This is a genomic window from Sphingomonas glaciei, assembly GCF_023380025.1.
Classification (GTDB): Bacteria; Pseudomonadota; Alphaproteobacteria; order Sphingomonadales; family Sphingomonadaceae; genus Sphingomicrobium; species Sphingomicrobium glaciei.
The window spans coordinates 227,173-284,843 of record NZ_CP097253.1; the positions used below are offsets into that span (position 1 = coordinate 227,173).

The 57,671-nt window shown below is 64.9% G+C and carries 50 protein-coding genes and 2 tRNA genes (2 of these 52 only partly in view); 32 read left to right on the forward strand and 20 right to left on the reverse strand.

From position 1 onward, the window contains the following. Positions 1-18, forward strand: the final stretch of a protein-coding gene (locus M1K48_RS01040) for a hypothetical protein (protein WP_249504044.1). It extends 207 nt beyond the left edge of the window; 18 of the gene's 225 nt are visible here — the last part of the coding sequence; its start codon lies beyond the left edge, outside the window; the stop codon is at positions 16-18. Positions 19-28: 10 nt separating this feature from the next. Continuing rightward, positions 29-997 (forward strand): thioredoxin-disulfide reductase, encoded by a 969-nt coding sequence (gene trxB, locus M1K48_RS01045; RefSeq protein WP_249504045.1) that lies wholly within the window; start codon positions 29-31, stop codon positions 995-997. Positions 998-1,014: 17 nt separating this feature from the next. On the opposite strand, the gene M1K48_RS01050 is transcribed toward trxB, so the two are convergent. Then, entirely contained in the window at positions 1,015-1,290 is a 276-nt protein-coding gene (locus M1K48_RS01050) for an acyl carrier protein (protein WP_249504046.1), read from the reverse strand. Positions 1,291-1,354: 64 nt separating this feature from the next. On the opposite strand from M1K48_RS01050, the gene M1K48_RS01055 reads away from it, so the two are divergent. Next, entirely contained in the window at positions 1,355-2,815 is a 1,461-nt protein-coding gene (locus M1K48_RS01055; protein WP_249504047.1) for an AMP-binding protein, read from the forward strand. Continuing rightward, positions 2,812-4,038, forward strand: a complete 1,227-nt coding sequence (locus M1K48_RS01060; protein WP_249504048.1) for a pyridoxal-dependent decarboxylase, exosortase A system-associated — start codon at positions 2,812-2,814, stop codon at positions 4,036-4,038. Before M1K48_RS01055 ends, M1K48_RS01060 begins: the two co-directional genes overlap by 4 nt. On the opposite strand, the gene M1K48_RS01065 is transcribed toward M1K48_RS01060, so the two are convergent. After that, positions 4,035-4,916, reverse strand: coding sequence for an alpha/beta fold hydrolase (locus M1K48_RS01065; protein ID WP_249504049.1), 882 nt, complete (start codon positions 4,914-4,916; stop codon positions 4,035-4,037). The two genes, M1K48_RS01060 and M1K48_RS01065, sit on opposite strands and share 4 nt — an antisense overlap. 91 nt (positions 4,917-5,007) lie before the next feature. Here M1K48_RS01065 and radA point away from each other — a divergent pair, with 91 nt between their 5' ends. From radA to M1K48_RS01090, 5 genes are read left to right on the forward strand one after another with little or no spacing between them, the layout of a single operon-like run. Next, the gene (radA, locus tag M1K48_RS01070; protein ID WP_249504050.1) at positions 5,008-6,369 is read left to right on the forward strand and encodes a DNA repair protein RadA; all 1,362 of its coding nucleotides are present in this window, start codon (positions 5,008-5,010) and stop codon (positions 6,367-6,369) included. A gap of 48 nt (positions 6,370-6,417) precedes the next feature. Beyond that, on the forward strand, positions 6,418-6,930 hold the full coding sequence (locus tag M1K48_RS01075) for a CvpA family protein (RefSeq protein WP_249504051.1): 513 nt from the start codon (positions 6,418-6,420) through the stop codon (positions 6,928-6,930). Continuing rightward, the gene (cysS, locus tag M1K48_RS01080; RefSeq protein WP_249504052.1) at positions 6,927-8,249 is read left to right on the forward strand and encodes a cysteine--tRNA ligase; all 1,323 of its coding nucleotides are present in this window, start codon (positions 6,927-6,929) and stop codon (positions 8,247-8,249) included. Before M1K48_RS01075 ends, cysS begins: the two co-directional genes overlap by 4 nt. Continuing rightward, on the forward strand, positions 8,246-8,680 hold the full coding sequence (locus tag M1K48_RS01085; protein WP_249504053.1) for an iron-sulfur cluster assembly scaffold protein: 435 nt from the start codon (positions 8,246-8,248) through the stop codon (positions 8,678-8,680). Before cysS ends, M1K48_RS01085 begins: the two co-directional genes overlap by 4 nt. After that, positions 8,677-10,416, forward strand: coding sequence for a monovalent cation:proton antiporter-2 (CPA2) family protein (locus tag M1K48_RS01090; protein WP_249504054.1), 1,740 nt, complete (start codon positions 8,677-8,679; stop codon positions 10,414-10,416). The genes M1K48_RS01085 and M1K48_RS01090 overlap by 4 nt, the downstream gene beginning before the upstream one ends. A gap of 9 nt (positions 10,417-10,425) precedes the next feature. Here M1K48_RS01090 and aroB read toward each other — a convergent pair whose 3' ends face one another. Together aroB and M1K48_RS01100 are read right to left on the reverse strand one after the other, a co-directional pair. Next, the gene (gene aroB, locus M1K48_RS01095) at positions 10,426-11,496 is read right to left on the reverse strand and encodes a 3-dehydroquinate synthase (protein WP_249504055.1); all 1,071 of its coding nucleotides are present in this window, start codon (positions 11,494-11,496) and stop codon (positions 10,426-10,428) included. Next, positions 11,493-12,053 (reverse strand): shikimate kinase, encoded by a 561-nt coding sequence (locus M1K48_RS01100; RefSeq protein WP_249504056.1) that lies wholly within the window; start codon positions 12,051-12,053, stop codon positions 11,493-11,495. Before M1K48_RS01100 ends, aroB begins: the two co-directional genes overlap by 4 nt. A gap of 49 nt (positions 12,054-12,102) precedes the next feature. Between M1K48_RS01100 and M1K48_RS01105 the strand changes: the two genes are divergently transcribed. The 6 genes from M1K48_RS01105 to M1K48_RS01130 all read left to right on the forward strand — a co-directional run bounded on the left by M1K48_RS01105 (position 12,103) and on the right by M1K48_RS01130 (position 17,173). Further along, on the forward strand, positions 12,103-12,258 hold the full coding sequence (locus M1K48_RS01105; RefSeq protein WP_249504057.1) for a hypothetical protein: 156 nt from the start codon (positions 12,103-12,105) through the stop codon (positions 12,256-12,258). Then, positions 12,242-14,062, forward strand: coding sequence for a hypothetical protein (locus M1K48_RS01110; RefSeq protein WP_249504058.1), 1,821 nt, complete (start codon positions 12,242-12,244; stop codon positions 14,060-14,062). The genes M1K48_RS01105 and M1K48_RS01110 overlap by 17 nt, the downstream gene beginning before the upstream one ends. Beyond that, entirely contained in the window at positions 14,059-14,964 is a 906-nt protein-coding gene (locus M1K48_RS01115; RefSeq protein WP_249504059.1) for a tyrosine recombinase, read from the forward strand. Before M1K48_RS01110 ends, M1K48_RS01115 begins: the two co-directional genes overlap by 4 nt. Positions 14,965-14,976: 12 nt before the next feature. Further along, positions 14,977-15,918, forward strand: a complete 942-nt coding sequence (locus M1K48_RS01120; protein ID WP_249504060.1) for an acetyl-CoA carboxylase carboxyltransferase subunit alpha — start codon at positions 14,977-14,979, stop codon at positions 15,916-15,918. A gap of 49 nt (positions 15,919-15,967) precedes the next feature. After that, a tRNA-Val gene (locus M1K48_RS01125) sits at positions 15,968-16,042 on the forward strand. A 120-nt stretch (positions 16,043-16,162) separates the two neighbouring features. After that, complete coding sequence (locus M1K48_RS01130; protein WP_249504061.1) at positions 16,163-17,173, forward strand: integrase; 1,011 nt, start codon at positions 16,163-16,165, stop codon at positions 17,171-17,173. 10 nt (positions 17,174-17,183) lie between these two features. Here M1K48_RS01130 and M1K48_RS01135 read toward each other — a convergent pair whose 3' ends face one another. Further along, positions 17,184-17,603: a very short patch repair endonuclease gene (locus M1K48_RS01135; RefSeq protein WP_257794157.1), complete on the reverse strand. Its 420-nt coding sequence runs from the start codon at positions 17,601-17,603 to the stop codon at positions 17,184-17,186. A gap of 79 nt (positions 17,604-17,682) precedes the next feature. On the opposite strand from M1K48_RS01135, the gene M1K48_RS01140 reads away from it, so the two are divergent. Continuing rightward, a complete protein-coding gene (locus M1K48_RS01140; RefSeq protein ID WP_249505289.1) occupies positions 17,683-18,492 on the forward strand; it encodes an HNH endonuclease in 810 nt (269 codons plus the stop codon). Here the strand turns inward: M1K48_RS01140 and M1K48_RS01145 are convergent. From M1K48_RS01145 to M1K48_RS01155, 3 genes are all read right to left on the reverse strand, one after another. Further along, on the reverse strand, positions 18,472-19,434 hold the full coding sequence (locus tag M1K48_RS01145) for a DNA cytosine methyltransferase (protein WP_249504062.1): 963 nt from the start codon (positions 19,432-19,434) through the stop codon (positions 18,472-18,474). The two genes, M1K48_RS01140 and M1K48_RS01145, sit on opposite strands and share 21 nt — an antisense overlap. Positions 19,435-19,520: 86 nt before the next feature. Then, positions 19,521-20,774 (reverse strand): PP_RS20740 family protein, encoded by a 1,254-nt coding sequence (locus M1K48_RS01150; protein WP_249504063.1) that lies wholly within the window; start codon positions 20,772-20,774, stop codon positions 19,521-19,523. Further along, positions 20,771-22,762, reverse strand: a complete 1,992-nt coding sequence (locus M1K48_RS01155) for an ATP-binding protein (RefSeq protein WP_249504064.1) — start codon at positions 22,760-22,762, stop codon at positions 20,771-20,773. Before M1K48_RS01155 ends, M1K48_RS01150 begins: the two co-directional genes overlap by 4 nt. Before the next feature lie 286 nt (positions 22,763-23,048). On the opposite strand from M1K48_RS01155, the gene M1K48_RS01160 reads away from it, so the two are divergent. The 8 genes from M1K48_RS01160 (at position 23,049) to M1K48_RS01195 (ending at position 29,083) form a co-directional block, all read left to right on the forward strand. Next, complete coding sequence (locus M1K48_RS01160; protein ID WP_249504065.1) at positions 23,049-23,639, forward strand: recombinase family protein; 591 nt, start codon at positions 23,049-23,051, stop codon at positions 23,637-23,639. A gap of 21 nt (positions 23,640-23,660) precedes the next feature. Beyond that, entirely contained in the window at positions 23,661-24,212 is a 552-nt protein-coding gene (locus M1K48_RS01165; RefSeq protein WP_249504066.1) for a hypothetical protein, read from the forward strand. Between the two features lie 142 nt (positions 24,213-24,354). Beyond that, entirely contained in the window at positions 24,355-24,816 is a 462-nt protein-coding gene (locus tag M1K48_RS01170; RefSeq protein ID WP_249504067.1) for a thermonuclease family protein, read from the forward strand. A gap of 26 nt (positions 24,817-24,842) precedes the next feature. Continuing rightward, positions 24,843-25,691, forward strand: coding sequence for a GIY-YIG nuclease family protein (locus M1K48_RS01175; protein ID WP_249504068.1), 849 nt, complete (start codon positions 24,843-24,845; stop codon positions 25,689-25,691). Positions 25,692-25,904: 213 nt separating this feature from the next. Beyond that, on the forward strand, positions 25,905-27,149 hold the full coding sequence (locus tag M1K48_RS01180; RefSeq protein WP_249504069.1) for a hypothetical protein: 1,245 nt from the start codon (positions 25,905-25,907) through the stop codon (positions 27,147-27,149). Between the two features lie 76 nt (positions 27,150-27,225). Then, positions 27,226-27,849: a hypothetical protein gene (locus M1K48_RS01185; protein WP_249504070.1), complete on the forward strand. Its 624-nt coding sequence runs from the start codon at positions 27,226-27,228 to the stop codon at positions 27,847-27,849. 12 nt (positions 27,850-27,861) lie between these two features. Further along, a complete protein-coding gene (locus tag M1K48_RS01190) occupies positions 27,862-28,869 on the forward strand; it encodes a hypothetical protein (protein ID WP_249504071.1) in 1,008 nt (335 codons plus the stop codon). A gap of 133 nt (positions 28,870-29,002) precedes the next feature. Next, positions 29,003-29,083 (forward strand) — tRNA-Val (locus tag M1K48_RS01195). 179 nt (positions 29,084-29,262) lie between these two features. On the opposite strand, the gene M1K48_RS01200 is transcribed toward M1K48_RS01195, so the two are convergent. From M1K48_RS01200 to M1K48_RS01215, 4 genes are all read right to left on the reverse strand, one after another. Next, on the reverse strand, positions 29,263-31,863 hold the full coding sequence (locus M1K48_RS01200) for an HWE histidine kinase domain-containing protein (protein ID WP_249504072.1): 2,601 nt from the start codon (positions 31,861-31,863) through the stop codon (positions 29,263-29,265). Continuing rightward, positions 31,835-32,401: a biliverdin-producing heme oxygenase gene (locus M1K48_RS01205; protein WP_249504073.1), complete on the reverse strand. Its 567-nt coding sequence runs from the start codon at positions 32,399-32,401 to the stop codon at positions 31,835-31,837. The genes M1K48_RS01200 and M1K48_RS01205 overlap by 29 nt, the downstream gene beginning before the upstream one ends. A gap of 260 nt (positions 32,402-32,661) precedes the next feature. After that, the gene (locus tag M1K48_RS01210; protein WP_249504074.1) at positions 32,662-33,969 is read right to left on the reverse strand and encodes a sigma-54-dependent transcriptional regulator; all 1,308 of its coding nucleotides are present in this window, start codon (positions 33,967-33,969) and stop codon (positions 32,662-32,664) included. A 23-nt stretch (positions 33,970-33,992) separates the two neighbouring features. Continuing rightward, the gene (locus tag M1K48_RS01215; protein ID WP_249504075.1) at positions 33,993-35,678 is read right to left on the reverse strand and encodes a sensor histidine kinase; all 1,686 of its coding nucleotides are present in this window, start codon (positions 35,676-35,678) and stop codon (positions 33,993-33,995) included. A gap of 187 nt (positions 35,679-35,865) precedes the next feature. On the opposite strand from M1K48_RS01215, the gene dctA reads away from it, so the two are divergent. Genes dctA through M1K48_RS01230 form a run of 3 tightly spaced genes read left to right on the forward strand, consistent with a single transcriptional unit; the run spans position 35,866 to position 39,836 of the window. Further along, positions 35,866-37,212: a C4-dicarboxylate transporter DctA gene (gene dctA, locus M1K48_RS01220; RefSeq protein ID WP_249504076.1), complete on the forward strand. Its 1,347-nt coding sequence runs from the start codon at positions 35,866-35,868 to the stop codon at positions 37,210-37,212. A 30-nt stretch (positions 37,213-37,242) separates the two neighbouring features. Continuing rightward, a complete protein-coding gene (locus M1K48_RS01225; RefSeq protein WP_249504077.1) occupies positions 37,243-38,778 on the forward strand; it encodes a TonB-dependent receptor plug domain-containing protein in 1,536 nt (511 codons plus the stop codon). A 44-nt stretch (positions 38,779-38,822) separates the two neighbouring features. After that, a complete protein-coding gene (locus M1K48_RS01230) occupies positions 38,823-39,836 on the forward strand; it encodes a TonB-dependent receptor domain-containing protein (RefSeq protein WP_249505290.1) in 1,014 nt (337 codons plus the stop codon). A 58-nt stretch (positions 39,837-39,894) separates the two neighbouring features. Here the strand turns inward: M1K48_RS01230 and M1K48_RS01235 are convergent, their stop codons facing one another. From M1K48_RS01235 to M1K48_RS01270, 8 genes are read right to left on the reverse strand one after another with little or no spacing between them, the layout of a single operon-like run. Then, on the reverse strand, positions 39,895-40,647 hold the full coding sequence (locus tag M1K48_RS01235) for an IclR family transcriptional regulator (protein ID WP_249504078.1): 753 nt from the start codon (positions 40,645-40,647) through the stop codon (positions 39,895-39,897). 4 nt (positions 40,648-40,651) lie between these two features. Continuing rightward, complete coding sequence (locus tag M1K48_RS01240) at positions 40,652-41,071, reverse strand: nuclear transport factor 2 family protein (RefSeq protein WP_249504079.1); 420 nt, start codon at positions 41,069-41,071, stop codon at positions 40,652-40,654. 20 nt (positions 41,072-41,091) lie between these two features. After that, positions 41,092-43,554, reverse strand: coding sequence for a TonB-dependent receptor (locus M1K48_RS01245; protein WP_249504080.1), 2,463 nt, complete (start codon positions 43,552-43,554; stop codon positions 41,092-41,094). Continuing rightward, positions 43,551-45,212 carry a benzoylformate decarboxylase gene (gene mdlC / locus M1K48_RS01250; protein ID WP_249504081.1) on the reverse strand — a complete coding sequence of 554 codons (1,662 nt, stop codon included), beginning with the start codon at positions 45,210-45,212 and terminating at the stop codon, positions 43,551-43,553. Before mdlC ends, M1K48_RS01245 begins: the two co-directional genes overlap by 4 nt. Beyond that, the gene (locus M1K48_RS01255; protein ID WP_249505291.1) at positions 45,209-46,330 is read right to left on the reverse strand and encodes a cobalamin-independent methionine synthase II family protein; all 1,122 of its coding nucleotides are present in this window, start codon (positions 46,328-46,330) and stop codon (positions 45,209-45,211) included. The genes mdlC and M1K48_RS01255 overlap by 4 nt, the downstream gene beginning before the upstream one ends. Next, the gene (locus tag M1K48_RS01260) at positions 46,327-47,754 is read right to left on the reverse strand and encodes an aldehyde dehydrogenase family protein (RefSeq protein WP_249504082.1); all 1,428 of its coding nucleotides are present in this window, start codon (positions 47,752-47,754) and stop codon (positions 46,327-46,329) included. The genes M1K48_RS01255 and M1K48_RS01260 overlap by 4 nt, the downstream gene beginning before the upstream one ends. A gap of 14 nt (positions 47,755-47,768) precedes the next feature. Beyond that, entirely contained in the window at positions 47,769-49,166 is a 1,398-nt protein-coding gene (gene desA, locus M1K48_RS01265) for a syringate O-demethylase (RefSeq protein WP_249504083.1), read from the reverse strand. Further along, positions 49,166-49,903 carry an alpha/beta fold hydrolase gene (locus M1K48_RS01270; protein WP_249504084.1) on the reverse strand — a complete coding sequence of 246 codons (738 nt, stop codon included), beginning with the start codon at positions 49,901-49,903 and terminating at the stop codon, positions 49,166-49,168. Before M1K48_RS01270 ends, desA begins: the two co-directional genes overlap by 1 nt. Positions 49,904-50,072: 169 nt before the next feature. Between M1K48_RS01270 and M1K48_RS01275 the strand changes: the two genes are divergently transcribed. The 5 genes from M1K48_RS01275 to M1K48_RS01295 all read left to right on the forward strand — a co-directional run. After that, positions 50,073-51,428: an MFS transporter gene (locus M1K48_RS01275; protein WP_249504085.1), complete on the forward strand. Its 1,356-nt coding sequence runs from the start codon at positions 50,073-50,075 to the stop codon at positions 51,426-51,428. Between the two features lie 161 nt (positions 51,429-51,589). Beyond that, positions 51,590-54,664: a TonB-dependent receptor domain-containing protein gene (locus tag M1K48_RS01280; protein ID WP_249504086.1), complete on the forward strand. Its 3,075-nt coding sequence runs from the start codon at positions 51,590-51,592 to the stop codon at positions 54,662-54,664. A gap of 126 nt (positions 54,665-54,790) precedes the next feature. Further along, a complete protein-coding gene (locus M1K48_RS01285) occupies positions 54,791-55,963 on the forward strand; it encodes a PepSY-associated TM helix domain-containing protein (protein WP_249504087.1) in 1,173 nt (390 codons plus the stop codon). Further along, a complete protein-coding gene (locus M1K48_RS01290; RefSeq protein WP_249504088.1) occupies positions 55,960-56,142 on the forward strand; it encodes a hypothetical protein in 183 nt (60 codons plus the stop codon). Before M1K48_RS01285 ends, M1K48_RS01290 begins: the two co-directional genes overlap by 4 nt. Further along, positions 56,139-57,671, forward strand: the 5' portion of a protein-coding gene (locus tag M1K48_RS01295) for a TonB-dependent receptor (protein WP_319941186.1). It continues 603 nt past the right edge of the window; only the first 1,533 of its 2,136 coding nucleotides appear in the window; it begins with the start codon at positions 56,139-56,141; its stop codon lies off the right edge, out of view. The genes M1K48_RS01290 and M1K48_RS01295 overlap by 4 nt, the downstream gene beginning before the upstream one ends.

Consider the following 57,671-nt stretch of genomic DNA (forward strand, 5'->3'; position numbering starts at 1 on the left):
CACGAGCATGATCACTAAGTAGGCATCCATGAGCGAGACCATTCACAGCCGCCTGATCGTCCTGGGCTCGGGCCCGGCCGGCCTGACCGCCGCCATCTATGCCGCCCGCGCCGGGCTGCAGCCGATCGTCATCCAGGGCATCCAGCCCGGCGGCCAGCTGACCACCACCACCGACGTCGAGAATTATCCCGGCTTCCGCGACGTCGTCCAGGGCCCCTGGCTGATGGAGGAGATGCAGGCCCAGGCCGAGCATGTCGGAACGCGAATGGTGTGGGACCATATCGACCGGGTCGAGCTGAATGGGCGCCCGTTCCGCCTGCATGGCGACGGCGGCACGACCTATCTCGCCGACACGCTGGTGATTGCGACCGGGGCGCAGGCGAAGTGGCTGGGGCTGCCGAGCGAGGAGCGGATGAAGGGCAAGGGCGCGAGTGCCTGTGCAACCTGCGACGGCTTCTTCTATCGCGGCAAGAAGGTGGCGGTGATCGGCGGCGGCAATACCGCGGTCGAGGAAGCGCTGTACCTCACCAACCATAGCGACGACGTGACGCTGATCCACCGCCGCGACAGCTTCCGCGCGGAGAAGATCCTCCAGGACCGGCTGTTCGCGCACAAGTCGGTCAAGGTGATCTGGAACAGCGAAGTCGACGAGTTCCTGTCGGGCGGCCAGCCCGAGGCACTGACCGGGCTGCGCCTGAAGAACCGGGTCACCGGCGAACTGAGCGAGATCGAGGTCGACGGGGCGTTCGTTGCGATCGGCCACAAGCCGGCAACCGAGCTGTTCGCCGGGCAGTTGAACCTCGACGAGGACGGCTATCTGGCGGTCGAGACCGGTTCGACCCGGACCAACATTCCCGGCGTGTTCGCTTGCGGCGACGTGATGGACAAGATCTATCGCCAGGCGGTGACGGCGGCCGGGACCGGCTGCATGGCCGCGCTCGACGCCGAGCGGTTCCTGGCAGCCGAGGAATTTGCGGAGTTGCAGGCGGCCGAATAGGCGCCTGCGGCTGCGGCCTAGGCCAGTCGCTCCACGAAGGCCTTGAGCGAGCCGAAGCTGGCGAAATCCTCCGCTTCGACGTCGCTGTCCTCGATTAGAACCGCAAAGCGCTCCTCGATTCCGGTCAGGAGGTTGGCGACCGCCATCGAGTCGAATTCGGGCAGGGCGCCGAACAATTCGGTGGTCTCGTCGAAGGTGGCGACGCGGGCTGCGGAGAGGCCGAGGGTGTCGGCCAGCAACTGGCGCAGCGAGGTGTCGACGTCGGCCGACGGGATCTGGGGCTTGGCGGCCATGGTGGCGGGGCGTCTAGGGGAGGGCTGGCCAAGGCGCAAGTTAGGCGGCATTCGGCAGGCCACGATGCGCCCCGATCCGATGCCTTTTCCGCTCGACCATCTGACGCTTAGCGGGGAGCGCGATGCGCCGGCGCTGACCGTCGGCGGCGAGACGCTGAGCTATGCGGCGCTCGATGAAGCGGTCGGCCGGATGGCGGACCGGCTGCTGTCCCTTGGACTGGTGGCCGGCGACCGGGTAGCAACCTGGATGGGCAAAACGACGCTCGCCTGCCTCGCGCCGCTGGCCTGCGCGCGGGCTGGGCTAGTGCATGTGCCGATCAATCCGGTGCTGCGCCGGGCGCAGGCCGAGCACATCCTTGCCGACAGCGGGGCGAGGCTGCTGATCGCCAATCGTGCGCGAATGGAGACGCTCGAGGCGCGCCCGGAGTTGGCCGTCGCGCTGGAGGGCTGGCGGGAGGGCGACGGTGCGCTTCCGCCTGGTTCGATCGAACCGGATGCCTTGGCGGCGTTGCTCTACACCTCGGGTTCGACCGGACGTCCCAAGGGCGTGATGCTGAGCCATGCCAACCTCTGGCTCGGTGCGGTGAGCGTGGCGCATTATCTTGGCCTGTCGGCGGCCGACCGTACCTTATGCGTGTTGCCGCTGGCGTTCGATTATGGGCAGAATCAGCTGCTCTCGACCTGGTTTGCCGGCGGTGAGGCGATCGCGTTCGACTACCTTTTGCCGCGTGATGTGGTGCGGGCGGTCGAGCGGACGCAGGCCACGGTGCTGGCCGGGGTGCCGCCCCTGTGGGTGCAACTGGCCGAGCAGGAGTGGGGCGGGGCGGGGATGAGCCTGCGCACGCTGACCAATTCGGGCGGGCACATGCCGGAGCCGCTGGTGCGGCGGCTGCGCGCGATGCTCCCGCAGGCGCGGCTGCATCTGATGTATGGGCTGACCGAAGCCTTTCGCTCGGCCAGCCTCGATCCCGAACTGGTGGACAAGAAGCCGGATGCGGTGGGGGTGGCCATTCCCTTTGCCGAGCTGTCGGTGCGCCGCCCGGACGGCAGCGAGGCGGCGGCGGGCGAGGAAGGCGAGTTGGTCCACGCCGGGCCTCTGGTCGCGCATGGCTATTGGAACGACCCGGAGCGCACTGCCCAGCGATTTCGCGCCGGCGCGGTATGGTCGGGAGACCGGGCGGTGGTCGGCCCCGACGGGCTGCTACGCATCCGGGGACGCGACGACGCGATGATCAAGGTTTCGGGTCACCGCGTATCGCCAAGTGAGATCGAGGAAGCCGCGCTGGCAAGCGGTGCGGTCGAGGATTGCGCGGCGTTCGGGGTCAAGGACGAGCGGCTGGGGGCGCGGATCGTGCTAGTCGCGGTGGCCAAAGGGGACGGGGCCCACGAGCGCCTGCGGCGCTGGTTCGTGGCCGAGCTTCCCGCGCACCTGCGACCGAGCGAGGTGCGGTGGGTCGACGCGCTGCCGCTGTCGCCCAACGGCAAGATCGACCGGGCGGCGCTGGCGGAGGAGATGCCGCGATGAAAGCGATGGGGCCGGTCTCGGCGGACTTCCTGCGTGGCGGCGGTGACCTGTCGTTCGGCGGAAAAAGCGCTGAGGAGCTGATCGCGGCGCATGGGGCGCCCCTGTTCGTCTATAATCACGCGATCATCGACCGGCAGGCGAAGCGGTATCGCGCTGCCTTCGCGGGCGTCGGGCTGCATTATGCGGTCAAGGCCAATCCTTTCGCGCCGTTGATGCAGCATATGGCGGGGCTGGTGGATGGCCTGGACCTCGCGTCGTCAGGGGAGCTGGTCAGGGTGGAGGCGGCCGGGCTGCTGCGGCCCGACCTACCATTGAGCTTTGCCGGTCCCGGGAAGACCAGCAGCGATTTGGCCGAAGCGGTGCAGGCCGGAGTGTGCGTTCACGTCGAGAGCGAGAATGAGCTCGAGCGACTGTTGGCGATCGCGAAGCTGACGAAGCAGCAGGCCAGCATTGGTGTGCGGGTCAATCCGCCGTTCGGACTCAAGGGTTCGGGGATGAAGATGGGCGGGCTGGCGAGCCAGTTCGGGGTCGACCACGAGGCGGTGCCGGGTCTGGTGCGGCGGATCGTCGAGGCGGGGGCGGAGTGGCGGGGCTTGCATGTCTATGCGGGGTCGCAGTCGCTGTCGGCAGAGGCGGTGATCGACATGCAGCGAGCGACGGTCGCACTGGCGGGGGAGATTGCGACCGAGGTGGGCCTTACCCCGCCGGAGGTGAACCTCGGCGGTGGGTTCGGGATACCCTATTTCGCGGGAGACAAGCCGCTCGACATCGAAGCGGTTGGAGCGGCTCTGGAGGACACGCTGGCGAACCGCCCACTGATCCTGGCCGGAACCAACTTCGTTATCGAGCTTGGCCGCTGGCTGGTCGGAGAGTGCGGGGTCTATCTGACCCGCGTGGTCGACCGGAAGGTTAGCCGCGGCAAGACCTTCTTGGTGGTCGACGGCGGGCTCCACCACATGCTGGCGGCGAGCGGGAATTTCGGCCAGCTGCTGCGCCGCAATTATCCGGTGGCGGTGGCAAACCGCTTCGGCGACGAGCCGGAAGAGGAAGTGACGGTCGTCGGCTGCCTGTGCACCCCGCTCGACCTGCTGGCCGACGAGGTGGCCTTACCCCGGGCGGAAGTGGGCGACGTGATCGCCATCTTCTGCGCCGGGGCTTACGGCCTGACCGCGAGCCCCCAGGCCTTTCTGAGCCAGGGGGCCGCGCGGGAGGTGCTGGTCTAGTTCGCCAGCGGGATCGCGCTGCCGCTGGTGTCGGCAGCGGTGCCGCGGGTTTCCTGAGTCAGGAAGCCGACGACGTCGCGGCAGAAGCGCTCCTTGTCGGTTTCGAAGATGCCGTGCGGGCTGCCGTCATATTCGATCAGCGTGGCGTGCGGCAGCATCTCGGCCAGCTTCCGGCCGGTGCCTTCGATCGGGACGTTGGCGTCGCTGGTGCCGTGCAAGATCAGCGTCGGAATGCCTTCCAGCGCCGGAACGTCGGGGCGGAAGTCGGTCCCGGCCCAGGCCGCCGCCGCCGCATAGGTCGGCCGCGCGCCGGCCATCATCGCCTGCTGGAAGCCGGAATCGAGCACCGCTTCACTGACCGGGCGCGACAGCACGCCCCAGCCGTAGAATTGCTGCAGGAAGGTCTTCATGAAACCCGCGCGGTCTTCCATCATCTGTTTGGTAATGTCGTCGAGCTTCGACTGGGGGACGCCGTCGGGCCAATCGTCGCTCTGCGCAACCTTAGGCACGACCGAGCTGGCGAACACCGCCGCGCTGACGCGGCCACGGCCCTGCTTAGAGGTGAAGCGGGCGACTTCGCCGCCGCCCATCGAGAAGCCGACCAACGCGACCGGCTGGTTGATACCGGCATCCTCGAGGATCGCGGCGACATCGTCTGCGAAGGTGTCATAATCATAGCCGTTCCACGGCTGGTCCGACCGTCCGAAACCGCGGCGATCGGGGATGATGCAGCGCTTGCCGGCTTCGACCAGCTTGATCGCCAGGTCGTCGAAGGTGTCGCCGGTCAGTGGCCAGCCATGCAGCAGGACGACGGGATCACCCTGGCCCCAGTCCTTGTAGTAAAGCATCGTGCCGTCTTTGGCCTTGGCATAGGTCATTGGTGATCTCCGTCAGGATTGTGTGGAAGGTTAACGGTTCAGGCTGCTTCCCGTTGCGGGGCGGGCGAAGCATCTTTAGGCGAGATGCCTGATGGCCAAGCTCAAAGCCCGTTACGTCTGCCAGGCCTGCGGGTCGGTCCACTCGCGCTGGCAGGGGCAGTGCCCCGATTGCGCCGAGTGGAACACGCTGATCCAGGAAAGCGCCGCGCCGACCGTGTTCAGCCAGAAGCACGACCTGTCGACCGGCGGGCGGGCGGTGGAGCTGGTCGGGCTCGACGCCGTGGTCGCGCTGCCGGTGCGGATCTCGACCGGAATCGCCGAATTCGACCGGGCAGTGGGCGGAGGGATCGTGCCGGGGTCGGCGATGCTGCTGGCGGGCGATCCCGGGATCGGCAAGTCGACCCTGCTGCTGCAGGTCGCCGCCTCGGTCGCGCTGAGCGGCAAGGGCGCGGTCTATGTCTCTGGCGAGGAAGCGGTCGACCAGGTCCGGCTGCGCGCGCTTCGGCTGGGACTGGGCGCGGCGCCGGTCAAGCTGGCGAGCGTCACCAGCGTGCGCGACATCCTGACCACCCTGCAGAGCGAGAGTCCGCCGGCGCTGTTGGTGATCGACAGCGTCCAGACCATGCATTCGGACCTGATCGAAGGCGCACCGGGCACGGTCAGCCAGGTCCGGGCCAGCGCGCAGGAGCTGATCCGCTTCGCCAAGGAGCGCGGCACCGCGCTGATCCTGGTCGGCCATGTCACCAAGGACGGCAGCATCGCGGGGCCCCGCGTGCTCGAGCATATGGTCGACGCGGTCCTTGGTTTCGAAGGCGAGCGCAGCCACCAGTATCGCATCCTGCGGGCGGTCAAGAACCGGTTCGGCGGGACCGACGAGATCGGGGTCTTCGCGATGGAGGGGGCGGGGCTGGCCGAGGTGCCGAACCCCAGCGCGCTGTTCCTGACCCGGCGCGACGATCCGGTCAGCGGCACCGCCATCTTCCCGGCGCTGGAGGGGACGAGGCCGGTGCTGGTCGAGATTCAGGCGCTGACCGTGCGGCTGGCCAGCGGGGCGACCCCGCGGCGTTCGGCGGTCGGATGGGACAGTTCGCGCCTGGCCATGCTGCTGGCGGTGCTGGAGGCGCGCTGTGGGGTGAGCTTCGCAACGGCCGAGGTGTATCTGAATGTCGCCGGCGGCTACAAATTGCAGGATCCGGCGGCGGACCTTGCGGTGGCGGCGGCGCTGGTCTCGGCACTGAGCGAGCGGCCGGTCCCGGCGGAAGCGGTGGTGATGGGCGAGGTCGCGCTGTCGGGCGAAGTACGGCAGGCCGCACATACGCAGCTTCGGCTGAAGGAGGCGGCCAAGCTCGGTTTCGAGGAAGCGTGGGTGCCGGGCGGGGTCGAGGCCAAGGGGATCAAGCTCGCCAGATTTGCCCAGTTGCGAGGGCTGGTCGAGAAGGTGACGGGGCGGTGACGCGCCTCTAGCGCCACCCGCCTCTCTCGCTTATCGCTGCACTGCACCATGACCGCGCTCGATATCTTTGTTCTCTTGGCGCTCGGCGGCGGCGCGCTGGTCGGATTCGTGCGCGGATTCGTGCAGGAAGCGCTGGTGCTGGCGGCCTGGGCTGCGGGGCTGGTCGCGCTGATCCTGTTTCATGCGCCGGTGGCGGAATATGTCAGCACCACCACCAAGGGGCCAACCGGCGCCGCCGCGCTGGCGTTCGTGATCCTGTTCCTGCCGGCCTATATAGGCATGCGGCTGCTCGCCCACCGGCTCGGGCGCCAGGCGCGTGCGTCGCGGCTGATGCCGCTCGACCGGCTGCTCGGCGGCGGGTTCGGAATGCTCAAGGGATTGGTCGGGGCGACCCTGTTCTTCCTGCTCGCCAATCTCGGCACCGACCTCGTCTACGGCGCGCGGGCCGAGCGGCCCGAGTGGATGCGCGACAGTCGCACCTATCCCCTGCTCGACGCCAGTGGCCGAGCCCTGCTCGCCACCTGGAACGAGACCCGCCTCAAGCGAATGAACCAGAAATGATCCGCCTTTACGACACCGCCGCGCGAGAGAAGCGTCTGTTCGAACCCGCCGATCCCAAGCGCATCACCATGTATGTGTGCGGGCCGACGGTCTACGGCCGCGCGCATATCGGCAACGCCCGCCCGGCGGTGGTGTTCGACACGCTCGCCCGGCTCCTGCGCCACACCTATGGTGGGGATAGCCTGGTCTATGCCCGCAACATCACCGACGTCGACGACAAGATCATTGACGCGGCGGCGGCTGAGGGGGTCGATACCTCGGTAATCACCGAACGGTTCGAGCAGCATTATCTCGACGACATGCGCGCACTGGGCGTCCGCGATCCCGACATCGCGCCGCATGCCACCGCCGAGATCGAGCCGATGGTGGCGATGATCGCGACGCTGATCGAGCGCGGCCATGCCTATGCCGCCGAGGGGCATGTGCTGTTCGATGTCGCGTCCGACCCCGAATACGGCGCGCTGTCGAAGCGCGACCGCGAGGCGATGCTGGCGGGCGCCCGGGTCGAGGTCGCGCCCTACAAGCGCGCACCGGGGGACTTCGTGCTGTGGAAGCCGAGCGCGGAGGGCGTGATCGGCTGGGACAGCCCGTGGGGGCGCGGCCGGCCAGGCTGGCACATCGAATGCTCGGCGATGATCCGCCGCCATTTGGGCGAGACGATCGACATCCACGCCGGCGGCATCGACCTCGTCTTCCCGCACCACGAGAACGAGGCCGCGCAATCACGCTGCGCCCACGGCGGCGCACCGCTGGCGCGCACTTGGCTACACAATGGCTTCGTCGACTTCGGCGCCGAGAAAATGAGCAAGAGCCTCGGCAACGTGGTGACGCCCGAGGAGCTGTCCGCTGCCGGGCACAAGGGCGAGGTGCTGCGGCTGGCGCTGCTGAGTGCGCATTACCGCTCGCCGCTGCCGTGGACCGAAAGCTTGATTGCGCAGAGCCGGGCAACGCTGGACGGCCTATATCGCAAGGCGGGCGAAGCGGAGGCCGGTGATATTGACGGCGGCGTGCTGGACGCTCTGGGCGACGACCTCAACACGCCGCTTGCGATCTCGCGGTTGGGCCAGATCGATGACTCCTCGACGCTCAAGGCCAGCGCAATCCTGCTCGGCCTGCTCGGCGAAAGTGCGACCCGCTGGTTCCAGGGAGGTGAGGCCGACGAAGGGCTCGAAACGCGCATCCGGTCGCAGATCGAGGCCCGGATCGCCGCCAAGAAGGCGCGCGACTTTGCCGCCGCCGACCGCATCCGCGACGAGCTGAAGGCCGAGGGCATTCTGCTCGAGGACGGACCGCAGGGCACGACCTGGCGGCGGGCATGATCCGCGAGGCGCCTTACACGCTCGACATCCTAAGGCTGGCGGCCTCGCTGCCGGTGGACGGGACGCTGGAGGGGGCCAATCATAAGGCGGAAGCGCGCTCGGCGACTTGCGGTTCGACCATCCGCACCGAGCTCCGGACCGCTGACGGACGGATCGTCGCCATCGCCCAGAAGGTGACCGCCTGCGCCTATGGCCAGGCCAGCGCCGCGCTGGTGCAGGGCTGGGCGCCGGGCCGGCTGCGGGCGGAGGTGATTGTGATGCGGGCGGCGCTCAAGGCCTGGCTGGAAAGCCGAGGCGAGATGCCTAGCGAATATGCAATGCTGGCGCCTGTGCAGGGCCGGATTGGGCGGCACGGCGCAGTGTTGTTGCCTTTCGATGCGCTGCTCAAGGCGCTGGAGGGCGAAGCCAGAGATATCGAGGCAGCGGAGTGACCGATTATCTCACATGGCTGACGATCCTGCTCGGCGCCGCGCTGCTGTTCGTCGGGCTGTTTCGCCGCCTTGGGCTCGGTGCCACCCTCGGCTATATCGTCGGCGGCGTAGTGGTCGGGCCTTCGGTGCTCAACGTGTCCGGCGATGCAGCGGCGATCAACCAGGTCAGCGAGATCGGCATCGCGCTGCTGCTGTTCATCGTCGGACTGGAGCTTCAGCCCTCGCGCCTGTGGCGGATGAAGCGCGAGATCTTCGGGCTGGGGCTCGCCCAACTGCTGGTGGCGGGCACTGCTCTGGCACTGCTGGTCAAGCTGGCGCTGGGTCTTGCCTGGGGACCGGCGGCGGCGATCGGGCTGGCGCTCGGCCTGTCGTCGACCGCGCAGGTGCTGCCGATGCTGCGCTCGACCGGCGAGCTCAACAGCCCGCATGGCGAGCGCGCTTTCTCCATCCTGCTGCTGCAGGACCTTGCACTGATCCCGCTGATCACCCTGGTCGCGGCGCTGAGCGTCGGCGGCGATCCCGAAGCGCCCTCGGGGCTAGAGATGACCGGCCTGACAGTGGTCGCCGTGATCGGGCTGGTGCTGGCCGGGCGCTATGTCGTGGCGCCGCTGTTCCGGCTGATCGGCCGGCTGGGCGAGCGCGAACTGTTCATCGTCGCCGGGCTGACCACCGTGATCGGCGCCGCGGCGATCATGCATGCGCTGCACCTGTCAGTCGCGCTGGGCGCTTTCGTCGCCGGCGTGATGCTGGCCGAAAGCCCCTATCGGCACGAGCTGGAGAGCGACATCGAGCCGTTCCGCTCGATCCTGCTTGGCCTGTTCTTCATGTCGGTTGGGATGCTGCTCGATCTCAGGGTCATCGCCGGCGAACCCCTGCTGGTGATCGGGCTGGCGGCCGCGGTGATCCTGCTCAAGGCGGTGGCGCTGTACCCGATCGCGAGGGCTTTCGGCAGCATGCCGGGGCGGGCGGCGACCCTGTCGCTGTTGCTCAGTCAGGCGGGCGAGTTCGGCTTCGTGCTGTTCGCCAGCGCCGCGTCGGGCCGGCTGATCAGCACCGAGCAGGCCAGCCTGCTGGGCGCGGTGGTGACCGCCTCGATGGTGGCGACGCCGTTCCTGATGCGCTTCATCGGCTGGCTTCAGGCCAAGCAGCCGGAGAAGCATGTCGACCTGCCGGGACCGGAATTCAGTCCTGAAACCAACGCCATCGTGGTCGGCTACGGCCGCTTCGGGCAGACCGTGGCGCAGATGCTGATGGCCAAGCGGATCCCGGTCACCATCATCGACGTCAAGGCCGAGCAGATCGAGCTGGCCGCACAGTTTGGGACCAAGGTCTATTATGGCGACGGCTCGCGGATCGACCTGCTGCGGACCGCTGGGGCGGATGGGGCGGAGGGCATCTTCTTCTGCCACGACGACCCGACCTTTTCGCGCGAGCAGCTGGAACTGATCATCGAGGCCTTTCCCAAAGCGGCGGTGATGGTGCGGGTGTTCGACCGCCGGCACGCCATGGCGCTCGAAGGGCTGGATGTTCGGCTGCTTCAGCGCGAAGTGTTCGACAGTGCGGTGGTGATGGGCCGGGCGGCCTTGCGCAGCCTTGGCATCGCCGAGCGCGAGGCGGCCCGGGTCGAAGGGGAATATCGCGAGCGCGACCTCGAGCGGCTGCGGGTGCAGACCGCGAGCGGCGACCTCAAGACCGGGATGGAGCAGAGCTTCACCCACCGGCCGCTGGAGGATTAAGCCGGCCAGTCAGGCGGCGGTGGCGAGAAACTCCGCCAGCACGTCCTCGGCCACCCCTTCACTCAAGAAAGCGTGGCCGATGCCGCGGCTCAGCACCAGCCGGACCGCGCCGCCCTCATTCTTCTTGTCCGCCCGCATCAGCGGCAGCAGCGCCGCGCGGTCGACCCCGGTCTCGGCGATGGTGACCGGCAGGCCGACCGACTGGAGGTGGGCGCGGACCCGGGTGGCATCGTCGTGAGCGCACAGGCCGAGCGCCGCCGACAGGTCGAACGCCAGCACCATGCCGATCCCCACCGCCTCGCCGTGGAGCAAAGTGCCGAGCCCGGCCGCGCTTTCCAGCGCATGGCCGAAGGTGTGGCCGAAATTCAGTAGCGCCCGCGCCCCGTTGCGGTCGGTGACGTCGGCCTCGACCGTGCGGGCCTTGGCGGCGACGCTCTGCCACACCGCCTCCTCGCGATACTCGCGGTGGCCGTCGAGCAGGGCGGGGCCGTGGCCTTCGAGCCATTCGAACAAGGTTTCGTGGCGGATCAGGCCGTATTTCACGACCTCGGCATAACCGCCGCGCAACTGGCGCTTGTCGAGCGAATCGAGCAGCGAGACGTCGGCGATGACGAGCCGCGGCTGGTGGAACATGCCGACGAGGTTCTTCTGCCCCAGCGCATCGATCGCGGTCTTGCCGCCGACCGCGCTGTCGGCCTGGGCGAGGAGGGTGGTCGGCAGCTGGACGATCGGCAGGCCACGCTTGAACAGGCCCGCGGCGAGCCCTGCCAGATCGCCAACCGAACCGCCGCCGAACGCCGCAATCGCCGCCGAGCGGTCGAGGTTGCGCTCGGTGAAGGCGGAGATCAGCTCCATCAGGTGCGGCCAGTCCTTGGCCTCTTCACCTTCGGGGACCATGACCGGGTCGCACGGTAGCATCGCTTGCAGCCGGGGCCCGTGAAGGCTCCACACCTTGGGTTCGGTGACCGCCACCAAAGGCCTGCCAGCGGCCAGCGCGACCAGTCGGCTGCGGCAATCCTCAAGCCGTCCGACCAGCACGTCGTAGCGCTGGTCGCCGGCTTCCACGGTCAGATTTTTCACGATTTCCCCTCGAGGTGCCGGTCGATGGCCACGACGATCTTCTCAACCACGGCGGCATGTGCGCTGCCATCGCTGGTGACACGGATGTGCGCCTGCGCATAGGCCGGGCGGCGTTCCTCGATCAGGCGGGCGAGAGTCTCGGCCCGGCTGCCGTTGGTCAGCATCGGGCGGGTCTCGGGCCGACGCGCGGTGCGTTCGGTGAGGAGATCGACCGGGGCGTCGAGCCACACGGTGATGCACCTGGCGTTGAGCAGGGCGCGGGTGTCCTCGCTGACGAAGGCGCCGCCGCCGGTGGCGATCACCCGTACCGGGCCCTCGGCCAGCCGGGCGACCACCCGCCGCTCGCCATCGCGAAAGTCACGCTCGCCGAAGCGCTGAAACACTTCGCCGGCGCTGAGCCCGGCCGCATCCTCAATCTCGCTGTCGCTGTCGACGAAGGGGAGGCCGAGCCGGCGGGCGAGGCGGCGGCCCACGGTCGACTTGCCGGCGCCCATCAACCCGACCAGCACGATCGAGCGGTCCAGCTTGCCATCAAAGGGAACGGGGCGGCGAGACATTTCCAGCGGGGCTATACAGCGTGTGCATCAGTCGGCAAAAGCCCGCCCTATGGCGATACGACGCAAGCCACCGCACCCGGCGCGCGGGCTCATCATCTGGCTGATCCTGCTCGGCATCCTGGTGGCCTTCGCCATCTGGGTCGCTGGAAGCGTGAAGGAAGTGTCGACCGCTCCGATCGAGGTGGACGTTGCGCGCCCGGCCTGACCGGCTGCTGCTGACGGCCGCGATCGGCCTGGCAGCGATCCCGGCGCTGGCGCTGGCGCAGCAGAGCCTGCTTCCACCGACCTTCAACGATACGGCGCCGCCGCCCGAACAGGCCAACGGCCAGGCCAATAGCCAAGCCCCCGACAGCAGTGCGAGCGAGGCCAGCCGGCCCGAGCGCAGCGCGCCGGCCGAGGGCTCCGCGGTGGTCGAGAGCGAGAGCCTGAGCCCAGACGAACTCGCCGAAGTGGCGCCGCCGCTGCCCCCGGTCGAGATCCCCGACGCCTCGCGCCGCGATCCGCGCCGGGTCGGGGCGATCGATCCTGCCCAATGGGGCCTTGGCGATGCGCCGTGGGGCGGGGCCAATGGCGCTTTCCTGTCGGGACTGATGCGGCGGCTCGATACCCCATTGCCCAGCCGCTGGCTGCACATCGCGCTGCGCAATGCGCTGCTGGCGAGGAGCGACGCGCCGCCCGAGGTCCATCCGGTCGACTGGGTCGCCGAGCGCGCCTGGCTGCTGCTGCGGATGGGCGAGGCGGATGCCGCGGCGATGCTGGTCGCCGGGGTCGACGTGTCCGACTTCACCCCCAAGATGACCCAGGTGGCGGTGCAGAGCGCACTCGCGTCGGCCGACCCGGGCGCGCTGTGTCCGCTGCGCGGCAACATGGCCAAGGTCGAAAGCAGGGTGCTGGCACTGACCGACGCCATGTGCGCCGGGCTGTCCGGGGAGGCGAGCAGCGCCGCGACGCGGATCGAACAGGCCCGCCGGAGGGGGCCGATCACGGGCATCGACCATGTCCTGGCCGACAAGGTGGTCGGCGCAGGTGCCGACACCGGTCGCGCGGCGACGGTCGAATGGGACAAGGTGGAAGCGCTGACCGCGTGGCGGTTCGGCCTGTCCGCGGCGACCGGGATGGTACCGCCCGCGCCCTTGCTCGGCCGGGCTCCGGCGCGGGTTCGCGCCTGGCAGGCCCGCGCCCCGATGCTGAGCGCGGAGCAGCGGCTTCCCTCGGCGCGGATCGCGACCGGCCTCGGGGTCTTCTCTTCGACGGCGCTCGGCGACCTCTACGGAACGATCTACGATGCGACCGATCCGTCGGATCTTCCCGAAACCGACGCCTGGCAGCTGCGCCTGGCCTTTGCCGCCCGCGATCCGGGCGAGCGGCTGGCGGCGATGCGCCGCTTGTGGGGCAAGGGCGATGACGCGCTGGAGCGCCTGGCCGGCGAAGCCTTGCTGTCGCTCGCCGCCAGCCGGGTCCGGCCCTCGCCGTCGCTGGAAGGCGATGCGCCCAAGCTGATTGCCTCGCTGCTGGCCGGAGGTAACGAAGCGGCCGCAGCGCGCTGGGCACCGGTCCTCGGCGACATCGACGACGAGGGCGCGGCCGAGCAGGCCTGGGCCCTGGTCGCGCTCGGCACCACCGCCGAGGTCGACCTGTCCGCCAGCCGGATCGAGGACTTCATCGACGCCGACACCAGCGCCAACAAATATCGCTCAAAGCTGCTGGTCGCCGGTCTGGCCGGGCTGGGGCGGATCGATTCGGAAACCGCCACCGCGCTCAACCGCAGCTACGGGCTTGGCCTCGGCCGGACCAGCAGCTGGACCCGCTGGATGGCCGAGGCGGGAACCCGCCGCCAGTCGGGAAGCACCCTGCTGCTGGCGGCGATCGGGATGCAGGCCAATAGCCCCGAGCGCATCCCCTCCGCGCACCTGTTTCAGTCCCTCAAGGCGATGCGCTCGGCCGGGCTGGAATCGCAGGCGCGGCTGATCGCGGCCGAGATGATCGCCAGGACCGCCCGGGCAAGGTGAGAGCGGAAGACCGCGCGCTGGTCGACCGCTTCGCCGACGCCCTGGCCGCCGAGCGTGGGGCCGCGCGCAACACGTTGCTCGCCTATCGCAGCGATCTTGCCACCGCGGCCGAAGTGATGGGCGCGCTGGGCAGCGCTGGAGCCGACGAGATCGGCCGCCTGGCGGGGGCGTGGGCCGAACTCAGCCCGGCGACGCTGGCCCGCCGCTCCGCCGCGCTGCGCCGCTTCTACGGCTTCCTGGTCGACGAGGGCCTGCGTCCCGACGATCCCTCGGCCGCTTTGCCACGACCGCGCACGGTGCGCCCGCTGCCGCGAATCCTGGAGCGGCAGGAAGTGGACGCGATGTTCGCCGAGGCCGAGGCGCGGGCCGCCAGCGGGGAGCCGCTGCGGCTACGCAACCTTGCCCTGCTCGAACTGCTCTACGGGTCCGGGCTGCGCGCGACCGAACTGGTCAGCCTGCCGGGCGCCGCGCTGGCCCGGCCCGAGCCGTTCCTGATCCTCGCCGGCAAGGGCGGCAAGGAAAGGCTGGTGCCGATCTCCGACCGAGCCCGCGAGGCGGTGGCGCGCTGGCGCGAAACCCAGCCGGGGGGCGGGGCCTGGCTGTTCCCGGGCGGCACCAAGCATATCAGCCGGGTGCGGCTGTTCCAGCTGGTCCGGGCGATGGCGGCCGAGGCGGGGATCGCGCCCGAGCGGGTCAGTCCGCACGTCCTGCGCCATGCCTTCGCCACCCATCTGCTGGCGGGTGGAGCGGACCTGCGCGTGCTCCAGGCCTTGCTCGGCCATGCCGACATCGCCACCACCCAGATCTACACCCATGTCGACGTCGGACGGCTGGTCGAGCTGGTCAATCGGGTCCATCCGCTGGCGAGGGGGGCGCTTGCCAAGCATGACCGTCCGGCCTAGCCACCCGCCGCTATGCTGACCTTTCTCGACTTCGAAAAGCCGATCGCCGAACTCGATTCCCGCGTGGCGGAACTCAAGGATACGGCGCGCGGCGGCGACCTGGACATCGACCATGAGATCGAGCGTCTAGAGGCTAAGAGCCAGCGGATGCTCAAGGAAACCTATTCGCGGCTGACCCCGTGGCAGAAGACGCAGGTTGCCCGCCATCCCGAGCGGCCGCACTTCCGTGACTATGTCGCCGGGCTGACCGACGAATTCCTGCCCCTGGCCGGCGACCGCGCCTTTGCCGACGATCAGGCGATCCTGGGCGGGCTGGCCCGGATCGACGGGCGCAAGGTGATGCTCATCGGGCATGAGAAGGGCTCGGACACCACCAGCCGCCTCAAGCATAATTTCGGGATGGCCAAGCCCGAGGGCTATCGCAAGGCGATCCGGCTGATGGATCTGGCCGACCGCTTCGGCCTGCCGGTGGTCAGCTTGATCGACACCCCCGGTGCCTTCCCCGGCGTCCAGGCCGAGGAGCGCGGCCAGGCCGAGGCGATCGCCCGCTCGACCGAGCGCGGGCTTGCGCTCGGCGTCCCCTCGGTGGCTGTAGTGGTGGGCGAGGGGGGGTCAGGCGGCGCGGTGGCGATCGCCGCCGCCAGCCGGGTCCTGATGCTCGAGCATGCGGTCTATTCGGTGATCAGCCCCGAAGGCTGCGCCTCGATTCTGTGGCGCACCGCCGACAAGGCCGCCGATGCCGCCGAAGCGATGCGGATCACCGCCGCGGACCTCCTGTCGCTCAAGGTCATCGACCGCATCGTCCCCGAGCCGCTGGGCGGCGCCCACCGCGCTCCCGCGGAAGCGATCGCCAACCTCAAGGCTGCGATCCTTGAGGAGCTTGACGAGCTCGCCGGCAAGTCGCCCGACCAGCTCCGCCAGGCTCGCCGCGAGAAATTCCTCGCGATTGCGTAACGGACGCCTTGCGCCCCTCCCAAGGCGCGGCTAGAGGCGCGTGCAGCGTGGGCGTGTAGCTCAGTGGTAGAGCACTGTGTTGACATCGCAGGGGTCGCAAGTTCAATCCTTGCCACGCCCACCATTTTTCCCTCTGAATAGTCCCATGAAAGCCGAGGCTTAGCCCGGCTCCTTGCGTCCGCATGGGGTCAGCAACTAAGCTCCTGGCACTCGCTGAACACATATCGAACACAGCGAGTGACACATGGCGACAATCACGAAGCGTAAGAACGGCTGGAGCGTCCAGATCAGGCGAAAGGGCTACCCGCAACAGACGCGGACGCTGCCCACCAAAGTGGAAGCTCAAGCATGGGCGCGGGAACAGGAAGGTCGGATTGATCGCGCCTTAGCTCCGCTAAACCTCCGGGTACTCAAGGGTACCACGCTGCGGGACATACTTGAGCGATACATACGGGAAGTCAGCCCGACAAAGGACAGCGTGTACACGGAAGCTGCTCGGCTCAAGAAGGTGTTACGCGAGCAAGCCTTCTGTGATCTGGCGCTCGCCGACTTAAACTCCAGGGTGTTCGCTGACTACCGGACTGCCCGGCTGGCTAAAGTGAAACCCGGAACCGTTCATCGGGAGCTTGGCCTCATTCGCCACGCACTGGAGGTCGCACGCCACGAGTGGGACATCGACTTGCCTTCCAATCCGCTGGACCGCGTTAAGCGTCCCCAACTCGCTAATGCGCGAGACAGGCGACTAGCGCACGGCGAGTACGAACGGCTCAAGGTGGCGCTAAAGCGGACCCGGAACCCGTTAGTCGCCTCAGTCGTCGAGTTCGCAATACAAACGGCCATGCGGCGCGGCGAGATCCTGGCGCTGAAATGGGAACAGGTGAACTGGCACGAACGGACAGCCTTCATCGCCGACAGCAAGACCGGAGTACCGCGTACCATCCCGCTGCTGGACGGAGCACTAGCAGTTCTACGACAGCTCCGTCCCGAGCTTGCTTGTGGTCGAGTGTTCCCCATGAGCACGGAAGCCCTGAAGCAGGCGTGGGAGCGCGCCAGAGACAGAGCAGAGCTCGGCGACCTCCACTTCCACGACTTGCGCCACGAAGGCATCTCCCGCCTCTGCGAGATGGGACTGACGTTACCTGAGGTTGCGCTGATAAGTGGACATAAGGATCCCCGAATGTTGTTCCGGTACGTGAACTTGCGGCCTGCGGACCTGGCTAAGAAGCTTATTGGGCGGGAATGGAGGCAGGTTTGAACTAGTTCGGTTAGCCCGTTGGGTTGAGAAAGTGGCTCAAGCGGGCGGCCAGGTCAGGCGAAGCGACCTCACATTCCCAGAGCACTAGAACACGCCAGCCGAGCGCTTCTAAGGCAGCAAGGTTGGCGGCGTCCCGCTGTACGTTACGTCCGAGCTTGGATGACCAATAGCCCTTATTAGAAGCAGGCGGGCGGGCGTCCTTACATTTGGGGTCCGGGTGTACGTGCCAGAAGCAGCCCCGCACTTCGATCACAGCTTGCCTTCCAGGCAGCACAATGTCGGGTTTGCCGGGTAGGTCCTTGCGATGAAGACGAAATCTGTATCCCAACGAGTGTAGTAGGCGCCGGACCTGCATCTCGGGCTTACTGTGTTTGCTCCGGATGGCGCTCATATTGGCGCTCCGTCGCTCCTTGCTGATTTTGTCCGCCATGCCGTTGACTCCAGCGCCGATGAGTCCGCCTTTGACTCAAATGAGTCTGGTGAGTCGCGGGTGAGGCTAGTTGAGCGAAATGAAAAGGCCTGGCCTAGGCGCCATTCACGAAAAGATCCTGGAGTTACTTAAGGGCGCTCCGCAGGGACTCGATGTCCATGAAATCCGGGAACATCTCGGTGGAACTGGCGCAATCGGCGACCAGCAGCATCTTGACAAACGTATCCGAGAACTTCGTGACTACTACCATGCGCCGAGACGAAAGGTCGCTGGCCGATGGGTCTATGTCTATGAAGGGGAGCGGGGCAAAGCTGCTGCGGACGACGGAAAAATCACACCTCGGGTACGTGCCGAGGTTTTACACCGAGCGCATCAGCGGTGCCAAATGTGCGGTCGGACCGTGGGCGGTGATGGTGTCAAACTTCAAGTTGACCACAAGATTCCCAGGACGTGGGGCGGAGCTACTGTCTCAGAGAACCTCTGGGCGCTTTGCGAGGCGTGCAACCAGGGTAAGCGAGACTACTTTAGCTCTTTCAACGATGCCGAGATGCAGGAGATCATGTCAAAGGAGAGCGTCTACGAACGCATAGCCGAAACGCTGCGGCTGCATGCACCGGAACCCACGCCTTCGTGGCTACTGGAGTTCGTTGCCAACTTCGATGACTTTCAGGACGATTGGCAGAAGCGCCTTAGGGAGCTGCGCTACCCGGTAATCGGGATGGTCATTCCCCCTACACTTCGCAAGCTCCCGAGTGGAAAGCGGGAAGCCGCTTACCGTCTCGAGAAATGGGTGGACCTGCCAGCCAACCACAAGTTCCTTATCAAGGAACATGAGCGCTTGACTAAGGCTGCGAACGCTAAGCGCAGACTATCCGGCGAGGCGAAGTGACGAACGTGCCTTCGCAATCATTGCCTCGCGTACCTTAGATGCCACGGCCCTGGCGACTGGAGGAGGAAACGCGTTGCCAACTTGCCTGTAAGCCGCCGTCTTCTTGCCGTGAAACTGCCAAGAGTCGTTGAAGCCTTGCAGTCGGGCGGCCATCCGGACTGTGAGCCGAGGCATGCCTAAGAAGTCTGCGGTCGGAACGTCATCAGCAATGCCCATCCCATCGACACCTAGACTCGCCCATGCCTTTTTTGCGCGAGTGGGCCCCAGGTCGGGGCCGCCGTGCTTCTTGGACCCACCAACCAACGTGGGAGCGATTTCATCCGCTCGCTCGGCCCACTGCACAGCTCCTGCCCATCCTTTCTCCTGCATAAGGTCGAGCAACGCTGCTCCAACAGTTGGAGCATCAGTTGGATTCGGCGTCGGCCACTCGAAGGCGTCCTTTATGTCGTGACGCAAAGCAACAATGACGACACGGGGACGGAGTTGAGGAACGCCATAGTCAGACGCATTGAGGAGCCGCCAATGTGCTTCGTAACCCATCAGATGCAGCTGCTGTCGAAGGAAGCCTCGATAATCCTCAAAGACTGCGTCGAGAAAACCTCGCACGTTCTCAATCATCACAGCTTTTGGGCGAGTCTCATCAACCAGACGTAGAGCAGCAGGAAACAGATTCCGTTCATCATCCTGCCCAAGCTGCTTGCCAGCTTTTGAGAACGGCGGGCAGGGCAGTCCACCCGCTAGAAGATCGATGCCCCTATGTGCTCTTCCATCGAAAGCATTGAGGTCGGTTTCGACTACGTCCCAGGCAGGGCGATTAAGCCGCAGAGTTGCACAGCAATCCCTGTCAATCTCAACCAACGCTGTGTGTCCAAACCCAGCGGCTTCCAGACCGGTCGCTTGTCCTCCGGCTCCTGCGCAGACTTCCAGAGAAACGAACGTCATCTTATCGGCTCCCAGCTCTTCCGCTTTCACTCTTGCCGGCTCCAACAGAACGTTTCAAGAACAATCTTCCGCCGTTGGAGCTCACCCTAAGTCCGAACTTCTATCGGGCGGACCGGATGATTACCCAGCCAATCCTCCCAAGCGGGCAGATCGTAGTTCGCCGGCTCAAGCAGCGCACGTGTCCCCTCGATCGCCGTATCTCGTACCGCGCCGGGGAGCGAGATTGCGTCATCGAGGTTCCAGAGCTTGCTGGCCTTCTCGACGATTTTCAAGGCCGAGCTTAGTTCGAGCGTACTCAGGATTTGCGAACCCGCGGCCATAGCCGGTTGTGCAACCATCGGTTTGGGATCGATGCGAAAAGCAAGCGACAGCATGTCCGGCTCATCGGTGGCAACCTTGTAGGCAGCGACGCTGACTAGCTCCACATGAGCAGGAAGATTAGTCTGCGAGTGATAGTACTGAAGAAGGTACTTCCCAAGAGCGACAGAGTACAACTTCAAAAACTCGTCGTTTTGCTTGGTCCAACAAGCCATTAGATCGGTTTGGAACGTAAGAAGGCTTCCGCCAATACAATCAGCCAGCGGTCCAGCAAATGCATCTTCATGAACGTCAATGTTCTTCTGCACAGCCCCAACCACTTTGGACATAGGTCCGCCTAGAAGCTGGTGGTTCGCGCGTGTGGTGACGAAAAGCATCCACGGCTTCCGGGCGCGTAGCTGATGAAGCAGCAGGACCTCTAAGGCGTCAAAAATGGACTTAGTTCGTGATTGCGGAAGGTACCCCAGATGATCACAAGCATCTATGTTAACGACGTCGAATGTATCATGCTGGTTAAGCCGGTTTGCGGCTTGACTGCTATCCACGGCAATGTCTTCCAACCGGTCTGACAGTATCTCAGCCTTGTCACTGACTTTGCCGGACTGCCTGAGGGCTGCCTCGGTAAGCAGGTACCTCTCGCGCGACTCGGACGCGGTGGCCGTCGCATCAGCGTACCCAGTGTCGAACCCGAAGTACTCTATCACTACGCCATAGCTACTGAGTTTCTCCGACAGGTACCTTACATCTAAGAGGTCGGGGCCAGGAAGGGTGAAGTAGCGTAGAGTTTGACGATCTCCAGGCTTACGAAAGTCTCGGATCAGGCGCTCGGCATGTTCACCCCACTGATAGTCGCGAACGATCTGCTTAACAGGGTGGTGCCAAGGCATGAAGTCTTGGCGCTTATCGAAGGAGATGCTCGTTGCAGCGGATGGTTCATTAGCATCCGTGCCGAAAACAAGCTTGTCGTACTCCTCTTCTTGCGGAACGTCCTGTTCGGTCTCATCACTAGGAGCAGCCGTCACGAGCGATCACCCCACACCAGATTCACGATAGCGGAGACAAGCTTCTGCTGCTCCTCGTAGGGTCTATCTTCAAACACGTCGAAAGCCGCGAGCACTTGAACTAAGGCTTTTACAACTGGCTCAGACTCAAAACCTCCGTGCTGTAAGTCCGGCGCAATCAGCTCTGTTCGCTGAAACGCCAGTGATCCTGATTCTCGTGCTTCAATCAGCGCTCTATCATCAGTTGCAAGTACCACTGATGGAGGACTGCTATCACCCTTGCGTTGCTGCCAAAGGTTCGCGACGACTGAACCGAGCCGGTCTCCCCGTTGCCTCTCTTCCTGTTCCCTCCTCGAAGCCCTGAGTTCGGACGATTTGTCCTTGAGCCTATTTGTAAGCTGTCTGATGGCCCCATGAAGGTACAGAGTTACTAGTTGCAGATGGGGGTGAGCGAAGTTGAATGACTCGCGATCAATATTGAGTGCAGCGTCTAGCCCTCGATACACAAGAAGTTCTGATGTGATCTGCCGCAAGCGCGTCTGCTCGGAAACCTGGTACTTGAAGAAAGTTGGATCGAATAGGGAACCACTTGCTCCACGTATCCGAACTAAAACGCCATTATTCTCCTTGGGGACAATGCGCCCAGTCCAAAACAAGTAAGCGTCCAGCGAAAGTTCACCACCGCCCCTTTGCGAGGGAGAGTGCTTCGACAGGTCGGGCGCGTATTGCCCTACGAAAAGGATCGGTCTCTCGAGGCCGCGGATGGCAGTAGGTCGGTGCTTGAACCTTATGGGCCGCTTTAAAAGTACTCCATCCACGCTGACGTCGAAGCGGCCAACAGCATCAAGTCCGTCACGAAGTTTGGGGTTCCCCTCTACTTGTTTTTCGATCGCTTCACGGACGGTGGTACTGCCCTCTAAGCTTACCGGAAGTCCTCGTCCCCGCTCCTTGGTGATCCAGAAGAGATCGATGTTGTCCTTTGCTGTTAGCTCGAAGGGGTGCTTCTCTACATAAGGTACAGGAGCCGAGAGGCCCAAGCTCCAAATCATCTCTAGGTAGGCATCCAGCGTTTGATTTAGGTCCGGCCGCTCAACGCGCGTAAACTCACCCTCGACGGCTTCAACCAGCTTCAACATCCTACAGTCGGATGGATCTTCGGCCGCCCATGGCAGGGTCGGCTGGATCGCCAATATTGAAGGTTCAGTTGCCCCGCTGAGCGGACCGGCCATGAATCCGGAGTGATAGGATGGCCGACTAACACGCATGCTTGTGTAAGTGTCGAGATCTCCCTTCTCGAGGGCCTCCTCTCTTTCAATGACCGCGCGCCAACGGTCAGCACTACGCAAGATGTCTCTTACGCGTGGCTTTATGTCATCGAGGATTATGTCGGTGCCATGAGAAGAAAGGTCTTTCACCGCCTCCCGTCGAACGAAGACCTCGCCGCTTATGAACTCATCGCCATCTTCGGCCTCGACCTGATTTGAACCATCCTCAGCATAGGCTCGCAGCTTTATCTCGGCGATAAGACGGTAAGGTGCCCCCTCCACTTTGGTGATGATCTGGAAACGACGGGCAAGCTGACTTATCGAGAATAGCCCGATGCCGATTTTACCAATCAGTGGGCGCCCGGCGGGTGTTTTGCTGCTGTCATGTTCCGATGTTATCCCGAGGTCAGCGCCTTCCTCGCTACGCTTGGCGCTGCCGCCGATGTTCTTCAGCAAGCGCGAGAGCGTGGCGTGGGACATACCTCTGCCGTTGTCCCTGACATAAATCCGAGAGAAACGCGGCGCATCAGTAAGGATAGTCACCTTAGAGGCGTCAGCATCCCAGGCGTTCGAGATCAGCTCTCGAAGCGCAGAGGCGGGCTGGCGGTAGATCCCATCAGTCACACGAGCGATGACGCGATCACTGGCAGCTAAGCGGGTCCGTACAGTTTGTCCTTCATTGCCGGCATCAGCTAACCAAACCGCTAGCTTCCCGCCGTCGTCGATGATTACTGGCTCGTCCAAGCTCGCATTTTCCTCTGAATGAAGCGCCGACCTGCGTAAGCGCCAAGCAAGGCCACAGCAGTCCGCGACCAGTGCACGACGCGTCTATTTGAAGCGGTAGTGTTGCTGCAATGTAAAGCGTTTTCCCCCATGCACCCCCTCACGCGCAACGGTGCAATCTCTCATCGCCTTGTAACTGAAAGGACCGTTTACGATACAGCCGCCGAACCTGTATCGAAAAATAACTTGACAGGCGTTACGATACACCATCAGTTACGAGCCATCATTCCGATACAGGAGAGCAACTGTGGCGCGTACCTTTGCCTATTGTCGCGTAAGCACTGCCGATCAGACGGTAGAGAACCAAGTCCGCGAGATTGAGGCGGCTGGCTTCAAGGTCGAACCCAAGCGGGTCATAACGGAAACAGTGTCAGGGTCCGTAGCGGCAGGAGAACGCCCCGGCTTCGCCAAGCTGCGGGACAGGCTCGAAAGCGGTGACGTGCTTATCGTTACCAAACTGGACCGCTTGGGCCGTAACGCCATGGATGTCAGGGCCACCATTGAAGCCCTCGCGGCAGACGTGGTGCGGGTCCAATGTCTAGCCTTAGGCAACATGGACCTGACTAGCGCAGCAGGGAAGATGACCATGGGCGTCATCAACGCCGTTGCCGAGTTTGAGCGGGACCTGCTGATCGAACGGACGCAATCCGGACTGGCCCGCGCCAAGGCGTCCGGGAAGGCGCTAGGAAGGCCATCAGCGTTGTCCGAAGCAGCTCAACAGGAAATCATGCAGCGGCGGCAGGAGGGCGCGTCCTTGGGCGTCCTGGCCAAGCATTACGGGGTGTCCCGCGCCGCCATTCAACGGGTTGAAAAAAGGGCGGCGATAAGGTCGAACTGACACCGCAAAAGGGGGTGGCGTATGTCCAATCATCTAGAGGACCTGACCGCCGAATGGCTGGAGTTCAACGGGTACTTCGTCCGCAAATCGGTACTCGTCGGCAAGCGAGATAAGGGTGGCCATGAAGGCGAGTTGGACGTTGTGGCGGTCCACCCGCACACCAAGCACCTGCTCCATATTGAGTGTTCGCTGGATGCCGACACTTGGGAAACCCGTGAGCGCCGCTTTACGGCCAAGTTCGAGCGGGGGCGGCGTCATATCGCTTCGCTATTCGGAGGCTTGGACATCAATGCCGACCCCGATCAGGTTGCATTGCTACAGCTAGGTGGCGGTCCACGTACTCATGTTGGTGGCGGTCGCATCGTTTGGGTGGCTGACTTCATAGCGGACATCCTGACCGGACTTCGCACTCGATCACCTGACAGGATGGCGGTCCCATCTACCCTGCCTTTGATAAGGACCATGCAGCTCGCGGCGCAGCCCTCGCGCAAGCGGAAGCTATCGGCCAGCTTACTGCCTAGCGATGCCGCAGCGTCCACGGTGGAGCTGCAAGCAATCGCCATCGGGGCATAGGGCAACGGGCATGAGGGGGAAAGGCCGAGTTATCCGGGGCGATTTTCGGACAGGACGGACCGGCGAACGAACGGGTTTCCGTGGTTCGGACGAGCAGGCCCGAGCCGGGGCGGCGAGGCGGCGCAGGCGTGCAAAGAGTTGGTTGGGCTTCGTCGCGCTGTGGGGGGCTGCCGCGCTGGCTGGTACGGCCTACGGCGCAGGCTGGCTCGATGGGCTGTGGCAGCGGCACTCTGCGACCCATACGGAAGGCGGAGGCGTCCGCGCCAACTTCTCGATGTGCTACATCGGTGGCGGCTACAACTGCGTAGTGGATGGGGACACGGTCTGGCTTGAGGGCCGCAAGATCAGGATAGCGGATATAGACGCCCCCGAGACCCATGACCCCCGCTGCCAGTCCGAAAAGGAGCTTGGCGACCGCGCCACGCTGCGGCTGCAACAGCTCCTCGATAGCGGCACGATCACGCTGCAATCGATCGACGGTGATAAGGATGTGTACGGGCGCGAGTTGCGGCTTGTCCTCGTTAATGGGCGCAGCGTTGGCGATACACTTGTCAACGAGGGCCTAGCTCGCTGGTACGAAGGGGGTCGGCGTCCGTGGTGTTAGCGCGCTTAGCTGAGGGAGTTTAGCGCATGGCGCTGACCTTCAATCTGTTGCTGCAATCTGAGGGCATCAACCCGGCTGATGTACGATTGCTGCGACATCAAACGGTGAAGGCTAATGGGCGCACTCCCTACAGCTTATGGCGCGATCAACCGGAGCAGTTCGAACTATACCAGAGCTTCCAAAACCCGACCAAAAGACGCGAGTTTGACTACCCCTATTGGGCTAGCTTTGTCGTCGAGCCGCAACGCGCAGGTACTCTCTTCGTGGGATTGTATGGAGTTGAGTATCTAGGGCCAGCGCCAGAGGGCATCATTGACCCGTTAACGGGTACCCCGCCCGGCAGCGACATAGGCGTTACCGCCGATCAGTACCGCTGCACCAAGGACGAAAGGCTAGCGCCGTATCAAGGAAGGCTCTTCGTTGATTGGGGAGCGGGTCTGCGAAGCTGGAACCAACGGGCCGACAGTCGCGCCGGTACTTCTAAGGTTATCGTGGAGCTTACCCGGGAACTGGAGGAAGAGAGCTTTCCGGGCTTCACTCGGTTCATCCGCTCTCTCTCCGAGATTGAGGCAATGCCAATAGGGTGGAAGGAAGCCTTGCGGGCGACGCGGGGTATCTACCTTCTGGCCTGTCCCCGGACGAAAGAACACTATGTCGGCAAGGCATCGGGGGAAGACGGCTTCCTTGGACGCTGGCGTGAGTATGTGGCTACGGGCCATGGGGGAAACGTTGGCCTGCGATTGCGCGACCCGAGCGACTACTTCGTAAGTGTGCTTGAGGTTGTCGGCACCAACGATGTCGGCAAGCTCGACGAGCTGGAGAGCCTCTGGAAGCGGAAGCTACTTAGCCGGGATATGGGCCTGAACCTCAACTAGGGTCGGGTACCCCGAGCTGGTACCCTTCCCCTGTTCATCGGCACGCTGTACCGGGACGCTAGCCGGGCGAGCCTGTCCCGGCAATCCACTCCTGCAACCCTGCCACTCCACGGCCTGTAGTCACTGGTGTTCCGCGTGCGCCCCGAACCGATCAACCACCATAGCGGGCTATCGAGCGACCCAGACCGTCGTGGGCGGCAGTTGCGTAACTCGATGCCGTTTCAGCCCAACCGCGAACTCTTGGGCGAACCCGGCGAAGCGTTCCTACGGGACATATTGGACAGGATTGTCCGCAGTGAGGGCCGCAAGCGGGCGCTGAAGCCAGCGGACGCCGCATTGCGCCAGCACACCATCAAAGTGCTGCTGGCTAACTTAGCGGTCGCCGCACTCAACCGCCGCAATCCTCGCAAGTTCGTTGCCTTGTCCCTTAACAGTAACGACTACGCCAACACGGGCTTGAGCTTCACGGCCGTCCAGCTCGCCTTCAATCAGTTGCAGACGCTGGGTCTCGCGATTGGGCGCAAAGGTGTGGCAAAGCCTGACGGTGTCAATGAGCAGCGGGGGATGCGGTCCCGACTGCGAGCCAAACGAGCCATGCGTGAACTGATGGAGGTTCATGGCCTTCGCCCCGAAGGCATTAGAAACCCGCCACGTAACCTCATTGAGTTGAAGGGCAATGCTCCATCGGCGGGTCCTGAACCGGCAGACGTGCAAGCCAGTAGAGTCATGATAGAGCGCATCAACGGGTTGTTGGCCAACTCTGACCTCCAGCTAGCCGATTATGCTTGGGAGCGCATCCGGGCGCGCACCAAGCTCTTCGAAGATCTGAGTGATGAGGAACGTCGCCACCGGCAGTACCTAGGCGACATGACCGCAAAGCGACTGTTCCGTGTGTTTACCCGGCAGTGGCACCTTGGCGGCAGGCTCTACGGCGGCTGGTGGATAGGTGTACCCAAGTCCGAGCGGGCTTTAATCACCATAGACGGAGAGCCTACCGTAGAGCTGGACTATGCGCAGCTTCATCCAACCATGCTGTTTGCCACAGTGGGGCTTCAGCTCGACTACGACCCTTATGAGTTTGATGGGTTCAGTCGCGAGCTAGGCAAAGAAACCTTCATGCGACTGCTTAATCGTGAGCGGCACAGGGGCGGCAGATACATTCGCAGGGCTGGCGCGGCGCGTATGCCTGAAGGCATCGAGCCATCGGATTACGTCGCGCGATACAAAAGACACCTAGCGCCCGTTCGGCACCTCCTAGGCGAGGGCATGGGACTTAGGCTGCAAAGGCAGGATAGTGACCTGGCACTAGCTGTATTGGATGCCTTGGCGCAGCAGGGCATAGTAGCACTGCCCATCCATGATAGCTTTATCGTTAAGAAGACACACGAACATGCCTTAAGGCTTACTATGACTAATACATTCACTAGTCTCTTCGGGTATGAATCTATAGTGAAATAGCGTCTGCTTCTAGCCGATTGGTTCCTCCGGCCGCCCCCCAGACCATGACTAAGAGGCATAAGGACGGTAACCACCCGTGAGGCTCACCCATGGGGCGAAGTTCAGCCAAATGGAGCGCACGATTTCCAAGTCAATCCGGCCGCACGGGCCGCAATCTGATGCCCGCTTTACCCTTCACCAGCGCCAGCCGCGCGCCGATAAGTTGGACGCCCCCCAGCGGCGGCTATGTGATGCCGACCCCACGTTCATGGCAGCCCTGCGGGGCCGCGTGAGCAGCGAGGAGCGGTGGTCAGCCTTCATTGATGGTGCGTCCTACTACATCGCCTTGGAGAAGCCCTGCGGGCGCTGTGGCGACTTCCGGAAACGGACCCGTGATCGGTCCTGCTACCGCTGCCACTTGGTGCGCGGCGCGAATAACTTTGAACGGATGAAGGCGGGCCTTGCCCCCAAGGTGATGCGGAACAAGGACAGCCACCTGGACCTGCTGGATAGACAGCGGCGGGAGCGGGAAGGCGACTGCCTAATCCGGGAGTTCGGGAGCATCACCGTCACGCGATGGCCCACCGGTCGCTTAGAGGTAGTGTTCCCGGATGGGTACCATGAGCGGGACCTCGCAAAGCGGAAGCCCGAAGAGGTTTACCGCGCTATGGAGCTGCTGCCAGAGCTTAAGGATGCTCTGATCTGGGCTGGTTGGTATTAAGGGTGGGCGGGGATGACGAAGAGCATTTGGGGAGAGGCTAGGGCCAAGGCCGCCAAGGACACACTTGAGCTTGTAAGGCTTAATGAACCTTCGCGAGCAGTACTGACGCTAGGAGTTCCGCTGGCCATTGTCGCTGGCGCTTGGCTGATTTCACATCAGTTCGCGCTCACCGCAGTCATTGGTGTTGTGGCGTTGGTTGCCCTCGCCTTAATCGTGTTTGCGTTTAAGCTCCTATCCAATGTTGGCACCTTCGCGGAGCAAGCTCGCGCCGAACTTGCAGGAAGGACCTCCCAGCAGGCCGATGCCGAGAGTGAGCGGAGGCACACGGTAGTTGGCAGGCTAGTTGAGCTTTACCTACTGGAGATGGGTGACCAAGCTCCCCCGGCCATCCGCGCCGGTTTGACATTGCCGCCCGAAGACTGGCTCAACGAACATTTGGCCGAGCTTGGTGAGGAATGGTCCATCTTCAATATACAGGGCCGGAACTATCAAACCTTTGAGATAGTGGCCGGTGAGTGGCGGTACCAGGGCCAGCGGATGAGGTCGCCAGCCGCCGTCAAATGGGCCGCTTTCTTTGATGCTCTCGGACTAGGTTGGCAGCCCGGAGAGGAAGGTTGGGACCCCAAACTTGGCGTAGCACCTGACTTCCTATTGCCGCAAATGGATGCATGGTTTGCCGTCGAGTACCGCTTTAATGATGCGAGGATGGCACGCAACACGGAGCTTGCACGGGACACCCACAAGCGGGTCGTCATCGGAGTGGGGCTGCCCGCCTATGCTGAGGAGAACTTGTATCTCGTTCGACCTAATGGTGCGCTAGAACAGGGCGGCTGGGCTTGGGCCGAAGATCGCAGGGACCAGGGCGTATATTGGTTGTCCAAGCTGAATGGCATGGCGGCAACGCTTTTGGGTGGGCCGGGTAAGCAAACGGACCATGATAGAGGCCCCATTGTGACTGATCGCATTAAGGCGGCGTTCGACCGGGCAAAAGCGCAGCCAGCAGAGTTTGAGCGCCCCTAGGCGCGCCCGCTGGCTGCCGCTGGGTCCGCAGCCAACACAAACTGAACACACTGAGGCTTGCAATCCCGCCCGGCACCGGGTTAGTCGCTGACCCAGCGAGTGTCAGGAAGCCTTGCTTTTCTGGGCTTTTCCGGGGTGATGTGGTGGTGTGACACTGGCTTGCACTGTGTTGACATCGCAGGGGTCGCAAGTTCAATCCTTGCCACGCCCACCATTTTCCCTATCTAGGGCGGCCTAGTTTGTACCAGTGGCCCTTTGTTCAATTGAACAGGTTGCTGCGTGAAGTTTGGTCTGCAGAGGCCGGCTAACGGCGGAGTGCCGGCCTCCGCGAGTTCTGAATCAGTTCTCACTGCTAGGACCGAATGGCTTCCCGGCCGAACCCGCCACCACCGCTTAAGCTTGGGCGGCTGGAATCCTTGTTCCGACCAGATCGCTGACCGCGCGCGCGACATTCTCGAGCGTGTAGGGTTTCTGGACGATGATCTGGTTGCGATGCTCCATCGGCAGCTGCGCCTGTTCGCCATAGCCGGTCGCGAAGAGGAACGGGATGCCGAGTTCCAACAGCCGGTCGGCGACCGGGAAGCTGTTGCGATCGCCAAGGTTGATGTCGAGCATGGCCAGCGCCGGACGATTGGCGTCGATCGAGTCCAGTGCCGCCTCGACGGTACCGGCAGTGGCGATGCTGTCCGCCCCGAGGCGCTGCAGGACGTCCTCGGCATCGAGCGCGATGATCAGGCTGTCCTCGACCAGGAGAACGTTCAGCCCGGTCAGCATGGGTTCCGGCGGCTCGGTCGGATGACCGAGAGAGGGACGGGGATAGCGAATCGGAGCGCCCGAAATCGTCTTCGGCTGCTCCGACACGTGGCGCGCGGGGATCCGGAACGAGGCCTGGAGGCCGGCGGGCGCATAGTCGATCGTGGCGGTACCTCCAAGGTCATAGGGTACCGACTTGCCGATGATGGTGGTGCCGAAACCGCGGCGGGTCGGCGCGGTGACGGGCGGACCGTCACGCTCTTCCCATGTCAGGACGAGATCGCCGGCTTCGTTGCGGTCCCACCCGATCATCACCCGGCCGTCGCCGGACAGGCTGCCATATTTGGTCGAGTTGGTGACGAGTTCGTGCAGCACTAGCGCCATGGTCGAATAGGCCTGCGGATTGAGCATGACCGGCTCACCGGCGACAGTGATCCGCTCCTGAGGCTCGATATAGGCACGCGCTTCCGCGTCGATCAGGGCGCGCAGGGGAGCCGGGCCCCAATGATCGTCGGTGATCTGGTTGTGGGCGCGGGCCAGGGCATGGATCCGGCCGTCCACCACCGCCACGAATTCCTTCACCGCCGGGTCGGAGGGCTGCGACTGGCGGATAAGTCCGCGGATCACCCCCAAAATGTTGCGAACCCGGTGGTTGAGCTCGGCGATGAGCAGTTCCTGCCGGGCGCTTGCGCGCTGCCGTTCGGCCGAGGCATCGTCCGCCAGCCGCAGCACCACTTCGATCAGCGTGGCGCGCAGCGTTTCGGCGACCCGCACTTCCGACGGCGAGAAGGGCAGCGAGCGTCCGCGGACCAGTTCCTGCCACTCGGCGAAACTCTCGCGCGGAGTCAGGCGCGGGCCATTGGGGCCATATTCGACCGGCTTGTGCGGATCGCCGGCCCAGCGCACCGAGCGTACCAGCTCGGAACGGAACAGGACGACATAGTCACGCGGCGCACGCGAAATGGGAATGGCGAGCAGGCCGGAGGCGGCCGAGGAAAAAGCCTCGGCCCCCTCTACGAATGACGAGATCTGATCGGTCGCAAAGACCTTGCCAGATGCGGTTCCGTTGAGCGCCCGGATGATCCTTCGGAAATCGTCGGCCTCGGGGGTCATGCCCGAAAACGCAAAGCTGCCGTTGATCCACACGCCGACGCCATCGGCGGGGATGGCGTTGGTGAGGATGTCGCCCAGCCAGTCGGGGTCCTTGAGCAGCGTCTCGTCCGATGCGACGGCGCCGAGCAGCTGGTCTGAGATGTCGCGCGCGCGCCGCTCGTAGAGGACGGTCGCCTGTCGCTCGAAGCTTTCGAGGCGCATCGAGAACATCTGGGCGAACAGCTCGGTGATCGAGCGGCGCTCGAACGACGGGCAGCGCGGCGAATAATGGTGGCAGGCGAACAGGCCCCACAATTTGCCGTCGACCAGGATCGAGATCGACATGGAGGCATCGACGCCCATGTTCTTGAGATATTCGATGTGGATGGGCGACACCGCCCGCAGCGTGGAGAGCGAGAGGTCGAGCGGCGTGCCATGCTCGTCCAGCGGGGGGACAATCGGCACCGGCTCGGCATTGACGTCGGCGATCACCCGCAGGAGGTTACGTTCGTAGAGCTTGCGGGCCTGCACCGGAATGTCGCTTGCCGGATAGCGAAGGCCGAGGAACTTGCCGATCCCGCCGCGCACGGCTTCCGCCACCACTTCGCCGGATCCGTCGGGCGCGAACTTGTAGACCATGACCCGGTCGAACCCGACGAGCGCCCGAACCTGCCGCGCCCCTTCGCGGAAAAAGGTCTGCAGGTCGGGACACTGGTCGAGGCGCGAGATCATCGAGCGGACCGTGCCGCTGGCGTCGCTCGGCTCACCGGAGGCGGGCTCGCATTCGATGACCACCTGTCCGTTCGAGAAATGGATCGAGATGTCGAACGGCTGTCTGCCTTCCACAAGGACGCAGCCGAACATTCGCTCGGTCGCGTCGGGTCCGCGCAGCATCGCTGTCCGATTGCGCAGGTCATGCATGACCTTGGGCGACAGGAGCTGGGCGAGTGGTTCGCCGATCAACTGTTCGGGCGTGCGACCGAGATACTCGCTGACGTTCGCCGACGCGCGGGCGACGATCCAGTCGGCGGTTAGGGCCAGCAGGAAACCGACACTCTGGATCGCACCCAAGATGTGGATGGGCTCACGATCACAATTGGTGAGGTCGACACGTTCGTCGTTAGGCAACGTCAGCAATCCTTCTGACATTCATGTGCTGCGCGCTTTGCTCGAACAGGGCGAACAGCGAACGGGCGGATTCGATGGCCTGGTCTATCGCAGGGCCTTCGGTGAGTTGCTCGTCGAGCACGGCGACGATTGTCGACCAGGCAGCGGGATAATTGTCGGAGAGGAAAGCGACCGGCAATTCTGCCGCCACCTCCCGCCGAAGCAATTTGCCCCCGAGGCGGGATCCCTCCAGGACATAGGCCCATCCCAGCATGGCAGGCCCGCCGGTGACCACCGGCACCATCAGTCCTTCCGGGACCGGTAGGCCGAGATCGATCAGGTCCTGGGCGAGGAGATGGGACCGCCGCCGATGATCCCAGTCGGGAAGCAGCTGGTCGATTCCGGCGGCTTCGAGGACTTGCTCGGCCGGAAAAAAGGCGGCCGCCTGGGCGAGCAGGAATTGCCCGTAGCCGGCGCGGCTACCGAGATCGACGGCGGAAAAGGCCGCGTCGACGCGCTCGTGGCAGTCGGCGGTGCCCTGCCGTAGCCGGAAGCGGGCGGAGGAATGACGATCGGGCACTTTATTCCGGCGCGGAAGAGTGGGCGCTTGCACTATCTGCGAACCAGGCAGAACCGAGCGATCTGCTGGCAAGGAAAGGCGCGCCTCACATTGGACATCGGCCAACACCAAGACGATCAACCCTCCTTTTGCAAGTGCTACCAGCCAGAATTGCCCAAGGTGGGCCGCAGTCCAGCCACCGCATGTCATTTCGATCAGTACCCTAAGGCCGCCGCGAGTGGCCTGGCCGTTCCGGGGTGTATCAATTCGCGCCCCGCGGTTCAGCGGCGACGAAATTCGGCTGGGACCAGGCCATGGCGGGCCATCTTGTCGTACAGGGTCTTGCGCGGCAGATCGAGCTGCATCCTCGCTGCTTCCACGTCACCGCCCGCCTCGCTCAGCACCGATCGGATATAGTCCGCCTCGAACCGCGCAACGGCCTCGCGCAGCCCCTTGTCCTGCGGCAGGGTGCTCCCCGGCGACCCCCCTAGGCCGAGGACGACTTCATCAGCCAGCGACTGCAGTTCGCGGACGTTGCCTGGCCAGCGGTGAGCGCGCAATCTGGCGCTGAAGTGGTGAGTGATGTCCGGGACCGAGACATTGGCGTTTCGGGCCGCTTCGCGCACAAAGGCTCCGAACAGCGGTAACACGTCTTCGGGCCGGTCCCTAAGCGGGGGCAATTCGATCGTCACACCCTTGAGACGATGGAACAGCGCGCTGCTGAACCTGCCCTCGTCTACGGCCGACGTCAGAGCAGGGTCGGCGGTTGCGATGATCCTCGCTTCTATCGGGAGAGGAGGCGAGCCCCCCACCGGGGTCGCGCTGTCGCTGTCGAGCAGTTGCAGGATGGGTGGCTGTAGTTCGGCCGGAAGCCGCTCGATACGATCGAGCACGACCGTCCCGCCTCCCGCTCGGCGAAGCATTCCAGTGCGCGGCAGTGTCGCGCCCGGAACCGCACCGCTGACGCAGCCGAACAGGTGCACACCCAGATCGCGCGCCGGAAGTCCGCCGCAATCGACGGTGATGCAAGGCTGCTCTGATCGCCGCGACATACCGTGCAAAAGCGCGGCGCATCGGCTTTTTCCGGTACCCGTCTCGCCGAGCAGCAAGACGTGTCGGTCGGTCGCCGCAATCTGCCCCAGCGCGGCGCGGACACGCGCAATGATGTCCGAAGTGCCGAGCAATTCCTTGCCGTGCCCGTCGCCTGCACCCGCCCGAAGTGTCCGATTTTCCAGGGCCAGCGCACGTTTCTCTAGGGCTCTGCGAACGGTCGAGAGAAGCTGGTCGGTGCTGAACGGCTTGGGCAGAAAGTCGTAGGCGCCGCGACGCATCAGATCCACGGCCGTGTGCACATCCCCATGCCCGGTGATCACCACCACGGGCAGATCGGGGTCGAGATCGTGGAGCCGCGCGAACAGGGCCGTTCCATCCAGTCCGGGCATCCGCAGATCTGTGATCACCATGCCGGGAAAGTCCCGGGTGATCCGCCTGGCAGCCGCATTGCCGTCGGGAAAGTCGACCACTCTTAAACCGTCAAGCTGGAGCGCCTGGACCAGCGAGGCCCTCAAATCGTGATCGTCGTCGACCACGGCGACCAGGTTGCAGTCGTAACTCATCCGGCTCTTCTCAGTTCGATGCAGAAGGTTGTGCGACCGTCTTCATCGTCGAGCAGCGACAGGCGGCCGCCGAATTCCGACACGATGTCACGGCTGATCAGCAACCCGAGACCAAGCCCATCGGTCTTGGTCGATGTGAACGGCTGGAACAATTGGCTGCGCACTTCGGGTGGGATAGGCTGGCCATCGTTGCTGACCTTGAGCCGGATCGTCTCCCTGGCGGCAGTCGCCTCGATCCAGATCCACATGCCATGGCCGCCCGCCTCGAGGGCGTTGCGAACAAGATTGACGAGCACCTGCTCGAGCCTGACCTGTTCGGCCATGACGACAAGGGCGGGGTCGGCTCGCGGCACCTCGAGAATTGCCTCCCGCCGGCGCAGGGAGTCGCCGAGCAGCAGGGTCAGGCCTTCGATCGCGTCATCCAGCCGGACCGGCTCGAGCTTGCGTTCCGATCGACGCGAGAAGTTGCGCAATTCGCCGGTAATCCGTCCGAGCCGATGGATCAGCCGTTCGATGTCCGTCATCGCCGCCTTCGCCTCGTCGAGGCGGGCAGCATCGATCAGCCTGGAGGCGCTGCCCGCGCGCATGCTGATGGCGGCGATCGGCTGGTTGATCTCATGCCCGACGCCGGCGGCAACCTGACCCAAGAGCGACAGGCGATTGGCCTGTTCGAGCCGGTTCTTCAGTTCTTCCGCCCGCGTCTGTTCTTCTTCGCGGGCCCGCGCAGCCGTAAGGCGGCGACGCGTGGACAGTCCCAGATAGGCCGCAGCAGTCACTGCCGCCATAAGCGCCATCAACAGGAGAGCGCTGTTCCGCGCGCCCCTCGCTGCCGCGTCGATGCGGCCCAGCGTCCACATCTGAAAAGGCGGGGTCGCCGGTACGCTGACGCCCAGCAGCCTTTCGCCCCGCCACCGGTCGTCGAGCATGACCTGCTTGGCGGCATAGTCCGGGTGGATCGTCAGCGGCATATCCTCGACCGGTAGACCTGCCCGGATCGCCACCCGCCGTTCCGGAGCGAGCGGGCGCAAGGAGCGAAAGCGAAGGCCGGGGCTGCTGGTCACCAGGATCACGCCATCCTGGTCGGTAACGAAGGCCGCCCCGATGGTTCGCGCCCATTCCCGTTCGATCCGATCGAATCGGATCTTGACCACCAGCACGCCATTTGCGCCATTGCCGGCGACGATCCTTCGACCCAGGAACAAGCCCGGAATGCGGCTTCGCGTGCCGAGCCCGAACTGGCTCGACGCGCCTTCGGCCATGGCCTGCGTGAAATAACGTCGAAAGGCGTAATTCTCGCCGACGAAGCTGTCGCGCTGCCGCCAGTTGCTACTGACAACCGTCTTGCCCGTGCTGTCCATCAGATAGATGACGGAGGTTTCAAGCCGGGCACTGAGCGTCGCCAGGCGGGCATTCAAGCGCTCGATCGCAAGCGGCTCGCCCCGTTCGAGTACTCGGCCGACTTCGGGATCGGCGGAGAGGGTGGTGGCGACCAGTTCGAACATGTCGATCTGCCGCGAGAAATTCGCAGCGGCGAGGGTGGCAACCGTAGTCAGCCGCTGGCGCTCCTGCGCCACGGCCCGATCGACGGCGATGCGCTGCGCAACCCACAGCAGCGCGCCGAACGCCGCCACCATCGCAAGCGCCATCAGGATCCGCCGGCGCGCCGTCGAGCCATTCTCCACCGGCTCACCCTAGCCGCCCGCGGCACAAGAACCATGATTTTGTGCGAAATCCCGCACAACGGCGAGCGCCTTCCGCAAAAGATGCAATCCTTACAATGGCTTGAGAGGGTCTTGCGCCTCATTGCACCGTCTTCCCGTTGGCATATGCTCGGGTGGACTCGAGGAGGGGTCCAGTATCGCTATTCCCGTGAACACGGTCGCGGCGCCTCACGCCGGGCCGAAAGGTCGACTGATTGGACAATTATACGTCCAGGTCCTTCTGGGGATTGCCGCCGGGGTGACCGTCGGCATCGTCTGGCCGGCTTTCGGCGCGCAGCTCGAATGGATCGCCAAGTTGTTCGTCAGCCTGGTCAAGATGATCATCGCGCCCGTCATCTTCCTGACGATCGTGACGGGCATCGGTGCCTTGACCCAAGTATCTGAGGTCGGCCGGGTGGCCGGCCGGGCGATGGCCTATTTCTTTGCGGTTTCCAGCCTCGCGCTGGTGATCGGCCTTATCGTCGCCAACATCGTCCAGCCAGGCGCGGGCATGAACGTCGATCCCTCGACGCTCGATGCGAGCGCGGTCGCCGGCTATGCCACGCAGGCCGAGAAATCGACGATTACCGGCTTCATCCTCGATATCGTACCGACCACTGTACTATCCGCGCTGACTGACGGCTCGGTGCTCCAGGTGCTGCTCGTCGCGGTGCTGTTCGGAGTCGCGCTGGCAATGGTCGGCGAGGTCGGCAAGCCGGTTCTCGCGTTCGCTGAATCGCTGTCGATCGTGGTCTTCAAGCTGGTCGCGATCGTGATGCGTATCGCACCGCTCGGCGCCTTTGCAGCCATGGCCTTCACCATCGGCAGATATGGCGTCGGTACGCTCCTCAACCTCGGGCAACTGGTCGCGACCTTCTACCTGACGTCAGCCTTTTTCGTGGTGGTCATCCTTGGCCTGATCGCCCGGGCCGCCGGCTTCTCGCTGTTCGGGCTGCTCCGCTACCTGCGCGAGGAGTTGCTGCTGGTGCTCGGTACCTCCTCTTCGGAGCCGGCGCTGCCCGGCCTGATGAACAAGATGGAGCGGGCGGGTGTCGCCAAGCCGGTGGTCGGGATCGTGGTCCCGACCGGCTATTCGTTCAACCTTGACGGCACCAACATCTACATGACGCTGGCGGCGCTGTTCATCGCCCAGGCGACGGGGGTCGAGCTGTCGTGGGGGCAGCAGTTCGCATTGCTCGGCGTGGCGATGATCAGCTCGAAAGGTGCCGCGGGGGTGACCGGCGCGGGCTTCATCACCCTGGCCGCGACGCTGTCGATCATGCCCAGCGTGCCGGTCGCCGGGATCGCCCTCATCCTCGGTGTCGACCGCTTCATGAGCGAGTGCCGGGCGATCACCAATTTCATCGGCAATGCGGTGGCGACCATCGTGATCGCGCGGTGGGAAGGCGACCTCGACAATGACCGCCTGCAAGCAGTGCTGAAGAATCCGAAGACGACGATCGACGACGATTGGCCCAGCGAGCGCGAGCTCACTCAGTCAGCGCCAATCGACTGACGATTTCGACACGATAACAGGGAGGAAACATTGGACCGCACGATCAAGATTCGGGCCCTGCTCGCAGGAGTGTCCGGCTTCTGCCTCTTCAGCGCGGCGACCGCGCAAGCGCAATCTGCTGGACCGGCGCCCGTGCCGGCGCCAGCCGCTTCCGCCGCCGAGCCGGCTGCAGAGGTACCGACCGAACAGGAAATCACCGTCATCGGCTCGCGCGGACGGCCGCGTACCGATGTCGAGCGTCCGGTCGCGGTCGACGTCGTCAGCGCCGAAGAGCTTGCCAGCACTGGCCAGACCGACCTCGGCCAGCAGGTCCAGTTCACTTCGCCATCGTTCAATTCCTCCAAGTTCGGAATCAACGGGGCGACCAACTTCGCCGACCCGGCGTCGCTTCGCGGGATGTCGCCCGATCAGGTGCTGCTGCTGGTCAATGGCAAGCGCCGCCATCAATTCTCCGCGCTCAACCTCAATGTCTCGCCGGGCCTCGGAACCGTGGTCAGCGACCTGAATGCGCTGCCCAGCATGGCGGTCAAGCGGATCGAGGTGCTGCGCGATGGCGCCGCCGCGCAATATGGCTCGGACGCAATTGCGGGCGTCATCAATCTGACCCTTGCCGACAATGCAAGCGGCACCCGCGCCAGCCTCACCTCGGGTATCCACGACGCGGGCGACGGCTTCACCGTCAAGGCCGGGATCAACCAGGGGCTGCGCCTTGGCGGCAGTGGTTTCATCAACCTGACGCTGGAATATTTCCGCTCGCAGGCGACCAATCGTTCGGACCCGTATGACGGTGTGCTTTATCCCACCGCGCCGAGCCCGTTCACCGGCCCGACCGCGGCCTTCCCCTACACCACCGCCAACCCCCGGGTGGATTGCGGCGTCTATCCGGCGAACGGCGCCTTCGTGGTCGGCAATTACGGATCCAACCAGAACCGGACCTACCAGGGGTTCGTCAATTCCGAACTGCCGCTGTCCGAGAATCTGACCGCTTATGCATTCGGCGGCTATTCGCGAAAGGACATCCGCGCGTTCGGCTTCTTCCGCGCACCGGCCACCTTCGCCAACTCGGCGCTGACCATCTTCCCGGACGGCTATATTCCGCGGCTGCCCGGTCGATCGATCGACTATTCGGCTCTCGGCGGACTTCGCTTCGAGCTCGGGTCGTGGAAGGTCGACGGAAGCTACGGCTACGGCCACAACCATCTCGACCAGAATGCACTGAACACCGTCAACGCCTCGCTCGGCGCGGCCAGCCCGACGAATTTCTACGTCGGCCGCACGAGCTTCGGACAGCATGTCGCCGACCTGGTGGTGACGCGGGACTTCGGCACCGCCTTCGGCCTCCAGTCGCTGAACCTCGCCGCGGGCGTCCAATGGCGGCGCGACAATTTCAAAGTCGATCGCGGCGATCCGGCCAGCTATGCGATCGGGCCCCTGACCGCGAGCGGCAAGGCATCGGGCTCCAACGGTCGTCCGGGTTATGCGCCGCAGGACGAGAATGACCTCAGCCGAAGCAATGTTGGCGCATTCATCGACATCGAGGCCGACATCACCGAAGCGCTTCGCTGACTGGTGCGCTTCGCTACGAGAAATACAGCGATTTTGGCGGAAACCTGTCGGGCAAGCTCGCCGGGCGCCTCAAGCTGAGCGAGATGCTGGGCCTTCGCGCCAGCTACAATCGCGGGTTCCGGGCGCCGTCGCTGGCGCAGATCGGCAACCGGGTGAACACCTCGACGGTGCAGAACGGACTGATCCTGCAGACCCAGCAGATCTCGTCCGACGATCCGCGCCTCAAGACCCTTGGCGTCCCCGATCCCAAGGCGGAGATCTCGGACAGCTACGCGCTCGGCATGACCGGCGAATTCGGCCGGCTGACCGCTACGCTCGATGCCTTCCAGATCGATATCAAGGACCGGATCGCGATCACCGACGGTATCCTGACCGCCAGCTATCCGGCGGTCGCGGCCCTGTTTCCGGGTGTGCGCGAAATCCGCTTCTTCACCAATCAGATCGATACGCGGACACGCGGAGCGGATCTGGTGCTGACGTACAAGGCACCGCTTCCGGGCGGCGCAAGGCTCGGTCTGACGCTCGCAGGCACCCACGCCAAGACCGAGGTGCGACGCCAGAAGGCGACTCCTGCGGCCCTGATCGCCGGTGCGTCGGCCGCGGTTCGCGCCGCGCCGCTGGTCGGCCTCACCGCCATCGAGCTCATCGAGGTGGCGCAGCCGCGAAACAAGATCCTCGCCAGCGCCAATGTCGATATCGACCGCTTCACCCTGACCGCGCGGGTCAGCTACTTCGGCAACGTCAAGGCGTTCTCTACCGGTCTCAACGCAGCCGACCCGAACGTCAGTTGCGATTCGACGAACCGTTGCGTCCAGACCTTCAGCGGTAAGGGCCTGGTCGACCTCGCGGGCACCTATCAGGTGGCCAAGCCGCTTTCGTTGACGGTGGGGGTGAACAACCTGTTCGACACTTATCCGGACAAGTGGAATGCCCGGCGGTTCGGCTACGTGGGAGAGGCCGGCTCCTACTCGAACGGTCAGACCCCCTATACCCGCAACGCGGGGCAATTCGGGTTCAACGGCACTTATTATTACGCAAGCGCCAACTTGGATTTCTGACGGATCGGCGCTGCGGTAGGGGGAGGGGCCTTCGCGCCGTGCGACTTGGGTAGCGGGGTCAGGTCGTCGCGCTGGTCACCCGGACGAGTGTGTCGGCGACTATATGCTCTCTCTCTTCATCGAGACGGGCCACGGGGATAGCGATACTCAGGGCTCCGACTACAATCCCGTCGATGCGGAGGGCGCGGCCGAAGCCCCTGATCCCGGGGGTATGCTCCTCGTTGGTTCGCGCGATGCCGGAGGTCCGGATCTCGGTGACTTCGGCGCGCAGGGTCGGTTCGTCGACCACCGTCGTCGCGGTGAAGCGCTCGCGCTCCGCTTCGGCGAAATAGCGGGCGAGATCCTCGTCGGTCAGCGCGGCGAGCAGGGCCTTGCCGGCAGCAAAGGCGTGGAAGGGGGCCCGGGCTCCCATTTGCACCGCATAGCGCAGGGCATGCTCGCTGGTTTCGGTTACCAGCGCTTCGACCTCCCACCCGCGTGCGACGAAGAAGCTGCTGGTCTCGTTCAGTTCGGACCGCAGCGTGCGCACGAGCGGTGCGACGAGGTGGGTCAGCGCCAGTTCGGGCGAGCGGTTCTGGAGCCGGGCGAGGCCCGCGCCGGGACGATAATGGCGGCCCTCGCGCACCAGATAGTCGCGCTCGACCAGGGTCGCGAGAAGGTAGGACAGGCTGCTGACGGGTATCGCGAGGGCCGCCGCAATCTCCTGAGCGAACAGCGGGCGGTTGTGCGACACGACATATTCGATGATGTCGAGCGTCCGGGTCGCCGACTTGACCGATGCGGACGAGCCAGTCTCCGCGGTGCCTGCCATCCTCTCAAGCACCGAAGGTCAGAGAGCCGCGGCGCTCCGCGAAACGCCAGCCCTCGTCGGTCAGCACGAAGCGGTCGTGAAACGAGCCGACCAGAGGCTTCGCGCTGCCGATGAACAGCAGCATCGCGCTTTCGCCGGTCGCTTCGGTTTCGCTGAGCACATCGACGACGACATTGGCGCAGACGTGGCGGGTCGTGCGCGGCGGCCGGGCGCGCAGCGAGGCGAGGATGCGGTCCCGCCCCGCGACGCCGTCGGCGGCAGCGGTCGGGCGGAACATCACGCCATCTTCGGCATAAAGCGCCGCCACCTTGTCCCAATCCGCCGCGTCATTGGCGTTGGCGTAGACGTGGACCAGCCGCGCGCATTGCCGTTCGATCTCCGCGCGGTGCGGGTCAGCAAGCGGCTGGGTGGAGCCGCTTGCCATTCCGTCTTTTTTCGGGCCGCTCAGAAGCTGTAGCCGAGGCTGACGCCGTAGGTCCGCGGCGGCAGGTAGGTGACGCCGATCAGGCGACCAGTGGCCAGCGCGAAGGTCGAGGACGGGCGATCGACGTCGAACAGGTTCTTGGCCCACAGCTGCGCGCGGATCCGGCCGTCGCCGCTGGAATAGCCAAGCGCCGCATCGACGAAGGTGTAAGAAGGCGAACTCTCGATCTCACGCTCGAACTCGGAGAAATAGATCCGGCTTTTGTGCGAGACGTCGCCCTGCAGGGTCAGCTTGCCGCTGCCCGGCACGGCGAACGGCAGGTCGGCCTCGCCATGCACGTTCCAGGCCCATTTCGGGGTGTTGCGCGTGCGGTTGCCAGCCAGCTGGAGATTGCCGCCGCCGGGCGCGCCGAACGCCGTCGGATCAGGGTTGGTCACCGCATTGTACGGCGTTCCGCCGGAGACGTTGGCCGGGTTGAGCGGATCGATCGTGATGTAATCTTTGAACTTGCTGTCGGTGTAGGACAGCCCGCCCGAGAAGCGCAGCGTGTCGACCGGCCGGGCGAACACTTCTAGCTCGACGCCCTTGGCCGAGGTCCGTGCGGCATTCTGGAAGATGGTCGTGTACCCGGTCGGGCCGCCGCTGATGGTCTTGTTGAGCTGCAGCCCGTCGAGCTTGTAGCTGTAGGCGGCGACGTTGACGGTCAAGCGACGATCCATCAGCGACGCCTTGACGCCGACCTCGTGGTTCTTGACCGTTTCAGGATCGACAATGGTTGTCGAACCCGACGCATTCTCGCCCGAGCCCGCCTTGAAGCCCTCCGAATAGGTATAATAGAGCAAGAGGTCGCGCGAAGGCTCGTACTGAAGGCCGATTTCTGGCGTGAAGTCCTTAAAGGTGCGCTCGCGATGGGTGCCGGCAGCGGTCGGGTTCAACGTCGGCAGTGCGCCGTTCGGCGCCGCGGCATTGTAGCGGATGACGATACCCGGATTCTCCGACGTGACCTTTTCATGGCTGAAGCGGCCGCCCAGCTTCAGGCTAAGCCCCGCCATGCCCTCGTTGAACAGGCCGAAGTCGATCACCGCCTGGCCGAACAGGGCATAGGCCTCGGTCCCGAGGTTGGAGCGGGTGCACACCCGCTTCGGGGTCACCGCCGCGGAGCCGCCGGTGATGGAGCCGGGACCGTAGCCGCAGAGCTGATAGGCGAGATCGAGCGGGATACCGTCGCGCGCCAGGATTGCCGGCGTATTGGGCAATCCGGATCGGCGGCGGAAGCCGACGCTGTCGATCGGACGCTGGCGCTCATGGAAATAATAGGCGCCGACCACCGCGTTGAGGAAGCGCGTGGCGTAGGTGAACTGCAGCTCGTTGCTATACTGCTTGCTGTCGATCCGCCGCTCTTGGATCGTGCTCGGCTGCCCATTGACAGTGAAGCCGTTCTGCACCGCGGACAGGTCGAGGTCCTGGAACAGCGACGATTTGAACTCGCGGTAGTTGGCGATGTTGGTGAGCGACAATTGGTCGGTCAGCCCGACCCGCAAGGTGCCGGTGAAGGCCAGCGACTTGCTGCTGGTCCCGGGCTGATCCTCGCTGGCGAGATCGCGTGGCTTGGTGGCGTAACCTCCGACGCCTAGCGGCGCTAGCCGGGCGACGCCGGGGAAGCTGGCGCGCAGGTAGTGGACCGCGCCCGAACTGTCGTCCTGGCGGAAATATTCACTGCTCAGCAAGAGGTCGATCTCGGGCGCGACATCGAACTTGAGCTGGCCGCGGATCATCCGCCGGTTGAGATCGTCGACGTCCTTGCCCGATACCGGGTTCTCGCCGAAGCCGTCGCGGTTCTCGGTCTTGCCGGCGACGCGGAACTGGATGCCAGGGACGATCGGACCGCCGACCGCCAGCTCGCTGACCAGCGCGTTGTAATTGCCGTAAGACAGGCGGGCATAGCCGTCGAAGTCGCGGGTCGGCTTGGCGGTGATGATGTTGATCGACCCGCCGACCGCGTTGCGGCCGTACAGCGTGCCCTGCGGGCCGCGCAGCACCTCGACCCGCTCGACGTCGAACAGCGAGGTCAGCTGCGCTTCGGCGCGGGCGACATAGGCGCCGTCGACGTGCAGCGCGACGCCGGTCGAGCTGCCGGTGGTCGAGGTGTTGGCGCCGACGCCGCGGATGAAGATCTTGGCCTGGTTGAAGTCGCTGCCGAAGTTCACCGCCGGAACGATGGTCTGCAGATCCTGGAGGTTGTTGACCTGGTTGCCGACCAGCCGATCGGACCCCACCGCGGTCACCGCGATCGACACGTCCTGGATCGACTGCGAACGCCGCGAGGCGGTGACGATGATGTCGGCCGGGGCCGCATCGCCGGTCGTCGCTTCCTCGGTGGTGGCGGGCGCAGGGGCGGGCTGCGGCGCGGTCGGCTCGGTGGTCTGGGCCCACGCGCCGGTGGAGGCGAGCAAGGCCGCCAAGGTCCCGATGGTGATCTTCATAACGCTTCTCCCCTATGTTCCTCAAGCGCGTGATCGTCCGCGTGAGGGTCGCCACCCCCGCGCGCTACAATGACCTCAAGCAGCCTCGGCCCGGCACCCGCAAACAACGCGGTCAGTGCACGGTCGAGATCACCTGGATCCGAAACGCATTCTCCCGGCACGCCCTGCGCCTTGGCGAGGGCGACGAAATCGATTCCGGGCATCTTGCTGCCCACCGCTTCCAGTCCGAACAGCGCTCCGAACTGGTCGAGTGCCGCATAGCCCCCGTTGTTGACGATGACGAAGCGGACGTCGGCTGTATAGTGGCCTGCAGACCATATGCCCTGGATCGCATACATTGCCGATCCGTCGCCCAGCAGGCACAGCACCGGCCGATCGGGCCGGGCAAGCGCCACGCCGACCGCGGCCGGCAAGGCATGGCCAAGACCGCCGCTGGCGCAGGTGTGGAATTCGTCGCCGGCCAGCATCGGCAGGTGGTCGTGCATCGGCCCGCGCGTGCTGGGTGCTTCCTCGACGACCGCAATGCCGGCCGGGCGAAGCGCCGCCAGCCGGCTCATCAGCAATGTGTCGGTGAGGACGTTGGGAGGCGGGGGCGCCGGTTGGTCGCGGCGGACGCTCGATCCTTGCGGACGCGCAGGGGCCAGGCCGGCAAGGGCGTTCAGCGCGTGGGCAAGGTCGGCGACGATCGCTATTCCCTCTGGCACCCGGGCGGCCTCCGCCGGATCATCGCCGATCTGGATCAGCGCCGCACCCGGCGGGACGAATGGGCCGCTGCCTTCGACATGGTAAGTGAACACCGGCGCGCCGAGGACCAGGATGCAGTCCGCTCCGTCCAGCCGCTGGACGATCGCTTCGCGCGACGCGGGCAGGAAGCCCCGGAACAGCCGATGATCCTCGGGAAACGGATTGCGGGCGGCCATCGGGGCGATCCAAACATCGGCGTCAATCCGCTCGGCCAGCGCGAGCAGGTTGTCGCGGGCGCTGTTGCTGGCCACTCCAGTGCCGGCGACGATGGCGATCCTGGAAGCCTTGGCGATCGTGGCCGCCGCCTCCGCCATGGCTTGGGGATCGGGCGCCGCCTTGGCGCTGAGGCGGGTGACCGCGACCGGCTGCGCCGGCTGCTCCCAATCGTCGATCGGGATCGAGACGAAGGTCGGTCCGCGCGGCGCCTGCATGGCGATTTGATAGGCCTGCGCGATCGCCTGTGGCACGTCCTGCGCACGGGCGGGCTCAATCGCCCATTTGACGAACGGCCGCGGCAATTCGGTCGCACGCTCGGCATGGAGGAATGGGGCGTAGGGCAGCATCGAGCGGGCCTGTTGACCGGCGGTGATGACCAGGGGCGTGCCGTTGCGGTAGGCGGTGAACAGATTGCCCATCGCATGGCCGACGCCAGCCGAGCTGTGCAGGTTGACCAGCGCTGCCGCGCCGCTCGCTTGCGCGAAGCCGTCGGCCATCGCCACAACGACCGATTCCTGCAGGCCGAGGATGTAGCGGAAGCCCTCCGGAAAATCGCGGAACATCGGTAGTTCGGTCGAGCCGGGATTACCGAAGATGGTTGTCATCCCGAACCGTTCGAGCAGCTCCATCACCGCCTGGCGCACGGCGTATCCGACATGCGTTTCGGTCCGGCCGACGTGGAGCCCGTCCAGACTCATCGCGAGGCCAGGTCCGCGCCTTCGCGCAGCGCGCGCAGCTTCTTCCAGGTGACGGCGGGGTCGATCTTGCCATAGCCTGCGAAGGTGCCGAACCCACAGTCGGTACTGGCGACCACCCGATCCGCTCCGACGATGCCGATGAACCGCTCCAGCCGCTGCGCGATCAGTTCAGGATGCTCGAGGTAATTGGAGCAGGTGTCGATCAGCCCCGGCGCGAGCACCTTGTGATCGGGGATCCGGGCATCCCGCCATACCGTCCACTCATGCTCGTGGCGCGGGTTGGCGGCTTCGAACAGGATGGTCGCAGGGCGGGCCCTGAGGATGGTGTCCATGATCCTTTCGACCGGAATGTCATGGTCGTGCGGGCCTTCGTAATTGCCCCAGCAGACATGCATCCGCATCTTCTCGGGCGCGATGTTAGCGGTGGCGGCATTGAGCGCTTCGACATTGGCTTCGATCGTCGCGAGGAAGCCCCTCTCGTCCATCTCCTGGTAGCCGGTGTGCCGCGACATGGCGAGGTCGGGGCAGTCGAGCTGAAGCTCCAGCCCGGCGGCGACGATCGCTTCATATTCAGGCCGCATCGCATCGACCAGCGCCGCCAGATACTGCTCGTGCGTCTTGTAGAAATGGTTGGGCTGGAAGGCGGTGATGAGGCCGGGCGAGGCCGAGTTCATGAAGGCCCGCGTGCCCCTACCAAACCGGTCCAGCGATGACTTGAACCGCCGAATGTCGTCGTGCAACGGCTGCAGATCGACCAGGGTCACCTCGCCGATGCACGCGGCGCGCGTGAACTCCTGCGTGCCCATGATCGCGGCCAGCCGCGTGCGCAGTTCGGGAAGCGGCGCGAGGTCGAGCGCGGGCTTGCGTTCGACATGCCCGCCGAAGCCCGACAGGCGTTCGATCATGTAGGTCGAATAGCCGACCTTGCCGAGCTCGCCGTCGCTGACGATCGTCACCCCGGCCGCGACCTGAGCCTGCACCGCCTCGTCGACCGCCGCCTGCACGACCCGGTCGAAGGCATCGGCATCGTAGGCCTCCCCCGCGTCGCGCGCGAGCAGCAGGGGGGTCAGCGTATCGCCGCGCGGCAGGCTGCCGACATGGGTGGTGGCGATGGTCACCATCCGTTCGCCTCGAAAGCGACGGCGTTGATCACGTGCGCCTGGGTATATTCGTGCAGCCCCGCCTCGCCAAGCTCGCTGCCGATGCCCGACATCTTGGCGCCGCGAAACGGGATGTTGGCGTCGATCGCGAGATACTGATTGACCCACACGGTGCCGCTGTTGACCTGCCGCGCAACGGACGTCGCCCGTTCGAGGTCGCGTCCCCAGACCGAGCCGCCAAGCCCATGCTCGCTATCGTTGGTGCGTGCGATCACTTCTTCGATCGAATCGTAGCGCATCACCGGAAGGACCGGCCCGAACTGCTCCTCGCGGACCAGAGGAGCGTCGTCGGCGAGGTCGCGGACGATGGTCGGCGGGATGAAATAGCCCGGTCGGTCAAGCGGTGCGCCGCCGGCCAAGATCGTGCCATTGGCGCGGGCATGGTCGAGCAGAGCGCGGATCTTGTCGAACTGCATGCGGTTCTGGACCGGGCCGATCTGCGCGCCCTGCCGGGTGCCGTCGTCGACCACCGCCTCGCTGGCCAGCCGCGCGAGTTCGTCACAGAAGGCGTCGTACATGGCTGTGGGGACATAGGCGCGCTTGATCGCCACGCAGATCTGCCCGGCATTGGCCATTGCCCCGCCATAGATCTTGCGTGCGGCCTCGACCGGATCAACGTCGTCGAGGACGATTGCAGCGTCGTTGCCGCCTAGCTCCAGTGTCATCCGCTTCAGCCCCGCGGCGCCGCTCTGCATCACCTTGATGCCCGTCGCGGTGGAACCGGTGAAGGCGACCTTGGCGACGTCGGGATGAGCGGTCAGCGCCGCGCCCAGGTCGTTCTCGTCGCAGATGATGTTGAGCACGCCCGGCGGCAGGATGTCGCGGGCGATCTCGCCGATCAGCAGCGTCGTCAGCGGCGTGGTCGGCGCGGGCTTGGCGACCATTGTATTGCCGGTGACAAGCGCGGGGCCGAGCTTGTTCATCAGCAGGATCATCGGGAAATTCCACGGCATGATCGCCGCGACGACGCCGAGCGGGGTGCGATGCTCGGTCACCTGGTTGCCGCCCTCGTCGCGCAGCACCCGGTCTTCGATCCGCATCGCCGCGAAGGCGCGCAGCACGAAGGTCGAGCCCATCGCCTCGTACATCGCCTGGTCGAGCGGCTTGCCCTGCTCGGCGGTGAGCAGGCTGGCGATCTCGCTGGCGCGGGCTTCGATCGCATTGGCCAGTTTGACGACTAGAGCCGCCCGCTCCTCGGCCGGCCGTGTCGCCCACGCCGGGAAGGCCGCCTTGGCCGCCGCGACTGCCTGGTTCAGCACCGCTTCGTCGGCCTTGGGGCAGCGCGCGAACGGCTCCCCCGTTGCCGGATTGACGACGTCGAACGATCCCGCCCCGGGGTGGGGCTGGCCGTCGATGAGCATGCTGAACTGGCGGTCGGTCATATTGCTACCTTCGTTCAGGCGGGCTGCCGGGTCCGCCAGCTGTCAGCGTAGCTGTCGCGCGCCACTTCGGAATAGGGCACCGAGGCCACCGTCGCTCGGATCTCGGTCTGGACGTGGCGCTCGACCGTCGGCTTGCGGGTGCCGCCGTCGGGCTCGCCCCACAGCAGGGTGACCTTCGTTCCCGGCTCGGCATGGTCGGCGTCGAGCATGGCCAAAGTGAGCATCCGCCCCTCGTTCGAACTGTAGCCGATCCAGGTCGACAGTCCGACCAGTTTGTCGTCGACCAACACCTGATCGAACGGGTGCATCGAATAAACCGCCGAGGGGAACTCCATATATTTGGCGCGGTCGCCCTTCTGCAGCGCGGAGCTCATCACGCGCATCACGTCTTCGTTGTCGAGCGCGAGCGTGACCTTCTTGCGGTGTGGCTGGTCGGCCATCTTTTCGAGCGCTTCGCGGCCGATGAAGTCGTGGTCGAACTTGACGAACGGCCCGTAGCCGAGGTCCCACGGGGTCAGATAATAGCCATCGACACTTTCCGGCACGTAGCTGCCGCCGATCGAGGCATTGGCTTCGTAGGATTTGGCCCCCAGCCATTCGCGATACGGCCGCAGCGCTTCGCCGGTGTAGATGGCGGGGAGCGGGGAGGGGATCCACCCGGATTCGAGCGTATTCGACGAATAGCAGCGGCCGCCTACCAGGGTCAGGCCGAAGTCCTTGCCCGCGGCGATCAGCGCCTGGCGTACGGTTTCGCCCTCGGCCCATGGCCCGAACAGTTCGTAGCCCGGCTGCCCGGCCATGCCGTGGCGCAGCGCGCGGACCTTGCAGCCAGCGATGTCGATCGTCGTCATGTGGAAGAATTTGAGATCGGGCGGGGTCTGCCCCATCGCCTTTTCGAGCGTCTGCATGGCGGTCGGCCCCTGCAGCTGGAAGCGATAGGATTTGCGATTCTCCGGATCGGGCCGGACCGCGGTGCGCTCGTCGCGCTCGGCCGTGACGTCCCACTTGCCGGTCTGCGCGTGATATTCGACCCACTCGATCACCGGCGCGCGGCCGACCAGGTTGAAGCGGTTCTCCTCCAGGTAGAAGAGGATGACGTCGCCGATGACATAGCCGTCGGGCGTGACCGGCACGAACTGCTTGGCGCGGTCGGGGACGAAGCCCTTGAAACTATTGATGCCAAGGTGGTTCAGCATGGCGAAGGCGTCGGGCCCGCTAACCTCCAGGTCGACCATGTGATAGGATTGATTGAACAGCACGCAGGTCTTGGCCCAGCCCTGCTGTTCGTTGCGCCAGTTGGAATATTCCGCAGGCACGCCCGGATAGGCATTGGGGCCACTCTGCTGGTTGCGCAGCAGCTCAACGATGTCGCCGCTTTGATCCAGCAGCGTTTGCAGGTTCGATTCAGACACTAGGACACTCCCTGGGCATGGGTGGGCCACGTCAGCCAATCGGCGATGGTGGCATTGAGAAGTTCGGGTGCTTCGGCCGGAAGCATGTGCCCGGCATGGTCGATGACGTGGAGGCGGGCATCGGGCAGCGCCGCGGCGATCGCCTCGTGCTGCGCGGGCGGGCTCCAGCGATCCTCGCTGCCGACCGCGACCAGCGCCGGGCAGCGGATTTGCGGCAGGACCGGCTCGACCAGCGGCCGGCTCAGCAAGGCATCGACCTGCGCGGCGAAGACCTCGACCCCGACCTCGCGGCACATCGTCCGCAGCGGGGTTATAAGCGCTGCGTCGTCGACCCGGTCGGGCGCGACCATCGGGGGCAGCCACTGGTCGACAAGCGCGTCGACGCCCTGCGTTCTTCCCAGCTCGCACAGGTGGTGCCGGGCATCGGCCTCACCCGGACGCACCGGATGAATACCGGTGCTGAAGAAGGCGATCCGTTCAACCCGTTCGGGTGCCAGCCGGAAGGCCTCGGCCGCGACGCGTGCGCCCATTGAATGACCGACCAGCGACAGCGGACCGGACACGGTGTCGAGCGCGCGCCGCGCCATGTCGGTGATCGTCCGCGACAGGCCATAGCCATTCACCGCGACCGACCCGGGAAATCGGCGCAGCTGCTCGGCGAAGATACGGGCGTCGCACATCAATCCGGGAAGGAAGAGCAGTCTTGCTGCCGGCACCTCCCCCGCATTGTTTGCCACCCGCCCTTTCATCCTTCCGAAGTTTTCGAGTACATGAACATTTCACGACGAATGTTCCGGTTTGGCAAGCGGAAAAGAAGGCGTGGACAGGCGGCGCATTTTCCGGTGGCTTCGCGATCCGGGAACGCCTTCCGGCGCGCCGGGGTGTTTTGAGCAAAAGGACTGTTGAATGGCGACCACGTCGACCAATGCCGAGACGTCTCAGCTTGCGGCCATGCTCGCGCAGCGGCCGATGAGTCGGCTGCAGATCTTCGCGGTGGCGGTGTCGGTCGCGCTCAACGCGCTCGATGGGTTCGATGTGCTGGCGATCACCTTTGCCGCGCCCGGGATTGCCCGGGACTGGGGGATCGGCCCCGCGCAGCTTGGAGTCGCCTTGTCCTCTGGTCTGGTCGGGATGGCGCTGGGATCCTTGCTGATCGCGCCGTTCGGCGATCGCCACGGCCGGCGCCCGCTGATCCTTCTCTGCCTGGTGCTGATGGCCGGCGGCATGGCGCTGACCGCAACCGCCACCGGCATGGTCAGCCTGTGCATCTGGCGCGTGGTGACCGGCCTTGGGATCGGCGGAATGGTCGCGACCATAAACGCCTATGCGGCCGAATTCGCCAACGAACGCCGACGCGACTTTTCGGTCGCGGTGATGACCATCGGCTATCCGATCGGCGGGCTGATCGGCGGGTTCGCCGTGGCCGACCTGGTCGAGCCTTATGGCTGGCAGTCGGTGTTCGTCGTCGGCGCGGTCGCCACTGCGGCCTTCATTCCCCTTGTCTGGTTGAAGCTTCCCGAGTCGCTGGAATATCTGGCCCGGCTCGGCACGCCCGAGGCGCAGTCGCGGATCGATGTGCTGCTCGATTCCATGGGCCACCCGCGCCTTAGCGGAAGCCTGACCCCGCCGGCCGACAAGGCGCGTGGCGGCAGCTTCGGGGAGCTTCTCGGCCCGCGCTTCCGCAAGCTTTCACTGATGCTGGTGGCGGCCTATTTCCTCCACATCGTGACCTTCTACTTCTTCTCGGGTTGGCTGCCCAAGCTGATGAGCGACCTCGGTTTCACCACCCCCGATGCGATCCGCACCTCGGCGCTGATGAGCCTGGGAGGGGTGATCGGCGGCTCGGCGCTGGGCTGGGCGGCACCGCGGTTCGGACTGGTGCGGCTGGTCATCCTGTCAATGATCGGCACATCGGTGACCTTCGTCGCCTTTGGCTGGTTCTCGAGCCTCGGGGCGTTGCAGGCGATCGCCTTTATCGCGGGTTCGTGCGTGTTCGGCGGGATCGTCGGTCTCTACGCCCTGCTGGCCCGCGCCTTTCCGCCCGAATTGCGGGTCACCGGAACCGGCTTGGCGATCGGTGTCGGCCGTGCGGGGGCGATCGTCGGGCCCCTGGTCGGCGGTTTCCTGATCGCGGCAGGACTGCGCATCCCGCTGGCGATCGCGATCATCGGCACGGCGGCGCTGGGCGCGGCGCTGATCCTTGCCTTCTTGCCGCGCCCGACGGCAGCCGCCCCGAAAGCTGCGTTTGGACGGCAGGACTGACCTTCGGGTCAGCAGGCGATAGTGCGGGGCCGCTAGGCATTTGCCGCATTGTTGCAGCAATGCCACAATGTCGTGTTCGCGACGTCGCCCGTCATCCGGCAACTTGGTTTCGTTACTGTCACGTTCTAGCTTTCGGCCGTCACAGAACGGTTAGGAACGTCATGCGCTTCTCAACGACTACCTCAGCCCTTGCTCTGGCCATTGCCGCCTTTGCTGCCCAGCCGGTCAGTGCCCAGTCGCAACCCGCCACCCCGCCGGGCGCTCCTGAAAGCTCGCAGCAGGACGACGATCCCTCGGCCAGTCCCGCCGCCGCCAGCGACACCGAAGCGACCGCGGCCGAAAGCGCTGGTCCGCTTGAAACGGGTGACGGCGGCAACGAGATCGTCGTCACCGGGTCGCGCATCGCCCGTCCCGAGTTCGCCTTTCCGAACCCGATCCAGGCCTTTACGTCCGAGACTATCGAGCAGTCGGGCGATACCAATATCACCGACTTCCTGACCGACTCCCCGGCGCTGCTGGGATCAAGCACCAGCGCCGACAATGCCGGCTCCAACACCGGCTCCGCGCTGACGGTCGGCGGCAACTACCTCAACCTGCGCAACCTCGGCACCAACCGCACTCTGGTGTTGCTGGACGGGCGTCGTCACGTCGCCGGCGTTCCCGGCACCTCGGCGGTCGACATCAACACCATCCCGCTGGAGCTGATCGACCGGGTCGACGTCCTCACGGGTGGCACCTCGGCCATTTACGGCGCCGACGGCGTGTCGGGCGTGGTCAACTTCGTGATGAAGCGCGACTTCGAGGGGCTGCGCATTCGCGGCCAAGCCGGCATCTCGCAGCGCGAGGATGCCGCCACCCGCTACTTCGGGATTACCGCCGGCAAGAACTTCGCCGACGGCCGCTTCAACCTGACCGGCTCCTACGAATTCGGGCAGGACGACCGCTTCAGCCAGCTGCAGCGCCTGAATTACGGCCGGACCGGACCGACCTTCCGCTTCGTCGAGAACGAGGATCCGAACAACGACAGCCCCAGCGTTCCCGACTTCGCGCCGCGGCGCGACCTGCGCTGGGCCGACACATCGCCCGGCGGCGCGTTCGATCTCGACTTCGATTTCTCGCCGGACTTCACGGGCGAAGGCAAGGTCTACGACCCCGGCACCTACGTCCCCAACACCTTCTTCACGGTGGGGGGGGATTCGACCCGGCAGGACATCTATTTCGGTGACTCGCTGCCTCAGAACGAACGGCACATCTTCAATGGCCTGGCGACGTTCGAGTTCAGCCCGGCCTTGCGGGTATTCGCCGAAGGCAAATACGTCCGCTCCAAGGCGGGCACCTTCCAGCAGCCGATCTACGACCTTTATGTCGTGCTCTACGGCGACAATGCCTTCCTGAACCAGCGGTTCGGCTCAAACGTCGTCGGCGATGCGCTACTCCTTGGTCGCGACAGCTTCGATTTCGGCATCCGCGAATTTCTTGCCAAGCGGGATACTTATCGCTCGGTGCTCGGGATCGATGGGAAGATCGGCGACAACCTTCGCTACGAGCTCAGCCATACCTTCGGTCAGGTCGACGCCAAGGGCATCTCGCCCGGGCAGCGGCTGTCCGACCGTTATTATGCCGCCATCGACGCGGTGGTGAACCCGGCGAACGGGCAGGTCACCTGCCGCATCAACCTGCCGGGCCAAACCCTGATCCAGAACTTCGGCTACATCGCCAGCCAGCAATATGGCACCTTCAACCCGGCGACGGGCAATTACGAAGGGGCGCCGACCACCTTCCGGCCGGGCGAGTGCAAGCCGCTCAACATCGTGGGCGAGAATGCGTTCAGCCGCGATGCGCTGGACTGGGTGCTGGACACCGATGTTGCGGAAACCCGCATCCGCCAGAACGTCCTGTCGGGCTCATTGTCCGGCACCACCGACGGCTTGTTCTCGCTCCCCGGCGGCCCGATCGGCTATGCGCTCGGGGCCGAATATCGCAAGGAGAGCAGCCGCTTCACGCCGTCCGCCTTCACCCAGCAGGGTGCCTTCCTCGACAGTTCCTCGGCCCTTCCCGAACGAGGCAGCTTCAACGTCAAGGAAGTGTTCGCCGAGCTCAACCTGCCGGTATTCCGCAACGCGTTCCTGGCCGATACGCTGTCAGTCGGCGGCGCGTTCCGTTATTCCGATTACAGCACCATCGGCACCACCAAGACGTGGAGCGTCAATGGCGTCTACGCGCCAGTTCGCGACATCACCTTCCGCGGCACGATCAGCCAGGCGGTGCGCGCGCCGAACCTCGGCGAATTGTTCGGCGCACCCGCGGGGACCTTCGAGTTCATTCCCGATCCGTGCGGTATCGACCGGATCACCGACGGCGCGTCCTTCCGCCAGGCCAATTGCCTCGCCGCGCTGAGCGCTCTCGGGATCACCCCCTCGACCTTCGATCCCAATGGCGATCCGATCTCACCGACGGGAACCGCGCAGAAAGGCCGCACCAGCGGCAATCGTAACCTCAGGGAGGAAACGGCCCGGACCTGGACCGCCGGCGGCGTGCTTCGCCCGCGCTTCCTGCCCGGCCTGCAGCTGGCGGCGGACTGGTACGACATCCGCATCCGCGACGCCGTCAACACGCCGGCCGCGGCGCAGGTGGCGGAGCTTTGCTACGACCAGCCGACGCTCGCCAACGCCTTCTGCGCGCAGATCTCGCGCGATCCGCTAACCGGCTATTTCAGCGACTTTACCGTGTCGCCGGCCAACGTCGCCAACTTCGACACCGAGGGTCTCGACATTGCCCTCAACTACCGCCTCCAGCCGGGCGGCGGACTCGGAAGCTTCAACTTCCGAGTGAACGGCAACTATCTGCACAAGCTGGAATTCATCCCTAGCCCGGGGGCAGAGGTCGACAACGACCGCAGCGAGGCGGGTGCGCCCAAGTATAGCGCCACCGGTGACATCACCTGGTCGCTCGGCGGGTTGACCCTCAACTATGGCGTCAACTGGTTCGCCAAGTCCCTGCGCTTCAGCAACGAGCGCACGCGCGACGATCCCGACATCGTCGCTCCCGAATATCTCTACTTCAAGGAACGCTGGGAGCATGAGATACAAGCGTCGTTCAATGTGAACAGGCAGTTCAATATTTATGGGGGCGTGAACAATCTGTTCGACACGAAGCCCGATATCGGATCGTCGTCCTACCCGGTCAGTTCGGTCGGGCGCTTCTTCTATGTCGGGGTGAAGGCCAAGGTCTTCTAACCCGGATCATCGCACGGGAGAGGGGGCGTGCCGGCGATCGGCGCGCCCTTTTTCTTGGGCGTGTACCTGCCGCCTCCGCCAGCTTATGACTTGCGAATGCTTCTCAATAGCGCCTAAGGGCGCAGCATGAAGCGGTCAGCGGTTCGAGCCTGGTATCTGGTCCACAAGTGGACGAGCCTCGTCTGCACCCTGTTCCTGTTGATGCTGTGCCTGACCGGCCTGCCGCTGATCTTTCATGACGAGATCGAAGGAGCGCTAGGCGGACCGCCGCCGCTGGCCGGTCCGGCGTCCTCCTCCACCGCGCCCGGCCTGCTGCCGCTAGACGCCATGCTCGGCCGCGCGCTGGCCGAGCGGCCGGGCGAGGTGCCGCTATACATGGCCTTCGACAACGAAAGCCCGCTGCTGACCGTCACCACCGGGCCGGCGCCGGACGCCCCCGAATCGCAAATGACGCTGATGCTGTTCGACCGCACGAACGGCCGCCTCGTCGCTCCGCCGGGCGAGGAGGGCATCATGGAGTTCCTGCTCCAGCTTCACACCGACCTGTTCCTGGGCCTGCCGGGAATGCTGTTTCTCGGCGCGATGGGCGTGCTGTTCGTGGCGGCGCTGGTGTCGGGCGTGGTCCTCTACGCGCCGTTCATGCGCAAGCTCGATTTCGGCACGTTGCGCACGGGGCGCAGCCGCCGGCTTAAGTGGCTCGACTGGCACAATCTGCTCGGCATCACCGCGCTGGCGTGGATGACGGTGGTCGGTGCGACCGGGATTATCAATGCGCTGGCCACGCCGCTGGTCGACAATTGGCGTAACGGCGCGCTGGCGGAGATGACCGGGCTGGAGACCGGAGCCGCGCCGTTGTCGCCGTCGCGCTACGGCTCGCTCGACAAGGCGATGGCCTCGGCCCGCGCAGCGCTGCCAGGCAACGATCCGCAGTTCATCGCCTTTCCGGGCGGAAGCTACAGCAGCGGGCACCATTATGCCGTCTTCTTCCAGGGCGACACGCCGCTGACCAAACGGTTGCTGACCCCGGCATTGATCGATGCCGAGACCGGCCGCCTGACCGACGTCCGGCCGATGCCGCTGAGCATGAAGGCGCTGCAGCTCAGCCAGCCGCTCCATTTCGGCGACTATGGCGGCCTTCCGCTCAAATTGCTGTGGGCGGCGCTGACCCTGTTCACCATCGTGGTGCTCGGATCCGGGGTCTATCTGTGGCTGGGCCGTCGCCACGCCCCGTTGTCGATGCGGCTGGCGGAAGTCACCAGCGGCGGGCGGATCGAACCCGCCCCAAGCCCCGCCGAATGATCCGTTCTACCTTTGCCCTGCCGGCCATCCTGGCCCTGCTCAGCCTCGCCGGCCTTGTCTCCGCGCTGACCGGCGACGGCTGGCGCGATTTCGTCTCCTGGGCGGTGCTGTCGATGCCGCTCCTCGCCACTGTCTGGGCGGTCGCCCGCCGCTCTTCCCGAAAGGATCAATCCAAGTGAACTTCCGCCTGCTCCTGCTCGCGTCCGTCGCCGCGCCCATGCCCGCGCTTGCCCAGCAAGCCGCGGAGCCGACCGGCCAGGAGGTGGTCGTCACCGCTCAGCGCAACAACCAGACGCAGGTCCGTCGCGAAGGGCAGGTCGGCATCCTTGGCGACAAGGCTGCGGAGGACGTGCCGTTCAGCATCCGCAGCTATTCGGACACGCTGATCACCAACCAGCAGCCGCAGACGCTGGGCCAGGTGCTCGAGAACGACCCCACCATCCGCACCAGCTACGGCTTCGGCAATGCGTCCGAGCAGTTCGTCATCCGCGGCTTCACCCTGTTCGGGGACGATGTCGCGCTGGACGGCCTGTACGGCATTACCCCGCGCCAGCTGGTCGCGCCCGAGCTTTACGACAGCGTCCAGGTGCTGGGCGGCGCGACCGCCTTCCTCAACGGTGCCGCGCCGGGCGGATCGGGAATCGGGGGAAGCATCAACTTGGTGCCCAAGCGCGCCGGGCGCGACCTGACCCGCGCCACCGCCAGCTATCTGTCCGACGGCCATGTCGGGGCCAGCTTCGACGTCGCGCGGCGATTCGGGGGAGGGGCCTGGGGCGTCAGGCTCAACGGCGCCTATCGCCGGGGCGAGGTGGCGATCAGCGACGAAAACCGCCGGGCGGCCGTGCTGGGCGCCGGGCTCGACTATCGCGGCGCGGATGTCCGCCTGTCGCTCGACCTCGGCTACCAGAAGATCCGGGTCGAGCAGCTCCGTCCCAAGGTGACGGTCACCGGCTTCATCCCGCGCGTGCCCGAGGCCGACGCCAATTATGCCCAGCCATGGACCTATACCGAACTCGAGGATCTGTTCGGCATCGCCCGCGCCGAATGGGACGCGGCCGACAATGTCCTCGTCTATGTTCAGGCCGGCGCCCGCGACGGGTCGGAAGAGGGGATTTACGGCGGGATCACCGTGACCGGCGCCGACGGCAGCGCGACCGGATCGGCCTCGTTCGTGCCGCGCACCGACAATAATGAGGCGGGGCAGGCGGGCGTGCGGGCGAAGCTGGTCGTGGCCGGCACCACGCATGAATTGAACGCAGGGGTCAGCCATGTGCGGCAGGTGAACCGCAATGCGTTCGATTTCCTCGGCGGGTTCGCGGGTTATGCCACCAATCTGTACGACACGCCTGCGGTGCCGCTTCCGGGGACCGGGTTCGTCGGGGGCGACCTGGAGAATCCCTATCCGATCGGCCGGGCGCGGCTGACCAGTTTCTTCGTGTCGGACACGATCGGATTTGCCCGCGACCGCGTGCTGCTGACCGCCGGGCTTCGCCACCAGCAGATCAGGGTCAAGGGCTATGACTATTACGACGGGGGATCGCTGACGAGCGAGTATAACCAAAGCGCGGTTACACCGGTCGTTGGGCTAGTGGTGAAGCCTCGTGACGGGCTGTCGCTGTTCGCCAACCGGATCGAGGGATTGCAGCAGGGCGCCACCGCGCCGGTCGATCCCACGCTCAGCAACCCGGGCGAAGTGTTCGCGCCGGTG

Bases quoted from the DNA above. Each gene is read 5' to 3' on its own strand.
- M1K48_RS01075 (WP_249504051.1), top strand. From the start codon at position 6,418: ATGACCGCGCTCGATATCTTTGTTCTCTTGGCGCTCGGCGGCGGCGCG.
- M1K48_RS01085 (WP_249504053.1), top strand. From the start codon at position 8,246: ATGATCCGCGAGGCGCCTTACACGCTCGACATCCTAAGGCTGGCGGCC.
- M1K48_RS01245 (WP_249504080.1), bottom strand. From the start codon at position 43,554: ATGAAGATCACCATCGGGACCTTGGCGGCCTTGCTCGCCTCCACCGGC.
- M1K48_RS01275 (WP_249504085.1), top strand. From the start codon at position 50,073: ATGGCGACCACGTCGACCAATGCCGAGACGTCTCAGCTTGCGGCCATG.
- M1K48_RS01065 (WP_249504049.1), bottom strand. From the start codon at position 4,916: ATGACCTATGCCAAGGCCAAAGACGGCACGATGCTTTACTACAAGGAC.
- trxB (WP_249504045.1), top strand. From the start codon at position 29: ATGAGCGAGACCATTCACAGCCGCCTGATCGTCCTGGGCTCGGGCCCG.
- mdlC (WP_249504081.1), bottom strand. From the start codon at position 45,212: ATGAGTCTGGACGGGCTCCACGTCGGCCGGACCGAAACGCATGTCGGA.
- M1K48_RS01140 (WP_249505289.1), top strand. From the start codon at position 17,683: ATGAAAAGGCCTGGCCTAGGCGCCATTCACGAAAAGATCCTGGAGTTA.
- M1K48_RS01060 (WP_249504048.1), top strand. From the start codon at position 2,812: ATGAAAGCGATGGGGCCGGTCTCGGCGGACTTCCTGCGTGGCGGCGGT.
- M1K48_RS01105 (WP_249504057.1), top strand. From the start codon at position 12,103: ATGGCGATACGACGCAAGCCACCGCACCCGGCGCGCGGGCTCATCATC.
- M1K48_RS01165 (WP_249504066.1), top strand. From the start codon at position 23,661: ATGTCCAATCATCTAGAGGACCTGACCGCCGAATGGCTGGAGTTCAAC.
- M1K48_RS01055 (WP_249504047.1), top strand. From the start codon at position 1,355: ATGCGCCCCGATCCGATGCCTTTTCCGCTCGACCATCTGACGCTTAGC.
- M1K48_RS01100 (WP_249504056.1), bottom strand. From the start codon at position 12,053: ATGTCTCGCCGCCCCGTTCCCTTTGATGGCAAGCTGGACCGCTCGATC.
- M1K48_RS01285 (WP_249504087.1), top strand. From the start codon at position 54,791: ATGAAGCGGTCAGCGGTTCGAGCCTGGTATCTGGTCCACAAGTGGACG.
- M1K48_RS01120 (WP_249504060.1), top strand. From the start codon at position 14,977: ATGCTGACCTTTCTCGACTTCGAAAAGCCGATCGCCGAACTCGATTCC.
- radA (WP_249504050.1), top strand. From the start codon at position 5,008: ATGGCCAAGCTCAAAGCCCGTTACGTCTGCCAGGCCTGCGGGTCGGTC.
- M1K48_RS01175 (WP_249504068.1), top strand. From the start codon at position 24,843: ATGGCGCTGACCTTCAATCTGTTGCTGCAATCTGAGGGCATCAACCCG.
- M1K48_RS01135 (WP_257794157.1), bottom strand. From the start codon at position 17,603: ATGGCGGACAAAATCAGCAAGGAGCGACGGAGCGCCAATATGAGCGCC.
- M1K48_RS01260 (WP_249504082.1), bottom strand. From the start codon at position 47,754: ATGACCGACCGCCAGTTCAGCATGCTCATCGACGGCCAGCCCCACCCC.
- M1K48_RS01290 (WP_249504088.1), top strand. From the start codon at position 55,960: ATGATCCGTTCTACCTTTGCCCTGCCGGCCATCCTGGCCCTGCTCAGC.
- M1K48_RS01190 (WP_249504071.1), top strand. From the start codon at position 27,862: ATGACGAAGAGCATTTGGGGAGAGGCTAGGGCCAAGGCCGCCAAGGAC.
- M1K48_RS01145 (WP_249504062.1), bottom strand. From the start codon at position 19,434: ATGACGTTCGTTTCTCTGGAAGTCTGCGCAGGAGCCGGAGGACAAGCG.
- M1K48_RS01180 (WP_249504069.1), top strand. From the start codon at position 25,905: ATGCCGTTTCAGCCCAACCGCGAACTCTTGGGCGAACCCGGCGAAGCG.
- M1K48_RS01235 (WP_249504078.1), bottom strand. From the start codon at position 40,647: ATGGCAGGCACCGCGGAGACTGGCTCGTCCGCATCGGTCAAGTCGGCG.
- cysS (WP_249504052.1), top strand. From the start codon at position 6,927: ATGATCCGCCTTTACGACACCGCCGCGCGAGAGAAGCGTCTGTTCGAA.
- M1K48_RS01050 (WP_249504046.1), bottom strand. From the start codon at position 1,290: ATGGCCGCCAAGCCCCAGATCCCGTCGGCCGACGTCGACACCTCGCTG.
- M1K48_RS01200 (WP_249504072.1), bottom strand. From the start codon at position 31,863: ATGTCAGAAGGATTGCTGACGTTGCCTAACGACGAACGTGTCGACCTC.
- M1K48_RS01240 (WP_249504079.1), bottom strand. From the start codon at position 41,071: ATGGCAAGCGGCTCCACCCAGCCGCTTGCTGACCCGCACCGCGCGGAG.
- M1K48_RS01280 (WP_249504086.1), top strand. From the start codon at position 51,590: ATGCGCTTCTCAACGACTACCTCAGCCCTTGCTCTGGCCATTGCCGCC.
- M1K48_RS01130 (WP_249504061.1), top strand. From the start codon at position 16,163: ATGGCGACAATCACGAAGCGTAAGAACGGCTGGAGCGTCCAGATCAGG.